The organism is Bacillus sp. SIMBA_074 (genome assembly GCF_046534555.1).
In the GTDB taxonomy this organism is placed as follows: domain Bacteria; phylum Bacillota; class Bacilli; order Bacillales; family Bacillaceae_G; genus Bacillus_A; species Bacillus_A mycoides.
On record NZ_JAWRYM010000023.1, the window covers coordinates 1 to 57,671 of the forward strand.

The following is a 57,671-nucleotide window of genomic DNA, read 5'->3' on the forward strand; positions in this document are numbered from 1 at the left end:
CAATTTTCTCTCATTATACAAGAAATACCCTATAGAATAGACTTTTTTTCAGTGTCTATTCTATAGGGTACATTTTACTTTGTAGGTTCTTTTTATTAAGCTATATGGTTATATTTCGCTAAAAAAGGAACTCGTTTTGCTACTAGTGCATACATTTTGAAAATAAAACGAACTAACGGTTCAAATATACGTGCACTTTGCATTACTAATCCACTTGTAATAAATGTTAAGAACGCAGCACCAAGTATATCTAGAGGATAATGAACGCCTACGTACATACGTGATATACCGACTAATACTGCCCATATTAACGCGATATATTTAAGTTTTTCTCCTCTAAGAATAAATACGAAAGCAATCGAAAATACGAGTACAGAATGATCACTTACAAATGATGAATCTGCTGCATGCGGTACTAATTGATTGACATGATGTGTTATAAAAGGACGCGGATGGTAATATACCGCATGTATAAGAACATTTACTAATAATGCAATACTAACTGAAAGTGTCGTATATAACACTGTATATTGTTTTCTAATTGCATTCTCTTTCTTTCCATTATTGAACCATAGGATAAGCATAAATAGAATAGCTACATATGCAGCACTATTTGTAATAGCGATCATTAGCGTATCTAATAGCTTGGATGATCCAGCAAAGTTATTAATCCATTGAAATACTGTGTAATTCATATTACTCTCTCCTTATTTTTTCTCATTGTACTTTAAATAAAGATACAAGCGTTCTTGATTTACACAGTATACAACATCAATATGAAAATGGGTTTAAACTTTTCTCATCAAATTCTCATTTTGCTACTATTCATTTGACAATGGTGTAACTATTTACACGAGCTAAATATGTATAAAGGTTGTAAACCATTTTAAATAGTATGGTGAACACTCTATGCATGGATATAATACATAACATATTCATTTAAATATATTAGTTATGAAATCATATTCTTATTCCATACGAAGGGCAATATTACCGAATTGTTCTCCTTGCTGCATTCGATTTAAAGCTTGAATTGCTTCTTCTAATGGATATACTTTATCAATGATTGGTTTAATATTATGTTCTTCTATAAAATGAATCATCTCATTAAATTCCTCACTGCTTCCCATTGATGTTCCCATAATATTGATTTGATTATAAAATAATGCTCTTAACGGTAATTCAATTTTATCTCCTGAACTTGCACCAAAATTAACGATTCTTCCATTTGGTTTTAATATATCAAAATATTTTAAGAAAGTCGCTGGACCTATACTATCTATAATTAAATCTACTTTTTCTCCATGTAAGCACTCTTCCCAATTATCAGAACTATTAAAAGAAAAGTCTGCTCCATATTTTTCTGCAGCCTTTCTTTTACTCTCTATCCTTGAAGTAACGCTCACCTTTGCTCCAATTGCTTTAGCAAATAACATAGCATAAGAAGCTACACCACCGCCAATTCCGGGAATTAGAACATGTTCTTCAGATTTCAATCTGCCTTTTGTAAAAAGCGCTCTATATGCAGTTAATGCCGATAAAGATAACACAGCAGATTCTTCCCACGTAAGATATGTTGGTTTTTTTACTACATTTTCAGCTGGCACAATAACATATTCGGCAAACGTTCCATCGGCTGGTCCACCTAGTACTTCAGGTAACTCTGGTATTTCGTGAGTATTATTCCATCCAACACTAGGGTTTATAATAACCTCTGTATGTAGTGTGATATTTGAAACATCTTCTCCTAATTCCGTAACAATACCTGCACCATCTGATCCTAAAATTAAAGGTAATTCCATTTCTTTTCTATTATTCATTATAAATAAATCACGATGATTTAAACCTGCTGCTTTTAATTTCACTTTCACTTCCCCAGCCTTAGGAGTTATCTCAGGTAATAATTTATATTCTAAACCTTTTAATCCTTTTTTATGTTGATGTACAATAGCTTTCATTAATTATTCCCCCTTAATACTTTCAATGTACTAGAAATATCGAAATAAATAAAATAATTTGATTACTAAGCATCAAAAAAGGAGGAAATACAAAATGTATTCCTCCTTTAAAGAGCTTTTTCAAAAAGAATTTTCTACCTTTAACTATTAATGTGTAGCATAAGGGAATGTAATCGTAACAATTGTTCCTTCATTTTCTTTACTCTCTAATTGAATAGTTCCGTTATATTTTTCTACAAGCCTTTTGGCAATAGATAGACCCAGACCATTTCCACCCTGTTTTCGACTTCTCGCTTTATCAACTCGATAAAAGCGATTAAGAACAAAAGGTAAATCTGCTTCAGGTATTCCCGCTCCATGATCTATTATGCAAATTTTAATTTTTCCCGATTGTAAACTTGATTCAATACAAATATACTGATTTACTTCTTTTGTATATTTCACTGCATTATCCATTACAATAATAATAATTTGTTCTAAGTAAGATGAGGGCATTGAAACATATGCTTCATCTGCATCTAATTTCATATCAAATTGAAAGTCAGTTTGAAGTACTGCAAAGTTTTGTGCAACTTGATTTAATACGCTATTAACATGGACTCGTTCGGCTGCTATTAGATGCATCTGTTCTGATTCAGCTCTTGATAGCTCTAGCAATTCTGAAACTAATTTATTTAATCGATCTACTTCTTTCAGACTGGATTGAAGAGATTTATCCAATACTGCTGAATCATTTTTCCCCCATCGATTCAGCATTGATAAGTGTCCTTGAATAATTGTTAATGGTGTTCTTAATTCATGTGATGCGTCTTCTACAAACTGTTTTTGCTGTGTAAAAGAAGTTTCTACTTCATCCATCATTTCGTTAAAAAGAATCGATAATTTTGCGAGTTCATCATTATTTTCTCGTACTAGAACCCTTTCATTTAGTCCGTTTTTCTTAATCCGCTTCATCGTATCCGTTATGTTTTGAACACTTGATAAAAGCTTTTTCGTTATAAGTATCCCGCCTAAAAAACTAAACACTAATCCACATATCCCTGCGATAACCATTACCACTAAGATAATTTTTAATAAATGATCAAATGTCTCTAAGTTTTTCGTAAGTTCAATAGTTCCCGTGAATTTTTTTGTTTGAATTGGTATGCGCTCAACTAATATTCGATCTTCTATATGTCTTTTTATAAATGATTCATCTTGTGTAACATTTTTTGGTTCTATCCACGATTCATTAAAATCTCGCGAAACAGTAACAATGGGTTTCCCATCATTTCCGATAATACGAATCATTTGATGTTTATCAATCATGTTGTTAAGAAATTCATTACTGTTTTCAAATGTTTTGCTCGATAGCGTATCATTTTTATCTTGAAAATATGCCGCTATTTCTGTCACTTGTCTATTTATTTGTTTCTGTTCATAATCTATAGTCCACTTATTAATTACAACAAATTGTAACGCGCTATATAAAATAAACAAAATGAATACTAGTGTAGTGGACCAAAGTGTTAATTTCCACTTTATAGGTAGATTTCTAATTCGGTACATAATGTTTTTTATCATTTCATTATATATCCAGCACCGCGGACCGTTTGGATATACTCCTCTTTATCTAAACTATGTAACTTATTACGTAAATAACGAACATATACATCGACTATATTTGTCTCAACCATTGCATCATATCCCCATACTTGGTCCAGTAAAATATCACGGGTAAGAACTCGATTAATATTTTTCATAAACATAAGCAGTAGCTCGAATTCTTTATTTGTAAGTTCAATTTCTTCATTTCTTTTAGTTATAGTTCGAGATTCAATCTGAAGCTGTAGATCTTTAAACGAAAGAAATGATGCGTGCTTTTGCTCTGTATTTTCTTCTCTCCTAAAAATCACTCTCATACGTGCTAACAGTTCTTCAATCGCAAACGGTTTTGGAAGATAGTCATCAGCTCCACTATCTAACCCTGTCACACGGTCCATAATACTATCACGAGCAGTCAACATTATAATAGGTGTATTTTTAGTTGCTCTTAGTCGACGACATACTTCCAGTCCATTTAATCCTGGTAACATTAAATCAAGTAAAATGAGGTCATAACTATTTTCAAGTGCTGCTTCTAATCCCTTTCTTCCATCAAGTTGTATATCTACTTTATATCCTTCATACTTTAATTCTAATTCTAAAAAATCTGCTAAGCTTTCCTCATCTTCAATAATTAGTATATGTTGCAACGATACTTCCTCCTATACGATTAAATGAATAAGTAATTCTATTCCGAATATGACTGCAATGATTTGATGTGTTTTTCGATACATTATCAATTTCGTTTTCTTATTAGTTTGTTGTAAAACAAATCCCGCAATCCCTAATGCTATTAAGGTTAAAAGAGAAAATATACCACTGTATACTAGCATAATATGCCGACTTCCTTTTATTAAAAAGTAAACACCGTGAGTAGTCGCAACAGCTATTACAGCGTATCCAATTAATACGTGAAAATGTTTTATAAAAAGATATAGCTCTTTAATTATTTTAAATCTGTGAATATGTTTCTTCTTTAAAAATAACCATATATGACGTAAGAACCATAATGATGCAGCTATAATTACCCCGTATTCACCTAAAGAACCTAATTTCTTATTTAGCCATTGTACATTTAATACATTCCCGTACAAAACATTAATAAATAGCAATTCTACACTACAAACAATAATAGTAATACCGATTATTTTAACATATATATGGAAATATTTATTTCTAAGTATTTTCTCCATTTTATATAATCTCCTTTTGACTCAAAAGCTCTATAATCAGCAGTGTATCAAGTAAAAGAGAGAATAACATGAGAGAAAGATTAAAATAAAATGAGAATCTGCAAACTACTTATATTTTATTTATCTCCTTTTTGGTCAATTCTAATATGTTGCAAATAAACGGTGCTTTTGCATTTGTATATGAAACACGATCAAAAGGATATGCAGCAGCAAGCATCTCTTTTAATACTCTATATTCTTCACGTGCCCACTCATGATTTATTAGAAAGTCTCGAAATAAAATGTTGTTCCTCCATTCCTCGTTATTATAAATATAAACATGTAAATGGTGGGTACCAGCTCTCCATTTACCTTTTCTAAAAAAACGCCAATTAGGTGTTTTTTTAGGAACACATTCATAGCCAATTTCTTCTAGGGCTTCCCTCCAATTTTTGGTAATTTGTAAATTTGTTACGCCGATCATCATATCAATAAGAGGTTTAGCCCCTAACCCTTCTACGGCTGTGCTTCCTATATGTTCAATAGCAATAATATCTTCATGGAGTAACGGCACAAGTTTATTTTTTTCATTTAAAAACTCTGTATGCCAATATTGTTGGTACGGTTTAATTATGATTTTTCCATCCATTTGCTTTCCTCCTTATAACTATATATTATTATATTTATAAAATTTAAATTTATAAATATAGGGATTTCACAAAATATGTCGAATACTGTAATGGACAACTTAATTATATTAAATTTGAGGTGAATTATGAAAGATATTCCAGTTAAAATTCAGTTAGATACTATAACATTCCAACTAAAAAAACATCATAATTTTGATTGGCTTACAAAACTAGGTACAGTATTTGCGGTTTTTGACCAACAAGATTCCGGTAATATAAGTTTTGGTGTTGAAAAGAATGGGAAAAAGAACTTTATAAAATATGCAGGGGCACAAACACTCGCATATAATGCTTCTACAAATGAAGCTATACAAAGATTAAAAAGCTCAGTTACTATATACAATGAATTAAAACACGTTTCTCTTATAAATTTAATTGATCACTACCCTGTACAGCATGGATATGTTTTAATTTTCGATTGGTTTGACGGTGAATGTCTTCACTCGCACTGGAGTTTCCCACCCCCAGCAAAATACAATGATCCTAACTCACCATTTTATAAATATAAGAAATTATCCGTTAAAGACAGACTGATTTCATTAAATTCTATTTTTAATTTCCATACTTACGTTGAACACAAACACTATGTAGCTATTGATTTTTATGACGGTAGTATTTTGTACAATTTTAAAACTAATGAAACAAAAATTTGTGATATTGATTTATACAGTAAAAAGCCGTATGTAAATAAGATGGGACGAATGTGGGGGTCATCTCGTTTTATGTCACCTGAAGAGTTTCAACTTAACTCTATAATAGACGGACAAACAAACGTATTTAATATGGGGGCTATAGCTTTTACACTACTAGGTGGCGGGCAAGATCGTTCCTTTATGAAATGGGAAGCTAGTGGAGGCTTATATGAAGTAGCATACCGTGCTGTAAATGAAAATCGTAGTGGGCGCTATGCGTCAATGGAAGAGTTTAATAATGCATGGTTAAAAGCCTATAACACTGAAAATCTATAAAAACTACATACATTGTAAAAGTACATGTAAAACTTGTACTTTTATAATGTATAATACATATGGGATTGAAATTCAGGATAACGGGGCATGTATTATGAACTTTGTTTACATTAATCAAAATGTTTTAAATAATCTTCTTTATATTTTAAGCAGTATATTTGTTTTTTATTTTATTTATGATAGTGGGTACTTCGGGAAGAAATATAAGAAACTACTTATCATTCTTTGTACGAGTATCCCACTAATTTTATGTATGCGGTATCCCATCTATATGGATGAAAATTATATTCACGATTTAAGACAAATCCCCTTTTTAATTGGTACACTTTATGGTGGATTTCCAGTCGGTATTGCATTACTCATGATTTTATTAATAATACGTTTTATGTTTTATGGTTTTAGCCTGTTAACAATCATTGTTTATGGAACGATGTTAATAATTACAGCATTCGCATCATCAAAATTTAATACATACAATAGGAAAATAAAAGTAACTTCATCTATGTTTTTAACTTTTTTCCTTGCAATATTTACAACAGTAATTGTTTTAACTCTATCAGATTTTGAAGTGAATAATTTGTACATTATTTATTTCATTCTATTACCAACTATTTTAATATTATTTATGGTCTATTTTAATGAGGTTTTAAAAGATGCAATATTTATGCGATCAAAATTAATAAAAGTTGAAAAAATGGAGATTGTCAGCCAACTCGCTGCAAGTATTTCACATGAAGTAAGGAATCCATTGACTGTTGTAAAAGGATTTACACAACTTTTAAAAACACCCAATATAACTCAACAATCCAAAGATAAGTATATTGAACATATTCTTGAAGAGTTAAATCGTGCACAAGCAATTATTGATGATTACTTAACTTTTGCCAAACCAGCTTCAGAAAAACTAGATCATATTTCAATGGAGCACGAGTTAAATCGAGTTATTAATATGATGTTGCCTTTTTGTAACATGAATAATATTAATATTACAAAAGAGTTCTCAGAGGGAACAATTATTGGTAATACACAGCACTTCCATCAATGTTTTTTAAATTTAATAAAAAACAGTATAGAAGCAATGCCATGTGGCGGTAATCTAATTATTTCTGCAACTGTTAGCAATAATAAGGTCATAATAAGGATTCAAGATAGTGGAGTTGGAATGTCGCAAGAGCAAATTAATCGATTTGGCGAACCATATTTTAGTACAAAAACGAAAGGTACGGGTTTAGGAACGATGGTTGCTGTTAAAATTATTGAAACGATGCGAGGCAGTTTAAAAATCCGAAGTATCGTTAATAAAGGAACTACTTTAACTATTACATTCCCAAAATATAATAATGAGAGCACGTTGCATAATAAATAAAAAAGGAGCATAATGGCTCCTTTTTTATTTCGATACAAAAAGTATCTGCTATGTTTTTTTAATTTACATTTAGAAGAGACTAATTAGAAATTAGTACCCTTAGCTCCAACAGCTACATCCAACAATAATTAATAAAATAAATAACACAACTAATAAAGCGAAACCTCCACCAAAACCACAAGAACCGCCGAAACTCATATTTTTTCCTCCTTTTGGTTTGAAAACTAATAGGTAGTTGATCATTTTAACTGGTTCGTATTATACAGTATGTATATCTCCCTTTTTTGAGCATGTCTTCATAAAAATTAGTAAAAGCACTCTATTGAGAGTGCTTTAAAATGGGTACCAGAAGCTTTGGAATACATTCAGCTTTAAGTAAACTGCAATAATCAAAATGATAATACCAACAAAAAGTGTGATGTAATCCTCCTTTTGTGCGTCTTTTGCATAGTACCACGTTCGTTTATCCTTTTTTCCAAAACCTCTTAAATCCATTGCATTTGAAACAGTATCAATCCTTTCTAATGAATGAATAATAAGTGGCCAAAAAATTAAAACACGGTTTTTCATACGAATCCACAAGCTCGCTTCTCCTTTTTCAAAAGGTACGCCTCTTGCTTCCTGCGCGTGTCTAATGATTATATATTCAGATTGAATACTTGGTATATAACGCAGTGCAATATTTATTGCATATGTAATTTTATAAGGAATAGCAAATTTATTTAAGCTACTTACAAATTCACTTGGATGGGTTGTATAAATAAAAAGAAGTGTAAATGGTAATAACGTAAAATATTTCAATGCAAGTGTAGCTGCATAAAATAAAGTTTCATATGTAATTGTTGCATAACCTATATAAAAAAAAGAGGTATACGATCCCGTTAATTCCGATCCATGAGTGGGCGTAATGAAAAGAATCATAACGGAATTTAATAAACTAAATGTAAATATAACGCTGAAAATAACTATAATTTTACGCAATTGAATTTTTGCAATTAAGAGGCCGATACATCCAACAATAAATAACATTAGCAATATACGAAAATCAAAAAATAAAAAAGTAAGTGTCGTACAAAATATAAATAAAGATAATTTAATTGCACCATCCATACAATAAAAATACGTATTATGCATATTCCTCCCTCCTATTAGCCTCAATATAAAGTTTCACAAACGTTTCTGGAGTTGAAATTCCGCTTAATTTCGCTAGTTTTATTAATGAAATCGCCCGTAGATTAGCTCTTTGTAACGTTCCTTGATCCCCTAATACAGCGGATACAGTATTGTCTGCAATAATTTTCCCTTCATGCAGAACTACCGCTCGATCTGCATATTCTAAAGCAAGATTCATATCGTGTGTGATAATAATAAAGGATATGCCCCTTTCAGCCAGTTTTCTAATAAATGACATAAACTGTTTGTAATGGTAATAATCTTGTCCAGCTGTCGGCTCATCTAATATAATAAGTTTTGGGTTTGTTATAAGTACAGATGCAATAGTAAGCCTCTTTTTTTGTCCATAGCTTAATGCCTGAATTGGCCAGTTACGAAATGGATATAATCCACAAATTTTTAAAACTTTTTCGACTCTTGTCTCAATCTCATCTTTAGAAACCTTTTTTAATTTTAATGAATATGAAACCTCTTCTAAAACAGTAGGCTGTGTAATCATTTGATTTGGGTTTTGCATAACGTAAGAAATAACTTCCCCGCGTTTACGAATAGACCAAGAATTTATATTTTCTCCATCGAATGTTATTCTCCCATTCTTTGTTCTATTTATTCCTATAAGAGTATGAGCTAATGTCGATTTCCCTGCTCCATTATGACCTAATAACGCTACTATTTCTCCCTCTCCTATTGAAAGGTTGATATCTTCTAAGGCTGTATGTTTGTTATTGTACGTAAATGATAAATTTTCTATCTTGCATAAAGTTTTTTTAATATATTTATTTTTTGATGGAACTTGTTTCTGCAGCCAGTTCTTTAATAGGCTATGAACGCCTGCATTACGAAGATTTTCAATTGGAAATACCTTAACATTATTACTGTCAAAATTTAATTTCTTTAGCGCCTCTATATAAATAGGTTCTCTTAGTCCGATATTTGGTAATATATTAGAATTTAAAATACTATCCGGTGAACCAATGGCAATAACTTCTCCCTCATCTATTAAAATAATTTTATCTAAATCAAGGTTTAAAATTTCTTCTATTCGATGTTCAATAATTACAATTGTTTTATTATATTTCTCATGTATATTTTTAATGAGTTCTATAGTATTCAAACTACATGCAGGATCCAAATTAGCTAACGGTTCATCAAATAATAATATATCTGCATTTGTCGTTAGCAGACCTGCAAGAGAGACTGTCTGTTTTTGACCTCCTGATAATTCATGTGGACTTTGTGCATGAAACTCCTGCATGCTTACCTTTTTTAAAGAATCCGTAACAATCTTTCTCATTTCTATTTGATTTACACAATCGTTTTCTAATGCAAATGCTACATCCTCTTCGACAGTAAGGCCTATAAATTGTGCATCTTGATCTTGTAATATTGTCCCTACGTGTTTACTCTGTTCAAAAACACTACCTTTTCTCGGATCCTTTCCAGCTATTAAAATGTTACCGGTACTTATCCCTTCGTAAGAAAATGGGATTAGCCCATTTATACAATGAGCTAATGTTGACTTACCTGAACCACTTCGTCCAGCGATAAGTACCTTTTCCCCAGGATATATTTGAAATGTAATATTTTTCAAAGTAGGCTGCGTGGTATGCCTATATTGAAAGGTAAATTGTTCAAAAGAAATAATTGGTTGCATGTATTCATCCCTACTTTTCAATTTTTAAATGTGTATGTTTCTTATTTGATTTCGCTAGACCGATCGTGATTGGTAAGCCAAGAACTAAAAATACGATAACGTCTGCAATTGTTGCGCCTAGTACTTGTATAACTATTTTGTCAAACGGTTCTCCCATCACAATAATATCGAATGCTCCAGCAAATATAATTGCTATGACAATACCAATTAACCCTGCAATTGCAAAATAAGAAATATCACGGTTATTATACGTTCCATGTTTTACACTAAAACCAACTCTTTTTTGTATGAGTCCCATTGCAAAACCAATAATACCTGAACTAATAACCCATCCCCACCAAATACCCCAACCAGCGATCGTATCTGTAACGGTATGACCGATGAGTCCTATTAAAAGCCCTGCTACCGGGCCAAATAACGCTCCAAAAACTGTTAAAATAGCCAATGCGGGTTTAATAAATGTATTCGGCGCGATAGAAAATCCCCAAAGCCCTAATACCCCGTATAAAGCTGCTCCAATTCCAATAGCTACTACTAGCTTTGTCGTTAATTTGTTCATTACAATTCCCCTCTCGTATTATTCAACTTTTAATACTCTATATTTATTTTGAAAATGAATTATGCATCGACACTTCCTTTCTATACAACAAAAAATGACCTCTTAAATAAGAGGTCATTTTCTTTCACGTACAAGAATCCCCTTATCTTTCAAAAGACACATAGTGTCCTCTGCGGAATTAGCACCTTCCTATGTAATTACATAGGGGTTGCTGAGGCTTCAAAGGGCCGTTCCCTCTACCTCTCTGGATAAGTATGTATTTGTAATCTGTATTATGGCACTAACAATAAAAAATTTCAATACTTTTCTTACTATTTTTATTTTTCGATAAATAGTTCACTTAAATCATTGTATTCTTATCGGAATTATGAAATAATAAATTCAAAATTGTTACGGGAGGAATGCATGATGAAAGTAATTGGCTTAATTGGCGGACTAAGTTGGGAATCAACATCGTTGTACTATAAACACATTAATACACTGACTCTCTCTAAATATGATCAAAATGCGAAACTTGTTTTATATAGTATGGACTTTGGTGAAGTAACTACATTATTACAAAATCATCAATATGAAGAAGTGAAAAATGAATTAGTCGCAGTAGCAAAAAAAGTAGAACACTCTGGAGCTGAATGTTTACTAATGTGTTCTAATACTGTACATCTATTTGCTGAGGAAGTAGAACAAGCAATATCAATCCCACTTCTTCATATCGGTGATGTAAGTGCTAAAGAAATGGTAGAACAGAATATAAAACGGATCGGATTATTAGGAACGAAACAAACGATGGAACAAGATTTTTATACATCACGACTAGCAAAATATAACATTGAGACAATCATCCCAAATGACGAGGAAAGAACTTTTATCCATCACGTCATATTAAATGAATTAAGTAGAGGAATTATTTCAGAAACATCAAAAGAAAAACTAATACAAATTACCAATTCATTAATTAATAATGGGGCTGAAGGAATTCTACTTGGCTGTACGGAAATTCCTTTGCTCATTTCCCAAAATGATCTATCTGTTCCTGTTTTTGATACTGCTTATTTACATGCGAATACTGCTGTACAATTTGCTGGATAATAATATAAAAGAGCATCAATAACTGCAATGGCTCTTTTGGAACCACCACACTCTAAAAAACTTTCATTCAGTTTTTGAATGCCATGTTTATACTTTTTATTTGAAAGAACGTCTGTTACCGCCTTTTTTAAAGTTTGTACATTAACATGCTCTTTCAATAATCTATGTGCTGCCTCAAGCTCAGTTAATCTTTGCGCTATCATAGGCTGATCTTTATCATGCGGTATTATAACAAATGGGACATTGTAATGGATTGCATCGTGTACGCTATTCATTCCGCCATGTGTAATAAATACATCTGCTTCGCTTAATATTTCCGACTGAGGTACGTATGGAGCTATTAAAAAATGGTCCGGTGCTGGTTTTATTTTTGAAATAGCATTTCTATCACCTACTGCCATTACAACTATCCCTTCAAAGTCTGAAAAAGCATCAATACAAGTATTAAAAAATGGTTCGAGCCCTTCAAGAAGTGTTCCCATTGAAATATAAATAACTTTCTTTTTTGAAAGCAATTCAAGTGGAAACTTTACATTTGTTTTGCGCTTTATAATACTCGGCCCAATAAAAACATTGTTTTCTCCGAACGAATCGCTATTAGGTTGAAAATAACGACTTGTATACACGAGACTAATATCTCCCTTATTATGCATAAATTGAAGATTATTTTTGGGCTTTACTCCAAATTCATGTTCCATTTGATACAGTAACTTTTCAGAGAGTTCATCGGGTTGGAATTGTATTTCTGCATTTGGATGAAAAGGCAAGGTTTCCAATAATACTGGTGGAATTAAAAATATAGGAGAGGAAACTATGCCTGGAACTTGTAAATATTCCTTTACTAACTCTCCAGCACCAAATATATCATAAACTATGAAATCAAAATTAATGCTTTTACATAATCGTTTCGTAATTTCTAATATGTATAAAGAAGTTTGAACATGTACATGAAAGAAAGATTTTAATCCATATGAAGTTTCATTATCAATAGAAATCTCCTTTAATAAATCCGGATGAGTATGTACAATGGCTCCCAAAACTTCAAGCCTTTCCTTAAAGCTTTCCGTTGTAATATAGTGTACGTTATCACCTCTTTCAGTAAAGGCCTTTACTAAACTTAATGTAGGATTTACATGTCCCTCTGCAGGGAAATTAACTATTAAAATATTCATCACTTATTTCTCACTCCTTACAATTCAATCTTCTTATTAATCGTACTGTTATTATTACAAGCAATCTTCCCTTAATAGTCCCAATATACTTACTACTTTAGGTTGATAAATAATTATCAGACATTGAAAAAGGCATCTACATAAAATGTAGATGCCTAACTGTGATAAGGAGTGTTCTGTGAGGTTAGGATAAGCTTTTCTGCTTGTCCTATGCTATCAATATATGATTTATTTTATAAAACGTGCATATCTAATAGAATTATTTTAACCATTTTATTTGATCAAATGGATAATATACCATTTTCACTTTACCTATTATATTTGACTCATCAATTAGTCCAAGCGTATTCCTACTATCTTTACTATGATTTCGATTATCACCTAACACAAATAATTTATGCGTGGGAACTTTCATTTCTCTACAGTTTGAAAAACGATTTGATACTTGTGACATATCTAACTGTATATACGACTCATCACGCTTTTTACCGTTAATATATACCTCATCGTCTCTTAATTGTATGTTATTCCCTGGTAATCCAATAATTCGTTTCACGTAGTATGTAGGCGAGTCTTCTTTTTTTATTATTACAACATCACCATGATGAAAAGAAGAAAAATAGGTGCTAGCCTTATTAACTAGTATGCGATTATTCTCATTCAAAGTAGGTTGCATCGAAATTCCTTCTACCATACGAAATAAAAATAACTTATTAATAAAAATAATTCCTATTATAATTAAAATATAGCTACATATTTTTCTCCAATCTTTTAGAATCAATTGCTTCATAGATACCTCATTTCTAATCTATTCGTATGTAAAAAACGTCTCTAGTTCATATAATTGCTAGAGACGTTTCGTATATTTTAATTCTCTTTAGAGTCATCTATTTTTGGTGCTTCGCCAGTTAATCGCTTATTTTTCAAATCAAAATAAGCATCTAAAACATCTTTTCCAATATCAGAGTTAATACCTGATTTATCATTTATAACCCATGGCACAACAACAGAAAATGCTACTTCTGGATCGTCATATGGCGCATATCCTGCTAATGTTAAATTATAACATTTTATACGTTCACCTTTATCATTTCTACCTATGTCACTTTCTCCACCATATACTGTCTGTGCTGTCCCTGTTTTACCGGCTGGTTTATATGGTGCTTTTTGGAACGCCCTTACTCCCGTTCCATCTCCTTCCTGAAATACTCTCCTAAATCCTTCTTTTACTTGATTTATGTAATCTTCTTTCATATCTACTCTATTTAAAACAACTGGTTCTAATGAATGAACCACTTTACCGATTTCATCTTTTTGCGCAGTTTGTTCTCTAATCTCTTGAACAATTTGTGGCTTCATACGATAACCACCATTTGCAATAGTAGCAATGTACTGTGCAAGCTGAAGTGGTGTATACGTATCATACTGGCCAATAGAAAAGTCTAATAAGAAACCCGGTTGATTATCTTTTCTCCCAATTTGTCCAGCTGTTTCATTAGGTAAATCAATACCCGTTGGAACACCTAAACCAAATTGCCTGAAATAATATCTCATTTTATCAAAGTATTCTTGTTTAATATCTAGTGAACTATTTCTAACATAATCCACACCTGCAATTTTTAATGCTGTATTAAACATATAAACGTTAGAAGAAACTTGTAAAGCTCTTAGATCATCAATATTCCCGAAATCTTTCCAAGACTTTTTCTCCTTAGTTCCTTTAAACTTCATAGGCGCATCATAAAAGTAAGTACCTGGTGTTATAGCTTTCGTTTCGAAACCAGTCAATATTGTCGCACCTTTAACAGTTGATCCAAGCTCATATGAACTTGTCATCGTACCTAAAGCATAATCTTCAACTTCTGTTTTCCCATCTTTTTCTACTAATTTTTTCCCTGCCATTGATAATACTTGACCATTTTTCGGATTTATCATTACAACGAAAGCACGGTCCAACATCGATTCTGAACCTTTATAGGCCTTTAATATTTTTTCTATGCTCTCTTCTACTTTTTTCTGTAATTCCATATCTATTGTTAAAGTTAAATTCTTGCCGCTTTTTCCTTCAGAAACTGTTTCCGTTCTAATTGTATTACCTTGTTTATCAGCAATACTTCTTACTTCTTTTTTCGTACCATGAAGCACATCTTCGTATTGCTGTTCGATGTAACTTTTCCCAACACGATCATTCCGGCTATACTCACGCACTAAATAATAATCTAATCGTTCACGTGGTAATCCTTCATCAGCATTCGAAACATTTCCAAGAACTGAACGGAATAAGCCATCATTTACATAGAGCCTTTCCCAATCAACTGATGCGTCTACACCTGGGAGATTTGCTAAATTTTCACTAATCACAGTATATTCCTTTTCACTAACATCTTTTTTAATAATTTGAGGTGCCATTGAAGTCATTTTACTTTTAATAGCTAACACTTCTATATCTGTGGCTGTTAATTCTTGAAGATTTTTATCTGTGATGCGCTTTCTTTTTAAATCTTCTATTTTTTTGTCTAGATCTTTTCCATTAATATCCTTTTCTCTAAACTTCTCTATTTCTTTTTTAGATACTAAATTTTGAGTAAGTTTTGGATTTAATTGCATCCAAAAATCTTTCTTATCAGTCTCGGTTAACTTATCAATATCTTCTTGCGGCATTTCAATTATGGCTGCAAGTTGTCTTGCGGTTTTTAACATTTCTTCCGCTTTTACACCTTTCACCTTTGTATATGTAATCGTACGTAAAGACTTATTGTCAACAACTGGATTACCTTCACGGTCATAAATTTTGCCGCGTGGTACTGTAAGATTAACAGTTGCATTCTCTCTTTTTTCTACTTCATTTTTATATGTTTCTCCATCGAAAATTTGTACTTTACCTAACTGGATTATAATTCCAGAAAATAATAAAAACACACAAAAGAATAAAATATTTAATCGTATAGGTAGTGCTCTACCGCTTTTCTCTTTTTTCTTTTTCACCTCGTAATAATCTCCTTCCAACCAAATTTTCATTATATTATATAAATATTAATATAATGTTTAAAACTTAATAGAAATTCAAAAAATAGTTAAGAAAAGGTAAAGTTTACTAAATTAAATATAAAAATAGCGATAAGAAAGGGCTTAGTGTTAACTAAGCCCTTTCTTATCGCATATTAAATTTATTAAGAGTTAGCAATAGAACGTAGCGTTACACATTTATCCTTACTCTTGGATTTAGATTTTTCACTTTGAATTTTTGGTAAAAAAATAGTTACCTTTGTCCCAACACCAACATCACTCTTAATACTAATGGTCCCTTGATGACTTTCGATAATTTTGTAACTTAACATCAATCCTATTCCAGTACCTTTTTCTTTCGTACTATAAAAAGGTTCACCCAACCTTTTTATTCTTTCCTTTGGTATTCCTATTCCCTCGTCGACTACATCTATAATTACTCCATCTTCATTCATTTCTTTCATGTGAATAGAAATTTTCCCACCATCTGGCATTGCTTCGATTGAATTTTGCAAAATATTAATAAATACTTGTTTCAATTGATTTTTAGAGCATTCAATAATGGGTTCATTGGAATCTACAAATAACTCAACTTGAATATTCGTCATAATTTCTTTTTTGTTAATTAAAGACACAACGTTTTTAAATACTTGATAAATGTTATTCTTTTCAGTTGGGGTTTCATCTGTTTTAGCAATCGATAAAAACACTTGAAGTATCGCTTCAATTCTCTCAATTTCAGAAATCATAAGGTCAAAGTATTTTTCTTGATCTTCTTTGTTGATTTGGAATAGTTGAATAAATCCTTTTATTACCGTTAGTGGGTTCCTCACTTCGTGAGCCACACCTGCTGCTAATTGTCCAATTGCAGCAAGGGTATCAGATTTACTTAGCAATTCTTCTGTCTTTTTCCGCTCTGTAATATCGCGTACAATAACCATAATTTTGTTATGCAGTAATGGTACACATCTAGCTTCAAAGAAATCAAGGCTTCCTTTAAGTGTAAGTGGATATTCAACAATTACAGTAGAATCTTTCTCCTTTACTTGACGAATTGCTTCTCGAAATTTCTGTGCTACTGGAGATGGTAATACCTCGTAAAACCTTTTTCCCATAAAAATTTCTGCGGATACGTAAAATTTAGAAGGTGTTCCTGCTTTATAATCTATAATTGTTCCATCAGCTTCTGTTAAGAAACATAAATCTGGTAAAGCTTTAAAAATCAGTTCCAATTCAGATGTTTGTTGTTTTAACTGTTCTTCTATTGCTTTTAAATGGGTAATATCTACACCAACTGCCCAGTAACTAAATCCACTTACTGGAAACTGATCTGATATATTAGACCACATTATCGTTTTGATTTCACCATTTTTACACGTTAAGCGCATTTCCCAATCTCTGAAATTTTTTCCCCTAATCAAGAATTTATTTTGTATTTGTTGACGATAATTATGGTCGGGATATAATAATTGAAGTGCGTTTGGGTTACCAATGATTTCTTCGGCTTTATAACCTGTTACAATTTCACATTCACGATTCCATAATACAAAATCTCCATTATAATCTAGCGCATCAACCATAACAGGCATATTTTGTAAAATTGTAAATAACGCCTCTTCTTTGCGAGAAAGCAAAGACGTATTTTTACTTTGAATCGTATTTACGGATCCATCTATAATAAGATTAGAAAGCATTTCAAAGTATTTTTGACAATTGAAAATTTCACTTTTTTTAGACCACACAACAAAAGAACCTAAATGAAAATCATATAAGAAAATGGGGATTTCTATCTTTGGAAGTTTACTCTTTTTCACTTCATTCATTCCGAATGAAAAAACACATTCTTTTTCAGCATCAAGAAGTTGATGTGATATGTTAGTTAATTTATAAAATTGTTCTGCCATGGTTGCTATTGTACTCACATCAATAAGTTCCATTAGCCGAGCATTCATTCCTTTTTCACCTCAATATGTAAAATTAATACAAATTTTAAAATTCATACTTCTCCATTATACGGATAATGTCCGTACAGGTATATAGTGATAGCATAATTATTCAAATAAATTTTATTTTTCAATTAAAACAGAAAAACATTGGATGTATTAAAATACAAAGTTCATAAAATATTCACAAATATTTGAAAAAAATAAACATTTATCCCAATATATTCTATATAATAACTGTAATAAGGCTTCTATGAGACTCATAGAATACCTTACCCCTAATAAAAAGAAAAAAAGAATCTAATTTAGATTCTTTTTTTCTTTTTATTACATTACATACTTATATAAAGCATATGCAACGCCATGTTCTTCATTTGATAGCGTTTCATACTGACAAATTGCCTTTATTTCATCTACTGCATTCCCCATTGCAATTGATATATTTGCTTTTTCCATCATGGAAACATCATTTAGACCATCACCTATTGCTACAGTATTTTCAACTGGAATATTCAAGTGTTCTGCTAAAGTGTATAATCCATTTCCTTTTTGAGCGTTGTATTGGTTAATCTCTAAATTATGCCAATATGAAGATGTAATTGCTAAATCTGTATTATATAAAAACTTTTCTTTTAATTTTTTTAATTTCTCTATGTCATAAGAAAATGGTAAAAGTTTATGCACATATAAATCACTTTCTACAATCTCCTTACAACTTTCAACATGATGAAATGCTGTATGCTCAATATATAATGCGGCAATCGTTTCTAGCTCTTGTAAATCGACATCTAAATTGGATTTCTTCACATTCTCAATTTCATTAAGTACACTTTCAGTTCCGTAATGAGGTACATATACTCCTTTATCAGTATAGAGCTGATAATACATACCACTTTCTTCAAGATATTCCACAATTTCAAGTGCATGGATGTTTTGAATTGGATATCTCTTCATCATTTTCTTATCTTTATAAATAAGGGCACCATTTTCCGCAATAATTGGACACTCTAAATTAACTTCTAACAATAATCGTTCAATATCAACGATAGAACGCCCTGTACAAATAGCTACAACATGGCCTGCTTCCTGACATTTTCGAATTGCTTCTGCATTTTCTTTACTTATCATTTTATTACCGGAAAGAAGGGTTCCATCTAAGTCAATTGCTATTAATTTCATTATTTCTTCACCACTTTCTATAAATACACGAGATCTATTTAACAAAAAGGTATCGTTTTCATATTGAGCTCGTTAAGTACTTCTTATTTATAATTTATGAAAAGCGTTTCAGGTCAAGAAATAATTAAAAATAAAATCAAAAGCTTTTCTCTTTAAAGAAAAGCTTTTGATTTTAAACTATGAACTATAACTAATATATTTTGTCTCACACATATACACATTCTTTTCTTCAGTTGGGACATATACTTTAAACTTTTCTAAACGTTTTCCGTAAATATGAATCGTGACAACGCTTTCACATTCAGCTATTTTAAGAATATGACAATCAGCTGGTGGAATGACTTTATCTGTTTCTCCTTCTCCCAAATAAAGATTTCCTGTATGGGTTAAATAAACAAGTGAATTTTCAAGCTGCTTAGTTTGTATAAAGTTCTGCACCATTATCCTTCCTGAAAAAACGCCTTCTACTCCCCATGTACCATCATGATCATGTAAAGGTGTAGATTGTCCATCTTTCCATACAAGAGCTAATACTTCAAATCGCTTTAAAGGATCTTCATATAACAAGTGTCGTGCATATTGAGCCGAATTCGCCTTCTGTTTTTCTAGCGGAAGCCATGTTTTTTTTTCTAAAAGTTCTTCTAGTAATTTTTCAATCGCACAAACAATTTGATCTTCTAATAAATTACTATCAATTAAATCCGTTACAGCTTTAATAAATGTTTGAAACGTTTTACTTCCATTATACGTTAACATAAGCATCCTCCTCCACTCTTCTTTCACACACTTCCATACTAAATAGACCACTAAAAATTTACAATTGAGAAATAAAAAAACAAGGTACAGTAATTTCGTACCTTGTTGAACGTTTTACCTAGTTTTCAAAAGAATAGGTAAGTATTTTAATGTTTGTTCATTTTCTAATATACATTTTTCTAAATTGAACGATGGAGATAACTCTATTTTTTCAAAGGCATTTATAAAGGTAGTTAATGCAATCTCAGCTTCTAAACGTGCAAGTGGCGCCCCTAAGCAAAAATGAGGACCTTTACCAAAGGTTAAATGCTTTTCATTTCCTATTCTGTGTAAATTAAATTTAGAAGCTTGTAAGAACTTTTTCTCATCTAAATTTGCTGCACTAACCCACGCAACAATCATTTGATCCTTTTTCATAAAAGGTCCAAATATATTTGTGTCCGCTGTAATCCTCCTAGCTAATGTAATGGGAAAGCGATAGCGTAAAACTTCCTCAATCGCTTTTGAAATTAACGTAGGTTCTTTTCTTAACTCTTCATATATTCCAGGTGAATCTACTAAAAAGCAATAAAAGCTGTTAATAATTAAATTTGTAGTTGTTTCATTACCTGCCGCTAATAAACCTAAAGAAAAAGTAACTATTTCTTCATCGGTTAATCTTTCGCCTTCATATTCAGCTCGTATTAAATCTGAAACAATATCGTCGGTTAAATGATATCTTTTCTCTTGGACAATTGGAAGAAGGTATGTTTTAAATTCATTTAACGCAATTCCTTTTTCTACATCCAAATCGTTAAATTTTTCTTTACTATACGGCATAAATAAAATATCAGACCATTCTTTAATTTTTTTACGATCCGTTGTTGGTACTCCTAATAAATCGGATATGACGGTAACAGGTAAAGCTACAGCAAACTCTTCAACGATATTAACCTCACTATATTTTCTGATATGTTGTACAAGTTCATTTGCGATAGCCTGTATTCGAGGTTTCCATTGTTCTAAACTTCTTGGAGTAAATGCTTTAGAAACAATAGAACGTACATTGCGATGTTCTGGTGGATCAGTAGAATTTATATTTATTCTAGTTTCTAAAGGTGGGATTGCGAATTGTCTTCGTTCCCTTCTACTGGAAAATAAGCGATAATCCGATAAAACTCGATTTACATCATCGTATAAAAAAACATTCCATACATCCTGCTCCTCATCATAATGAACCGGATGGTTATCCCTCATAAATTCATACCACTCATACGGATTCCACAATTCTTCTTTTGTTTTCAGCTTTGAAATTTCATGAACTAAAATCACATTTTCAGGCGAAGCCATAGTTCTTTCCTCCCTTTTCTTTTACAATAAAAGTGATAGGTCGGTAGTTCAAAGTTGTATAATCTAACATATGTTATTTTAACATATGTTAAAAGAGATTTTTCATTGGAGAACTTGAGAAATATATAAGGGGGATTTTTATGTACGTTGACATTTTATTACTAGCAGAATTAACGACTGGACCAAAACATGGATATGAAATAAAGAAAAATGTTCAAAATCGGTTAGGTGAGAATTTCGAATTAAATCATAATACACTGTATCCCGCTCTTCGGCGCTTCGAAAATATGGGCGCTATAACGAAAAAAATACATAAACAAGTCGGAAAGCCAAACCGAAATATGTACGACATAACTGAAACAGGAGAAGAAATTTTTTCTGAAATGTTAAGAGAGTTTCCCGAAAAGATTGCGACAAATAACGCTGAGTTCCTTGTGCGTATCGCGCTATTTGAAAAACTTGATTACGAAGCTAGAAAAGAAATTTTAACAATACGCCAAGACGTACTACATAAACAACTTACTGCTATTCAATCTTTACATGTTAGCTCATCTTTTATTACAGAAGTCATTGAATTTAGTAAATCACGTATTGAACATGAATTGCTCTGGATTGCATCACTTATGAAGAAAATATGAAAAAATAAAAAGAAAAGTTAAAAACAATGAATGAAAATGAGATTTATTATCAATACTATAATTAATAAAAGGGCAACCACGATTTGGCTACCCTTCAAAAATTTATACTTCTGGATCAAAAGTTTTGCAATCTGTTTCTTCAGTTGTAGATGCATGTTTACCTTTATGACTTACTACATAAATTGCATCTGCACTACATTTATTGCCGTTAGCCCAAAATTTACAGTTGTTTACTTCACATAAAACGTCTTGTGCCATAGTATCACACCTCCTTGTTCTATTATCATTAACAAAATTCGGAGGTATGATACTATTTGTCATGCATTTTTTATTACCTTTTTAACTTTCTTAATGATTCAATATCTCCTTGTACAATAGCATCTATATTTTCGGTTATTTTTTCAATGTCAAAATGCCACCATTGAATTTGCAATAATTCTTCTATTATTGTATTTGTGAATCGTTCCTTTATTTTATTTGCAGGGTTTCCGCCAACAATTGTATATGGTACGACATCTCTAGTCACAACGGATTTAGCTGCAATGATTGCACCATCCCCTATTTTTATTCCGGGCATAATAGTTGTATCCATACCAATCCAAACGTCATTTCCTATAACTGTATCACCTTTGTAAGGTAAATCAGATAAACTAGGTGTATACTTCTCCCACCCATTTCCAAATATATTAAATGGATATGCCGAAAATCCATCCATCCGGTGATTCGCTCCGTTCATAATAAAGGTAACTCCATTTGCAATACAACAAAACTTTTCAATGGTAAGCCTATCCCCAATAAATTCATAATGATATAATACTCGATCTTCAAATGTTTCTCCATCTTTCGCATCATAATAAGAATAGTCACCAACAAATATATTAGATTTCGTTATTGTATTTTTTATAAAATGAACGTTTTGATTTCCTTCAATAGGGTATTTAACATTTGGATTAGGATTCATGTTGCACAGCACTTCCTTTACCATTCATTTCACTTTCTACTGCTATTACTGGCTTTAAATTGTATATAGGTAAAATAAACAATAATCCAATTATAAATAGTAGAGCCGTCCCCTCGTACATCGTACCTAATGAAAACATCTCCTTTAAGGAACCAGCTATACTCATCGTTACTACCATTGAACCGGTGAATAGTGGACTTAAAATGCCGTTCACGCGACCAATAAAATCGGTATCGCTATTTTGAATAATGAGCGTATTAATACCAATTTGGATACATGGAAGAGCTAAACCACTAAAAAGTTGTGCCGTAAGTGTCACCCATAAATTTGTGGAGTAGCCTATAATACCAATTCCAATTGCCTGACCGAGCATCCCTACAATTAACATCTTTTGGGGAGCAACGTTTTTCGCAAATACCATCGCTAAAGCCCCGCCAACAATCATTCCCGCACCATTTACTGTTAGTAACCATTGTAAACTCTCTTTTGATAACCCTAACTGCTCAGTCACAATAAAGATGCCTAGTGGCTGAATTAAACCTATACCTAGTCCAGCTGCCATAAAACAAAACCCTAGCAAAGTTAATGCTTTTTTCTTTTTTACATATTTAATACCATCCAGCATTTCCTGTAACAGCGTAATTTCTTTCTTCTCATTATCATTCTCAAGATCTTTCGGAAGAAATAACAACACAGCTGCTGCAAGTAAAAAAGCGATACCTGTTATGATGATTGAAATATAAATTCCAAAACTATGAAAAATAAATGTTCCAAGAATCGGTCCTAACACCATAAAAATCGCAAATATTGTTTGATATATAGACATCGCTAATTGAATTTGTTCCGTTGATAAATGCTGTTTAAACAACTTCATACCAGATGGTTGAGAAAACTGCGAAAGGATTGCAGAAATAAGCGTCACAAAAAACACGATTTTCCACGTTCCAAACATAAGAGTAATTAATACAGCGAATACGGAAATAGAACTTAACGTCTCACACCATATCATTGTCTTCTTTGGCTTCCACCTATCAGCAAAAGTTCCACCAATGAATGAGAAAATAAAAATGGGAGCAAATTCAGCAACTGAAATCATCGAAATTGCGAATGCATCTCCTTTTGTCATTTCCATAACATAAAGTAATATCGCAAAGTTACGAACCCAAATTCCAACTTGTAAAAATAATGCTGATGCTAGAATCCCTTGCACAAATCGATTTTTTAATACTTGTGATACCCCATGATTTTGTTTCGTTTCTGCAGTCGTCGACATAAAAAAGCCTCCTATTTCGTGTTCTGAACAGGAGGCAGCACAAATCATATGAAAAGACTATATATTCGCAGTGCGAAACACATCCCTTTTCTATACATGCACATACTAATCCTATTCAGAAGAATATTTCGTTTTTTAACGAAGATCTCTTACAAATAGAATTAGTCGATCATTGGGATGTTTTCACCCTTCCGTTTCGAATTTAAATAACACATACATACTCTATGTTAATCATTTGTCGTGTATGCATGTCTCAATATAACTATTCTAAAAAGACAATGGTAATTCCTCTAAAGAACGCATTAAATAATTACCTTGCCAATTAATTTTTTCACGCTCACCTTTTATTTGTAACGATGGCATCCGTTTAAACAAAGTAGTAATAGCAATCTTTGCTTCCAACCTAGCAAGTGGTGCTCCTACGCAGAAATGACTACCATGCCCAAAGGCAATGTGACGGTTATTTTCTCGTGTAATATCAAATACTTCTGGGTTTTCAAATACTGTTTCATCACGGTTTGCTGAAGCTAATGCGATAATAACCATATCTCCTTTTTGGATTGTTTGTTCGTGAATTTGAAACGGCTCAGCCGCCCATCTTGCAGTCGTCACCTCAACTGGAGAATAATAACGCAATCCTTCCTCAATAGCTGAATCAATTAATTTCGGATTATCTTTTAATAATTGTAATTGCTTCGGATTTTCAAGAAGTGCTAATACCGTATTCGTAATTAAATTCACTGTTGTCTCATGTCCTGCTACGATTAACAGCATTATCATTGAATATAGCTCTGGAGCACTAAGTTTATGCCCTTCATTTTCTGCAAGTATTAGCGCACTAACCAAATCTTCTTTTGGATTTTTTCGTTTTATATCAACTATATATTGCAGATATGTAATAAACTCAGATAGTTGTTTTTCGGTTTCTTTTATTTCTTCAGGTGTTTCTGGCGATGCAATGACAGCATGAGACCAAATTCTAAATTTCGCTTGATCCTCTTTTGGAATTCCAAGCATCTCACTTATTACAATAATCGGTAATGGGAATGAATAATCATCCACAAGATTTAATGTACCTTTTCGCTCTATCTCATTTATTAAATCATCCGCTACTCTCTGAATTCTTCCGTCTAATTGTGAAATCATCTTTGGTGTAAAAGCTTTTTGAACTAAAGATCGTAAACGACTGTGGTTAGGTGGGTCCGAGTTTAACATATGCGTTGTTAAATGATCACTATTGTCAACAGAAAGAAACATGTTCATTGTATCTTTAGAAAAAACATTATTTGGATCTTTTTTTAAGCGATTATCTTTTAAAAGTGGCAGAGCATCTTCATATCTTGTAATGAGCCATTCTGTACCAATCTCGACTTTATTAACAAATAAAATAGGTTGCACTTTTCGCGATTCTTTATAAATCTCATAAGCATCTTCTTTAAACTGAGCAGAAGCTAAATTAATGCCATCCTCTATTTTTCGGCCAACCTTATTTTTTATTGACATTACATTCCCTCACTCTCAATTATTTGTGTAAATCAACCTAACATTTGAATTATACTTCAATAAAAACTAGAAAATTGTAAATCTTTAATTAAAATCTTACTTCGTATATTGAAAAATAAAAAAGTGAGAGAGTAAAATTATTCTACTCTCTCACTTCCTATTATGCGAAGCACATAAAATTACTAATTTGTTGATATCGATAACTTACTTTACGACGACGACCACCTTGCCAAGTGTAACCTGAAACCCCGCTTCTTCTTACCTCGGTTGGAAAGAACCATAAATCTCTTCCGAAAGGACCAGGTCGATGTAAACGTAAATAGCCCCATCTTCCTAGACAGTTACACATCCAAGATTTCATATTGCCTGCTTGTGCTGGAGAAGCAAATGTGGACGGTAACGACGGAGCTTGTGACGGTGGTGGTGACGTTGGAGCATCTTCCGCATCATCTGGTCTATAGTCTTCTTGTTCAATATCTCTCACTTCATTTGTAGATTCATAACCGTAGTTTTGTGGATTATAATACATCTCTTGATCATATGGATAGTTTTGTTGGTTATACATAATAACCCATCACCTTCTTTTCATTTGTTTCTTTTAACATTCATATGTGATACGCCATTCATAGGAAGCTTATGTATAGCCTAAATTCATCTGAAAAAAGCTCGTATTTTAAAAATACGAGCTTTTTTATAAACAAAATATATTTTTTATTTTATTAACTTCACACTATAAAAACGCATTTGATCTAACGAACCTTCATATTCAAATACTTCTTGCTTAATTAATTCTTTCAAGCGATATTCCAAAAACGTATCCCCAACCAATTGATCCGCAAGTCCAAGTGCTTCACCTATTACTCTCGGAGCTTTATGAAATTCTTTATCTGCTCCTACATTTTTCGCACACTCAATAATGAATTGATCAAAATAATCTTCTTGTACAGAATGCACTTCATCGTCTTTCCAAACTCTTAAAAACTCCGTGCTTTGCGATAATCTATCCCACTCATGTGCAAACTTCATTCGCTTCTCTTCAGTTAAATACGGAAATTCCACAAAACTTTTTTGGAAAAGAGCTAAACTTTCAGGAGATAATTCTCCAGTTCCACGGATATCATAATCTTGTTTTAATATTTCTCTACTCGCTTCAGAAGTATTCATAACACGAATATTTTTCTTATCTTTTAATTGCGCAATTGCAAAACAAAGCCCTACGTGCTCATGGGCATTATCCGCCTTCCAAACGGTAATCGGTGTTTCATTCGGAATTGAATGTAGCTCTTCTAAAGTCTCCTTAAATCTTGGTAAATACTCTTCTTCAAAATAACAATCATAAGAAGTTAAGTTATTTAATAACCACTGTGCCCTTGCTAATTGACCTTCATTCGTATGTAATTGATGTATGGGACCAATTGAAAAGAATTCAGAGTATGAAACAACACTCTCCTCGTGTAATCCTTCTTGTTTCAACATATATTTTAAACATCCGGCAGTTGAATCATCAAAGGCAATATGAATGTGTGTGCTTTCTTCTAAATTCTTTTCCTGAGTTATATGACTCGTCAATTGCTTAGGGATACTCGTTAAATTTTTTATCATATCTTCGCTATAATTCCCGTCTAATACATCTAACTGTATTAGAATACTTTGAAGTAAATGTTTTGCTTCATCTTCATACATATCCTCTACAACATTTTTAATTTTATCTATCATATAAATCCCTCTATTCATTTCTAAAATAACGTAGATTATAGTGTATCATTTTAGCCCAGATGTTTAAAAGTCTTTTTAAAATCAAATCGTTTATTACACAGTTTGCTGCAGCCATCTAAGTTTTTAACAAAAGCTTTCTCTATATTCCTCTCACTCTATAGATCTATAATATTTTTTTCTTCCTCCTTATTTATCTCCCAAAATCACATTAGTTGCTAAATAAATTTTAAATACTTTGTAAATCTTTTTATTTAAATGTATAATTATATAGAAAATAAAAACTACAGGAGCAATATTAATGGAGAAAGTACTTACTAATTATAAACATTATCTAAAAAATTGGAGATTTATATTTATTTGTATATTACCTGCTGTCGCTTTATTGTATACATTCGATGTCATCTTTGAACTACTGTGTCACCAAAATTTCTATTTGTCTAATTTAATTATTGCTATCATATTAATCTTAATATTTATTAACGTTAAAGAAAACTATAATTGAAACGAAACCGTTGTGAAGCTACATTTTTCAAAAAAATTAGAGCACCCTGCTATTGGATGCCCTATGTGATTAGAGGTTTTTTCTGAGTATTTAGTAGGACACGAAGATCTTGTCCTATTACATACTATATGCTTGTACTTATTACATTGTGCACTAGAAAGCACAATGTCTAGATGCCAAATAGATACATACACATTGGAGTAACTAACACGCTAGAAAAGACCTTTCTATATCCATTCATTCTTAATAGCCTACATTATTACTAATAAAATTTTCTCATACTTTCATTGTACAATTGCTTTATTTATAAACAAAAAACATCCCCATGGATGTTTTTTATCTAATTACCTTTAAACTTCCATAAATTTAGCAGGTACACCAATTTTTTCAACTACAGAAGATATATTAGTAGGGTTAATCATTACATTTTCAATACAAACTAATTTATTTTCTAATAATCCATTCTCTGTAGTAATAAACTCTTCAAATCGTTCTAAAGTCATTGAGAATTTGTGCTCACTTCCACCATTCATACTGACTTTTACATACTTCATAGTGTCACCGCCTCTCTTAATTATCTATAATTCGCTAAAAATACGCTTACATCCTTTTATTAAAACGTGGATTTATCCCTTTTATCACTTCCCACTACACGTTTGAAATAATTTTGAGAAAAAAGCTACTAAACACCACCTTTTCTTTTCATTAAAATTTCAATAGAATGTTTCTAGAATTATATATCTTTGGAAAAGATTATATAATAGTACTGATTAAATATTAGGAGTGTTATTAATGGTTGATATAATCCGACTCTTAATCATCATACTTATCGCAATTTTTTTATTCTCATCAATTATTATGGAGTTAAAAAAACCTCACAAAAGTATGTTTTGGTTCTCAATTGAGTCTTGTTTCTGCTAGGAATCGTACTTTTAATGAAAGAATTTTTCATCAAACTTTCCGCATAAGCCCTTAAGTAAAACATAATATCCCATCAATAACGCAGGATAAATTATGATTGTTATTTTTTTCACTGAAGTTAATAATTTAACTTCCGATAGTTATCTTTTATTTATAACTACTTTATAAGCTTCTGTTAATTACTCTTTTTCGTATATTATCATGAAGACTAGAGCAAGCATGCCTTGTCATATATTAGATAAGGGATGTGATAACATTGGGTAACGATAACAATCAATTTATTTTTCATGTAGTACAAAGTTCGGCAATTAAAAGATTTATAATTATCGATATAATTGCTGGAACAGGAATTTATTGGACCGTAAATTTCATTTCTTCAAATGCATTACTCGCAATTATTAGTTGTTTTTTGGGGACAAAAAAAATGAAAAAAATGCATCATTCATAGAAGCAATAACTAAATCCCAATTCATTTCTTTCAAATTTGTTGCCTTTACTCTTCTTGAAGTGGGAAAGCAATTTTTCACAGTTGGCTAATTCATCCGACTTTCTGGCAGACAATACTTTTGATTGTCTGCTTTTTGTATGAGATTTTTCGTTTGACATATACTACTTTTGAACCTGTATACCAATACAAGCCATTTTGGTGTTTGGGATTTCCCTTCCTGGGATAAGTATTTTTGAACTTATCCCTTTTTTGTATAGGCATGTATATTTGGGATAAAACTAATTACAAGCAGATTTTCTGTTTATTCGTAGTTCTTAACCAAAAGACTTTTCTCCTTTAAAGGACAGTAGGTACGACTGCTTGTCCTTTTTTATTAATATTTCACACACCATTTTTTGCCCCCTTCTAAGCATTCTATTACAGCTCCCAAATAGCCAATGTTTATAGTCATACAAAATAAGCAGTTGCTGATACTTTCCTTTTTGAGTTACACAACACAATAAAAATGTGTAACTATAGATTTGAATCCATGTCCCTCCTATCTCAAAAGCTCTCCTAAGTAACTAAAAAAAACACCTTAAGTGGGTGTCCTTTTTTCTTTATGTAAGAGAACATACAGATAACATTAATTCTCCAAATGTCACTGTTCCTAGTAACCCTAATACAACTCCTATTAAACAAACACAATCAGCAAGACAAATTGAAGATTGCGATAATGGAACAAATGACCTACTTGTGCTCGATCCATAATGTTTTATTTTCTCATAATTTATATCTAACATAAAATGTAGACATGATATACAACCATCAATAGTTTGAAGAGATTCATTTTCTAACCGCACCAATAACTTGTTATTTAAAGCAAATAGAAGAGGGTACTGCTTATCTAATTTCATATTTTGATAAATTAATTGTAAACGAGATAGCATATTATTTTTCTTTTTTTTCAGATGCAGCCGTACATTTTATATTATTAAATTCATTTAATAACAGCGTCAATTCATCTCTGTTGCCGTATAAATCCCTAGCTATTCTTCTCTTTAGTTTGTAATAAAGTATTAAAATAATGCTGGGTATATGTTCACGTTATTATTGCTAATAAGAAGGATAAAGATAAAAATGTACAAAGTGGTACATATAAAACAGTATCCATTCTAGCAAACTGCGTATCTTTTTTTCGTTTAAAGATACCAAAATAATGAAACTCACCAATTACTCTTATGAAAAAAACAACAATACAAACCTAGGATCCCATTTGAACAAAAATATTGGGAGCTGCGAAATGAACGATATTTGCATGTTGTAATAAAATCATTGCTGCCATACTTAATAATAACGCAATGAACAATGTCATTCCTGTACCTGGTGTAAACGCCTTTTCTTTAGCTTGAGTTGGAATGACACTATTTGTCGCCCACTTACCTCCGAAAGCCCAATAAACATGTAAAAAACTAACTAAGAATAATATGCAAACAGAAATATATGTAATAATAAGCATTTTGTCCTCCCATTATTTTATTTAAATCCTTACCTTTAAAATATGCTATGAATCCTTCATACGCAACCTATATTTAATTACATAAAAAACCCCTTAATGATTTATCAATTTTACGATAAATCATTAAGAGGTTAGTGAAATTTATTATGCATTATACCTATTTTTCCGACGTTCCATCCTAGTTTGTCCTTGAACAGTACTTTCTTTATATTGATCTATTTGCTCTGCCATTTCATATGTTACAACTGGTTCTTCGTTATTACGCTCATGCATTATTTCTGGCGTTTTACGTTTAGAACCTTTTCCACCAAACTTAAATAATTTCATCTTAAATTTCGGTAATCTTGGAAAGCGGATCTTAAATGATAGCCTTTTACGTTTCTTTTTTTGTTTAAATAGATTGGTATTTTCTTTATTAGTGTCTTTCTCTTTACGGTGTAATAACATCGCAAGTAATCCACCTAATATAAGTCCTCCAACTAAAAGGAGAATATATAAGTAATGGCTTGTCATTAAATTCATCATACGCTCAAGTATGACTAACGACTGCACTTCTTTTATATCCCATAGTAACGCGGCCCATAATGAGAATAAGCCCAAAGTAAGCCCGTATGTACGAAACCGGAATAAACACGGAATTAACGCAATGCAAGCGGCGATTTTCGCGTTCGCTATTATTGAACTTATTGAAATATCCTGATTCCAAATAACTAACAGTAATGTTATAAATGGTGCATACGCTATCCAGCTACATATACGTGAATATATCTTTTTCGCAAAGTAACTACCGAAACTAGTAAAAAATAAAAGTCCTCCAATATATAAAGATTGTTCAAGAGGGATTTGCTTTAACATTCCTGCAATTGGAAAGAGGCCGCTCAGTAGCATTAATAATACATCTAATTTCTTCACAATTCCCCATTCCTTTCAAATTTTCTTTTCAATTAATAAAAATCGCTTTTCCATATGATGTAGTTTTTGTATTTCTAAAAAACATCTTAATCCTGTATGTAAATAAAGTAAATACGTAAAAGAAAAGATACATGACAAAGGATAGCCTTATTTACATGAAAAAATGACAAATCCTGCTCATTATTACTAGCAGGATTTGTACACTATTATTTATATTAATATCAATGTATCTTCTTTTTCTAAAATTATTACATCTTCATCTAATTCGTCATTGAATTCTTTAAACTCCCTTGAATCAATATCGGTAGTATAATTTTTAATTAATTTAGCCATATGCATTACATACGTATTATGAATATTTTGTTCTGAGAGCAAGGTTGATTTACAGCACATGTAATGTATCATTTTGGCGATTTCTTCTCTCTCTTCAGATTTTACACCAAGCGGGATAACTTCGAGTATGTACTGCTGTACTATCTCATTACAATCTAATTCGTATGCAGCCGTGCTATAGTAAATTCCCATTTGATCTACAAATAATCTCGTTTCATTCATAACATGTTCTTGGTCTCTAACAATATAGTTCGGTACATCTGAGTTAGTATTAATTCTAATTATGTTTATATCCTCTTTGAAATTTGAGATTATTTCAGGTGAAACCCCAATATTAACGCTTTTATTTTGCAATTCCTCTATCCAATATTTCCTCATATTGGCATCTACAATAAAATAAACTTCTTTATTTTGTTTATGTGCATCTTGTGAAATTTCAACTAATGTTTCTGACATAAATTGTTTAAAACTGACTCCTATATCATTCCTTTTTGATGGTTGTGGTAAAAACACTTTATTATTACCTATATTCAATAAAGTATGATCAATTGTGCCCCATTCTTCTTGACCATATAATTTATATAATATTTCTCTCCCATTTATTTTTGAAAAAATAGGTAAGAAATCATATTTAGACATTTTCTCAATTGATAAATTTACAATTATCCCCGGTAATTTTATCTTATTCCAACTACACTTTAAGAACCCCTTTTGTTCTAACAAACTAAGAATGGCATTAATAATTTCTTTTTTAGATACACTTTGTCCGATAAATAAATTAATAAATGCTGAAATACGTTCCGTTTGAGCGAATCCTTCCCGAATAATTTGCTTTGGACTAATTTTTTCGCGACCATCACAATTTTTTATTGCAATTAATGCTAATTTCATTTCATTTTGCTCACCTGCCGTAGCATGTACAGCTTTTACGACATCGTCTACTAGTTTCTTTTTGTTTTTATGGCTATATTGCATTCTATATGGATTTTGTAACAATTTCCTAATGTTATATCTTACTATTTTTAACAACACCGGATTGTCTGCATTTAATACATAGGAGGAATCTCCGTTTTGAGCTAAAACTATTTTGCTATCTAATAACGCTTGTTCTATCTCTATTACTATATCATCTGACCATACTTCTAACGTAATTGAGTCTAATCCCTTTGGGGCAAATAAAGGTAATAACTCATTCTCATTATTAGTTAATATATTTTCACATTCTGGAAGTAATGTGAAATATGGGCATATTCGTTGGAATTCATTAAAAAGTTCCTCTTTTTCTCTTACTTTTATACCAAATTTTATTTTTGTTCCTTGAACTTTATATATATTTTCGTTATATGGAAGAAGCACTCTTACCTTTGTTCCTCTAATATACTCTTTCGGACATTGGAGAATGTTCTCTAATTTAACTTCTCCCCCTATCCTATAATCATCTTTTAAATTTCTAAAACGTTTAATCCACTTTATTCCTTTTACAGCTTGTTGTACTTTTAACTTTACAAATCTTTGCTTTTTATTATTTGATTCAAATTCAGGAGTTGAAATCAGTATTTGGCTCCGCTTTCGCCCTAAAAGTATAGGGATATCTTTATGATTATATTGTTGATAAAACCTCCTAATCCCTACAGATACTTTTAATAGCGGAATATTCTCACCTCCACGAGTTACGTATTCAAACCGATATACATAAGAGAAATAATCATGTGTTTCTTCATCTTTAATTGGCTCAGACATCGCTTCAGAAACATGTTGTGATCGCAGTGGTGAAAAATATATTTCTTCCTCATTTTTATTTTCCATACGTAAAGGCTGTTCGCAAAAAATATGAGTAATTAGAGCTGGTACCCATTTAGAAAAGGTTTTTTTATCATGTAATGCTGGTAAATTACTAATTAAATCATACTGCCATTCTAAATGTGGTGGATCTATTAATTTATTAGGTTTCCAATCATGAATAACCTCATACCAGCTTTGGAAAATATAGTCTAACTGTTCTTGTTTCATTGGTTCTTTTGCTACAATCCAGGGCGTATCTTCCTTTAATATATATGGATTATGCTGAATGAATAATATATCAGAAAACATTTCATACAATCTTTCATTTACAAGTTTTAATTTGCTCGTTAATAAAAATGTTCTATAATGTATCTCTACAATCTCAAGCCATTCAATAGGAAAATAAATATACGATACTTTCTCATTATAGAGGGGTTCTACTATATTTTTAAATGCTAATAACTGTAATTTTTCCATATTATTAATACTTCCTCTCTTAATTTATATTGATCATGAGTAATACTAGAAAAGATACCAATTTTTTAAGCATTAACGAATCAAATTTTAACCAAGCACATTAAAGGAAATAAATAAATTACATTTGGTTATTTAAATAAAACATTATTAAAATCAAATTAATATAAAGTAACTATTAACATATAACTACCTCCTTATGGGACTTTATATTATAAAATCATTATAATGAATTATTATATTTTTTATCTATGATTTACAAAAAAATTACAGAAACTAAATATAATAAAAGGTATCGCCTCTTTATATAGCGATACCTTTTATATACTCTTAATTAAATAACACCTTTAACTTCTTCATTCACCGGCCATTTTTCTAATGTATATGCCATTTCCCAAAATGAATATTCATATTGACTACTAAAAATAAAATGTTGTCTCATACGATTACGGTCTGCCTCTGTTACTTTTTCAGCGATCGTATCTAATCGTGTGATTTGCTCTTCTACTAGAGTACGGAACCAATCAGATCCATATGCAGAAATCCATTCTTGATAAATTGGCTCTTCTGGTTGACATTCTTTTAATCGTTCACCGATTTCATAATATAACCAATAACAAGGTAAAATAGCCGCAATAATATCTCCTAAATGCCCTTCATAAGCTGCGCGATACATATGAGATGTATAAGCGTATGCAGTTGGCGCAGGAATAAAATTATCTTTTTCTTCTTTTGTAATCCCTAATTTCTTTGCGAAATTCTCATGTAATGATAACTCAGCTTCATACGTATTTTGTGCATGGTGTGCCATACGAGCTGTCGTTTCTAATTCAAGAGCCTTTGCAGCACCTAACGTTTGTACTCTAGAAAAATGACTCAAATAATAAGAATCTTGAAGCACATAATATCGAAAACTAGCTAAATCTAATGTTCCTTCGCCTAGTTTTTTTACAAAAGGATGGTTAAAACTTGCTTCCCAAATTGAATCTACTTCTTTACGTAATGATTGTGAAAAAGTCATTTAAACCCCTCCAAATAATGTAAAAAATATACGTATTTATCCACAATTATTAAAGCTGTAAAATAAAAAAACTTTCTTTACAGGCGTAAAGAAAGTGAAATTGACAGTATTTATTCGTTAAATAGCAACGTCTTTCCCACTTCCCTACGCTGGCATTAACCAGATCAGGTACTAAGAGTCTCAAAATTTCATCTGATCTCAGCCTATAAAAGGCCCCCCTAGTGGATAAATATTTAGTTGTCGTATTGTAATTATCATAGCATAATTCGTGGAACTGTCAAAAGAATTAATTATATAACTACCTTAAAAACCTTCTTCTTTCCTTACTTTTAATGAAGTTTCAATTATCATATCTAATAGTTTGCTATAATTAATTCCCGCTGCTTCCGCACTTTTTGGCAGTAAACTTGATTGTGTCATCCCTGGTAATGTATTAACTTCCATTACATATGGAATTCCTTCCTTCACCATCATATCAACCCTTGCATAAACACTACATTTTAATGCTTTATAACAAGCCAGTGACGCTTTATTTACACGTTCCTTTATTTCAGCTGGAAGTTCGATAACTTCTTCAACTGTACTAGTATCATCATATTTTGCATTGTAGTCAAAGAACACAGCAGCATGTCGAATCGAAATGATAGGTAACTGTTGCCCATCAAAAATTGAACATGTAATCTCGTCACCTTTTATATACTTCTCAATTACTACTTCAGAATCCCATTCGAATACAGTTTCTAGCATAGAGATTAATTCATTTTTATCATAGACAATCTTAACTCCAACACTTGAGCCGCCAGAGTTTGGTTTTACCACTAACGGAAATCCTAATTTATCTAACTCCTCAAGCTTTAGATTCTCCATTTTTGTAAGTTCAATCCAATCTGGTGTCTCTACTCCTTCATAACGCAAAATCTTTTTCGAAATATTTTTGTCCATACATATACCGCTAGATAACATATTGCTGCCGCTATATGGAATACCTAAACTCTCAAGCGTCCCTTGAACCGTACCATCTTCTCCGTATTTTCCGTGTAATGCTAGCAATGCAAAATCAATGTCTTTCGCTTTTTCAATTAAATCCATTTTTTCATTTAACGTAATTGGAACGATTTCATATTTACTCTTATCTAAATGTGCAATCATTTCATTCCCAGTCATAATTGATACTTGTTTTTCAGAGGATACTCCTCCCATAATAACGCCAATTCTCATTTTCTCAACTCCAAGTTTCATTTTTTAAAGTTTCACCAATTATTTGAATCCCGCTAACAATTTCCTGTTCTTTCAAACGTGAAAAGCCTAATCGGAATGTGTTCGCTCCTCCTCCATCAGAGTAAAAAACATCTCCAGGAGAAAACGTAACTCCTTTTTCATAACACTTTTGTAAAAGTGTGCGGGCTTGAATTTTTTCTTCCAACTCTATAAACAAATGAAGTCCACCGTCTCCAGTCATTCTTTTAAACGGAATGTACTGATTACACGCCCCAACAGCTAACTCATATTTTTTCTTATAAACAGATCTTGCTTTTTTTAAATATTTTTCAAAATATCCTTCATGTAAATATTGAAACAGAACAGCTTGATCTAACGTAGATGTGTGAATGGTTCTGGCTCTTTTAACACTTTCTAAATAATGTATCAGTTCTTTATCTGCAATGATCCAACCTACACGTAAACCAGGGAAAAGTACTTTTGAAAAGCTACTAATATAAATCACATTATTACCAGCCCCTGCAAAAGTTAATAATGGCGATAAATGTGAACCCGAATAACGTAATTCTTCATTAAACCCATCCTCTATAATAGGGATCTTGTATTTTGAAAATAACCTCATCAATTCCGTTCTTTTCTCCGAACTCGTAACAATACCAGTTGGATTATGATAAGAAGGGATTAAATACGCGAAATCAAAATCCTTTTCACGCAAACTTTTTTCTACTTCATTCGTATCAATACCATCATCATTCATATTAATTCCATGAACTTCAAGTCCATGTAAACGAAAAAGCTTCAATGCAGCATGGTGAGTTGGGTTCTCACAAATAACACGCCCTGATTTCTTCGATAAAGAAGATAACACAATATCTAATCCTTCTGTAAATCCATTTGTAATTAGAATATCTTTGTTCGAAATATCTACACCTTTCATTTCCATGTAATGAAGTAAATAATTCATTAACGGTCTATAACCTTTTGCATATCCGTAGTTCAATACGATATCCCCTTCAATGGACATACGAGTAAGAAAAGCTCTTTTGAAATTTTCAACATCAAATAGCTTTTCGTCCGGGGCTATACTATTAAAAACAATCATTCCTTTTTCCCAGCGAACTCCATGCTTCATTAAGTCTAATTCATCCGCTAATGTGGTAACTGTATTAAGTTTATTTTTCCAATCTATTTCAACAGACGAGGTGTTACTTATATCCACCTTCGCAACGAAATTTCCTTTTCCTTTAACTGCATAAATGAGTCCTTCTTGTTCTAAATCCGCATATGCAGAGAGTACTGTATTTCTGCTCACTGATAATAATTCACTTAGTTCCCTTGTTGATGGGATTTTTTGGTCCCCCAACAAATGCCCTTTCATAATCATCTTTTTTAAATAATCCTTTAATTGAATATAAACGGGACGATCTTTTACAACTTTAAAATCTTTAAACAATTTCTTACCCCCTGCAATTATTTTCGCATATTTATTTCATTCTCAAAAGGTCCACTACATATGTATTTTTTATTAATAGCGGTACGGTTATAAAGCCTATAAATCATTTCGATATAAATTGATTACATCTTTTAAAGCAGCAGCTGCAGCTCCGCGTGGATTAGAAGCTCCACCAATTGTAGTGACTTGTCCCATTGTATCTGTAAAGAACGTAATTCCTTTTTCCGTGCCATTTATATTTGCTAACGGATGTTCTTTCTCTAAATTACAAGGTTGTACACTAAGGTTTACTTTTCCATTATCATCTTTATATGCTGATGCAATTAATTTAATTGATTTATTTTGTTCCTTTGCATTTTGAATTTGTTGCGTTGTAACGTGCTCTATTCCGTTTATTTTTATATCTTTGAGTGAATAATTGTTTCCCATTAAACTATTCGTCAAAAGTAATAATTTACAAGCGCTATCCATCCCGCTTATATCTAATAACGGGTTAGTCTCCGCAATTCCTTTATTTTGTGCTTCTTGCAATGCTTCTTCAAACGTCTTATATTCTTCATGCATCTTTGTAAGAATATAATTTGTTGTCCCGTTCAATATTCCTTCTATTTTTTCAATATGACAACCTGCTAAACTTAGTTGTCCAATGTCTAATGTCGGTAACGCAGCGGCAGTTGCACCGCTATATCGAATGCGTGAGCCTGAAATACGTGCTGCTGTATTCAGTTCACTCCAAGCTGTAACAAGTGCACCTTTTGAAATAGCTACTATATCCATTTGATTTTCAATAGCTTGTTTCATATACTGTTTCCCTGGATTTCCATTTTTAAGATTTGTAGCAGTTGATTCAACCAATACAGTACCATTTATATTAATCGTTCCGCGTTCCTCTGGATAATGTTCGATATATTTTTCAATTGCAGCAGAACCATCACCATACGTCAATAAATCATTAATCTGCAAACCTTTCCCGTTATGTATTGCAATATTTCTTCCTATCACTCCACTAACAACTAACTCAATTCCATATGTTTCATTTGTATATAAATATTTTTCGTTTAATAATTTAATAAATTCTTTACCAACTGTCCCATACCCTGATAATACCACTTGAATTTTCATAATATCCCCCCATATTTTTCTACCAAATCCCTCTTTCAATATAATATAAAGCGCCCTCGAATTCCATCGAGAGCGCTTTATTATTATCTATTTCGGTAACCGTGATAATTTTTCTGCAATTGTTCTATAAAACTCTTGAATATTAGAAAAACCTAACGTGTCTGAAACGCTTAATCCTACCATATCAAGATGGTCCCAATTTGCTTTCGTTTCGATATGATTCCATTTTCCAACCTGTAAAGACTCATTATCATTTGCAGCAATATTAGATGAAGGTGCAATCATAGAATTTGTATTTACTACACCGTCATTTTGCCACCAAGAAGTATCTATTAATGTTCGATTCTCTTCATATCTTGCATAGGAACCTAAGAAAAATGCATTACCCATTAACACTTTATTCATCGTTATATGAGGTAAATGTAAGCCTGTTATTGGTGCTGCTTGCGATGCATGTCCACTATAGGATAAATAATATACATCCGATTGCGTCTTTACCCAATTATTTAACTCTTTTGCACCATCAGTACTTAAATCCCATTGACTTATATCTTTTGTATTTTTCCAAATTGAACTATTTAGAATACGATCACTATATTGGAAAAAAGACTCTCCGGCATTCTTTTTTATACCCCATTGTTCCAATTTAAAATCATATAATGATAAATTATTGTTTCCTCCTAAACTTGCAGCTGTAATGAGTAAATCTTTAACAAACGGCAACAGAAGACTTCCGTCCGCAAGTGTTGTACCATTGTGAGGAGTTGCTAATGTTGTAACACTATGAACATACGATTTACCACCTTCAAATAGTGGTGATATCTTTGTGTTCGGATGATTTTTCACATGATTTTTTTCTTCATAACTTCCTTCTTTTAATAGCTGTACTAATGTTCTCGTCGTTTGTCCTCCCATACTATGCCCAACTAAATGAACTTTATTTGTTTCACTCCAATTCGGTGCAAAACCACTATATGTTCTACCAAAACGATTATGTCCATGTTTCTCAGCATGTGCCGCACCATAATCTACTGTTCCACCGTTAATTTGCGCGTATAATTCACATGCACGGTCCCAATTACTAGAAACAGGGCCAACAGCAGCAGTATGTACTGTATAACCATTTCTTTTTAAATCTTCCTGTATATCATGAACACCACCCCAATATTTTACCCCTAACATTTCTTCCCTACCCCATCCAGCAAATCCATTCACTAATATGATAGGATAATTATTTTGTTGTCTCTCTTCAGCGTAAGTTGTTTTCGCTGCGAATGAACAAACAGTCACTAATGTAAAAAAACATACTTTTAAAAATAACTTCCCCATACTTTCTCCCCCTAATTAAACGCTTTCATTTTTCCGTGAAAAAGATTGACACAATCAGTTTTTAACTTAAACATAATGTAAAGTATTTTATATACGTTGTATATATAGACAACATACACAAATGTTGATAAATATTAATTCAAGTAAACATTTACTTTTTACAATACAACTTGTAAATCTGATTATTCGAATTTATAATTAAATATAGTTTCCTCATGTTAAATGGCTTTAATAATCATAAGAAAACTTATTTCATTACTTGAAAAGGAGGAAAAAGCATGCAAATCGGATCAAACATTCATACATTATCTCAACCTCCTAAAATAACTCCATCTAATCTTGAGCATAATACTATCTCTTCTACTAGACTTGAAGGTAAGAAAGCGAATGATCCTATCAAGTTCGATATTCGTTTATCTGAAAAAGAAATGAAACAGCCTGAGCATAAATTTAACGAATTAGATTTATGGAAGATGTTAAAGGATAAAGGTGTTCCTTTATGGATCATCCTTGAAATGCTACAAAAGTCTCGTAAAGAAAAAGAAGCTCAAAATTCAAATGCGATTGAAGAAACGAGTGAGACTCGATTAGATGAAGTAATGTAAAGCATAATATTTGATTGGTCTATAAACTAAAAAGAGTTCGAAGTTGATAAAATTTTCATCAGCCTCGAACTCTTTTTTAAGGTTTTTCTCCAATCGTTACAAACTGAAAAGATACTTCTCCTTCCAAACCTTTAATTAGCTTTTTTACTTTGACATTTTCATTAACCAATGTATTATCTGTCGACATCTTAGGCTTTTCGTCCCCTAGAGATTTTTTCAAATGAAGAAGGTGCATTTTCGTTTCATTTGCCTTTATTTCTTTATACATACTATTTTTTGATACAATCACATACCATTGCGTTGGATATTTACGAGTGTTACCTATCCAAGCGTCACTATCGTATGAAACAGGAATTTCTTTTCCTTCTAATTCAATACTTTTCATATTCTTTTCGTCTTCATGTGTAAACAACAGCGAGCCTTCTTTAGGGAATTTCGGTAACGTATCTATTAGTTTTATATTGGATCCATTATCTCGTTTACGAAAAATATTTGCTTTAATCATCGCTTGTGCTGTAGATTCATTTAAAATTAACACCTGTCCTTTTCCATATTTACCTGTTTTCACAGAAAACACTTCATTTTCTTTCGTAATTTCCTGATAACGATTAATAATAGGTGAAGTTTTATTTTCATCTCCAATGATTAATACACCGGTTGCAGGAAATGGGTTGTCCTTTTTAGAGCATGCACTAAAGCTTATTAAAAGTATTATCGTTAACATACAAATAGTTAAAGTTCTTTTCATCACGGTTCCTTTCATAATTCAATTTATTTTTCATATGCTTTTCTGTAATCTTTTTAGGTAAAATAATTTTATTGCCCCATAGTCTTATAAAGCTTTTGTATGTAACGCCAACGAGTAATAAAGAAGTATAGAACTTGTATACATACAAATGAAATTAAAATAATGATAGAGCTATTTATTATAGAAAAATCAACTAATTGTTGTAATGCCATATAAGCGACTACAGTATGAATCACTGCAACGACAATCGGTAAGAAGAACATTAATACTAACTGTCTCGTTACAACCTTTTTTAGCTCTCGTTTACTTAATCCCATTTTTGAAATCAGTTTATATTGCTGTTGATCGCGATCCAAATCTGTATATAATCGGAAATAAATAAAAATAGCGGCGAATGTAAAGAATACGATTCCGACTAAAACACTTGCCATAAGTAATAGTCCATTCGTTTGCTTTGCACTTAACAAATCTATAGTTAAAGCTCGAAATTCAAAATTACCTACTCTAGTATCTTTCTCAAATGTACTAATTAATTCGTTTGAAATTCTCTTCGTTTTTATCCAATCATCTACAACAAATCCGTAAGTACGATATGGAATGTCATTATTAACTAGATTACTAGTAAGAGGTATTCCATCATATACATGATCTTGAACAGCGATATAAATAGTTCTAGAATCATGTGGTAAAACTAAATTTTCTACAGCTTTTTTCACATGAAATGTCTTTGTCCAGTCACCTTGAATGACTTCTATATTCTTTTTATAGTCGCCATTTTTAAATTCTTGTTTTTGTGATACGACTCCAGGAATTAATAAAATTTCATCTTCTTTTTCAATCGTTTCTTGTTGATACCCGAGTGCTTTAGCAAGATCGTTATATTCACTTAACTTCATTACATTTACGTTATTTTCTGTGTATATAAATGAAGATGAAGCCACTCGATACGGAATATTAGCATCAGAAAGGTGTTTTTTTATAATAGAAAGATTTTCATTTAATACTTTATCGTTTTCAAAACTTCCATACAAAAATGTATAGGGATTTGTCATCCTTACCAAATCCCTATTTCCAAGAGCAGCTGTCGTACCAATCGCTGTAAATGCAACCGCTGAAACAATAGATACTATAAAAAACATCGTTGCATTATCTTTCATACGGTAAATTAATTCAGAAAATGTTAATATATTTGTTCTCTTTAAAAAGAAAGATTCTCTCCTTTTAGCAAGGTGCAATATGTAAACGCTACACTGTGTATATAAAAAGTACGTTCCTATAATTACTAGGAGCACACCTATCCCAAGCGTAATAAAACTGGTACTTGGTATGAAGCGAAATACTAAAAAATATCCATACCCTATACTAATTAAAGAAAGTAGCGATAATAAAACTGAAGATTTCGGTTCAGGTTTTGGCTTTTCCTCTGCTCGAATAAGTTCCACAAGTTCCGTTACTTTTATCATTTTAAATGTAAATAGTGAAACAATTAAAAACAAGAAAAAAAATGTGATAACTGTTAATAATACAGCCCGCACTGGTATATAAAAAGGTAAACCATTATTAATCATTAATACACTAGCGCTTATCAATAAGACTAGTTTAGAAAATATGAGTCCTATGAAAATCCCTATACAAATTGACCCAAGTCCAATCAACATATTTTCAATTAACAATAACTTCTTAAGCTGTCTCATTGACATACCTTGCATCATTAAAATGCCAAATTCTTTCTTACGCGTTTTTAAAAATGAACTAACTGAATATAGAATGAAGAAAAATGAAAATACAAAAATCAAGCCTTGCGAAACTGAAAATCCCAATGTACCAAATGCACTTATTGTTGTACTCGTCGATTTTAATTCCCCTTGTAAATCAGGATGAAATAATAACAGGGCATACGTAAAGAAAATCATAATAGAAAATGCACAACTTAAAAAATGGGCAGCGTATGTACGCTTATTACGAAAAATATTATTAAATGCGAACTGACGAAAAGTCATGCCTTTTCCCTCCTAACAAAGAAAGGACATCCATAATCTTTTGATAAAAGGCTTGCCTGCTTTCACCACAATAAATTTCGTTATATAGTTGACCATCTTTAATAAATATAACTCTGCTGCAAAAACTCGCTGCATACGGATCATGTGTAACTAACATCATCGTTGCTTTTTCTTCTTTATTAAGAGTATCTAGCATCTCCATTACATCATTTGAAGATTTAGAGTCTAAATTCCCTGTTGGTTCATCTGCAAGTAATAATTGCGGCTTATGAACGATAGCACGAGCGATTGCTGTTCTTTGAGCCTGACCCCCTGATATTTCAAATGTTCTTTTACTCAATATATCTGCAATATTTAATTTCTCTGCAATTTCTTCCACTCGTTTGTTCATTTCTTGTACAGATACACCATCTAATGTCATCGGCAATACAATGTTTTCTTTCACTGTAAGTGTGCTAAGTAAATTAAATGATTGAAAAACAAATCCTAATTGTTTCCTACGAAATAAAGCTAAACTGTCTGATGATAACTGGAAAGGATTTGTACCATTTATTAATATTTCTCCCGATGAAGGAGAATCGATAGTAGATACCATATTTAATAATGTTGTTTTCCCACTACCTGATGGTCCCATAATTCCTACAAATTCACCTTCTTGAATTGATAAATCAATATCTACCAATGCTTTAAAAGGTATTTTCCCTTTATATACTTTACTAATACTTTTTGCATGTAAAATTTCCATTTATATTCTCCCTTCATTTCCACTGCTCACTATAAAGTGTAAATGAATTGTCTTATAGCACATATTGATTCATCTTTCATTTATCTTACACGCCTGTAAGATTTCTAAAAAAACTGATAACAAACCTGTTTTCAAACTATAATTAACGATTATTCATCTTATATTATCTATATAGTAGTATAAAATACAATACTACTTATTTCTGGTTGCCAGGACACCTTGTAAGCCTATTAAATATATAAATAAAAGTGGGTTTAAGAAACGATTATCATCATTAAAAGTTGCTGTATTCCTTGTATTCTTTATTAGCAACATAAAATATATTATAAAGAATAACTATAGAACTTCAAAACGATGAATAATAACTTATAATTCATAAGTATAATCCAAAAGTAAATAGTACATAAAAAAGCTCAGAGTTTTAACTCTAAGCTTTTTTAAAATCATTTCATTCCATTATAACTCCTTTTAAAGAGCAATATTTTTTATCCACTCTGATTTGCTCAATAAATAATGATTATATAGTTGGTTTTCTATCGTCTGTTGGCTCAAATAAGTAAATCCACATTTTTCAATAACTTTATTTGATGGTACGTTGTTAATTAAAGCAATTGCGTTGAGGACATCTACATTTGTATTTTTAAACAAATAATCAATTAACCCTTTAGTCGCTTTCGTAGCGTAACCATTGCTTTGATACTCGCTTGAAATAGCATACATTATTTCTCTATTTGGTGAAGGGAGTTCTTCTTTAATGCTTGTGCAGCACCATCCAATAAATTCATTTGTATCTTTATTAAATATTCCTAGCTTTAATATATGACCATCTATGTTAGACGTTTTTGTCACTGCATCAAGAAATGCTTTGTTTGCTGGTATTTCATCATTAATAACCCAGTCAATCCTTTGTTCTTTCGTTGATTTCCAGTCTGGTAAAAACTGTTCTATTTCCGGTTGATTCGATATTTTATAAATACTCTCCGCATCTTTGATAGTAAACTCTTGCAAGTATATATCTCCACAGTCTATTCTAAATAAATTAGTCGAACTCTCTTCTCCCATGTTAATCCCCCTTAATTATATTAAAGCGCCTTAATCTGCTTCGTAAGTTCTATAAATCGTTCATCAAGTTCTTTATATTCTTTATCGTTAGAAGTTAAGAAACTTAATTTACCTAATACTTCTTGTCGCTCTGTTTCTAACGTTAAACGTAGCTCTTCAATATCATCTCTTGTTTTAATAGGTTCCTCTAGCTGCTTTTGTATCGTATTATTTGAAAACACGAGTTTCGTGTTAGTTGTTTTCTCTAGAAAATATCGATCGTGAGAAACTATAACGAGTGTTCCATTATACTCAGCTAATGTATTTTCAAGCTGTTCACGTGAAGGGAGGTCAAGGTGATTCGTCGGTTCATCTAAAATAAGTACATCTTTTTCATCTAAAATATAAGCCATTAACTTGCATTTTACTCGTTCCCCCATACTCATATGCTCAATCGGCTCTTTCCATTGAGAAGCTTGGAATCCTAAATGTTTCATTAAATTTTGGACTTTTCCTCTTTCTTCAAATGTCTCTTTAAAAAATAAATCTTCTGGTGTTTTATCCAGTGGTAAATCAAATACTTCTTGTGTTAAATAACCGATGTTTGCAGATGGTGAAATCCATACTTCTCCTTGTACAGTTTCCGTTCCCATAATCATCTTCAGTAATGTTGTTTTCCCGCTACCGTTTGGTCCAACAATCGCAACCTTCTCACCGTGCTGGATTGTAAAATTAACGTTTTCAAATAATGTCTTTCCATGAAAGTCTTTTTTTAATTTCTTTACTTCTAAAAAGCGTTTTCCTACTTTTTTATTCGCTTGAATAGAGAACTCCACTGAATACTCTTCTTTCACACGTTCTACTTTCGTTTTCTCCAGCTCTTTTTCGAGACGCTTTCGTTTTGACTTCACTTGCGCATCCATTCGCTTCGCTTTTACACGATAAAACTCTTTAACTCCTTCTTGTTTTGTAGACTGTGCGTGTGCCTTTTGTGACCATGAACTTAATTCTTTTATATGTGTTTCTACTTGTTCTATCTTTTTTTGTTGTTTTTCATATTCACGTTGCTGCGTCATTCTTTTATGCTCACGTGCTTTCATATAACTCGTATAATTACCGATATGGTCAATTAATTTCTTATCCTCAATTGACCATATTCTAGTTGCGACAACATCTAAAAAGTATCGATCATGCGATACAACGATAACTGTACCCTTCATATTTTTTATTTGCTTAATGAGAAATTCCGTACTCATCTCATCTAAATGATTTGTCGGTTCGTCTAATATTAATAAATTAGGATTTTCGGCAAATCCTTTTGCTAGTCGAACTTTCAGCTTTTCACCACCACTTAAAGTAAGAAAATCGTTCGTTGGCACGCCCCATTTCGCAAGAAGTTCTGCTTCTTTTGCAATCATATCATTACTAATAAAATATTCTATTTCTTGTTCAACATATGCCGTTGTCATATTCATTTGCTGCCATTCAACAATCCCTTTTGATGGCTCAATCTTCCCATTTATTAATTGAAGTAACGTTGATTTACCGGCACCGTTTTTACCAATTAATCCGATAACATCCCCTTGTTTTACTGTCACATTCATTTTCTCTAATAAAGTATTTTCCATTATTTCAACATAAACATCATTTAATTTTAAAAGTTCTTTCATAATACCGATCCCTTTCATTAAGGGAGAATAAAAAAATCCTCCCAAATAAATTTGGCAGGATTAGTCGTTAACATATTTATACCCAAATAAGCTATTACGCATAATAAATAGCAATACCGTTGTAAGGAAATTGGGCAGACTAATCCTATTTTTTATAAATTGAAATTTATTGAATTTCAACATTTAAAAATAAGATTAGTTAATCATCGTCCACCCATCATTCCTTTCCGTCGTTAGTAACCATATTGTACCATAGTAGTACTGTATGAGTAAATGCGATTATACGTGCTGTGAAAATGATTGCTTTCTTTTAGGTCTATTTATCTTCACTTCATATCGATCAAACACAAACAACATCTGTAATACTACTGGCTTTAGATTTCTTTAGTAGTAAACTTCTAAGCACTCTCTCTTATATAATTTTTATATAAATGTATCATTAATTATATATTATACATATTACATTTCAGTTCTTATAATAAAGATATCATTTTAAAAGGAGGGATTCTACAATGGAATTTAGCAAACTAGGAAACAGTGGATTAACAGTAAGTAAGATTGCATATGGGAACTGGATAAACCATGGCGGGAAAGTAAATGAAGATATTGCAAATGATTGTGTGAAAGCCGCACTGGATGTTGGAATTACAACGTTCGATACTGCTGATGTTTATTCGGACACGATAGCCGAGGAAGTACTTGGCCGGTCTTTGAAAGGTATACGACGAGAAAGCATAGAACTATGTACAAAAGTATGCCATCCGACCGGACCTGGAAAAAATGATCGTGGATTATCGAGAAAACATATTATAGAAAATTGCAATGCATCGTTACAGCGGTTGCAGACAGACTACATTGATGTCTATTATGCACATAGATTTGACTCAACAACTCCCCTTGAGGAAACGATGTTAGCTTTTGCTGATCTTGTAAGACAAGGTAAAGTCCTTTACTTAGGCGTAAGTGAATGGACATCAGAACAAATTACCCGCGGTGCAGCACTTGCACGAGAATTGAACATTCCACTTATCGCTAGCCAACCTCAATATTCGATGTTGTGGCGTGTTATTGAAACTGATGTAATACCAACATGTCAACGTGAGGGGCTTGGTCAAGTTGTTTGGTCTCCCCTTGCACAAGGTATTCTCTCAGGAAAATATCAACCTGGTAAACCCTTGCCGACTCAATCGCGTGCTAATTCAGATGCTGGTAAACCATTTTTCCACAAACTCGTGCAACGTTGGATGAGTGATGATGTACTCACTGCAATTCAGAAACTCAATCCCATCGCGCAAGAAACTAATCTTACCCTACCACAACTCGCAGTTGCTTGGGTACTACAAAATCCAGCTGTTTCCTCTGCAATTATTGGCGCTTCAAATCCGGAGCAAATAAGAGAAAATGTAATTGCTTCTAGTGTTAAATTGCAACCTGAAATTATGGATCAGATTGATAATATACTAAAAGGTTTCGCTGAGTACGATCCGAGTAAAACAGGTTGAATCTTCAGTGACTTTAAAATAAAAATGGGAGTTTTCCTATCCAACTTTCCCACTGCCCATCCCATCAAGATGGGCCTTTACTTTTCAAATTCAAATTGTGAAGTCGTATAAACCTCTCTAACAACTGTTAAGAAGTTCTCTAATACGACAGACTTTTCATCTTGTCTCCATCCAACATATAAATTTATTTTCGGTGTATTTTCTTGAATGTCTTTATACATGACACCCGATTTTTTATAGCTTTCCACCGATGATGGAACGACAGAAATCCCCATTCCTGCTGCAACTAAATTCACAATAGTTTGCATTTGGATCGCCTCTTGAACAATATTTAAACTTACTCCATGTTCCCAAAAGTAACTAATAATTAAATCATAAAAGTTAGTACCGAAATGACGAGGAAATAAAATAAATGGTTCATCTACTAGTTCTTTAATAGAAATATTAGGTAACGAAACTAATGCGTGATTTTCATGTAAAACCAATTTTAAACGTTCTTTAGAACAAACTTCGGAAGACAATATTTCATTATTCTGCTTAGAACGAATAAATCCAATGTGAATTTGTTTTTCATAGAGCGCTTTTATTTGCTGGTCTGTTGTCATCTCGCGTAATATAAGCTGTATTTTAGGAAATCGTTCTCGAAATGTTTTTAATATGTCTATAACTGTTTCTGTAGAATCGACAAAACCGATTATTAAATGTCCTATCTTCCCTTCATCCGCGAGCTGTGTTTCTTTAATAGTTCTATCTACTTGAAGCAATGTTTGCCGCGCACCTTCTAAAAATATTTTTCCAGCATCCGTAAGTTCAACCATTCTTTTTGTTCGATGAAAAAGTTGAACACCTAATTCTTCTTCCAACTTTCGAATTTCTTGACTTAAAGGCGGTTGTGCCATCATAAGACGTTCTGCCGCACGGCTAAAGTTTAATTCTTCTGCCACTGTTATGAAATATTTCATTTTACGAATATCCATTTCAATCCCCCAGTCATTATCAATTACCCAAAAAGCACTTTTATTACTAAAAAGCATGTGTATGACTAGTTGTTCTTTTTCCTTTTCAGTTGAGTTTATCTTCTCTTATGTAAATAATTTTACATTCTCAAATTGTATCAGTATTACAAAACAAGGCTAAAAAACTTATCTTAAAAGTTCTTTAGCCTGAATCACTTTTTACACATTAAAAAATATTATTCGTACAATGGTACCTTTACCAACCTCTGAATGGATTTCTACACTATGTCCTAATTGTTTCGTAATTTCATATACAAGATATAGCCCCATTCCAGTTGATTCTTTAAAATCTCTACCGTTTTCTCCTGTAAAGAAAGGTTTAAATACTCTTGGTAAATCTTGCTTCGGTATCCCTACGCCACTATCCATAATTTCAAGTACAACTGTATTACCTATCTTACGTGCTATCACTTTAATCTTTTCTCTACTACCTGATGAATATTTAATCGCATTCGATATAATTTGACCAATTAAAAATTGTAACCACTTCGCATCACTTTCTACAATAATATCCTTATCTATTCTAAGCTCAGGATATACAAAATTCCGGATAAAGAAGCGTTTATGTTCATGCACGGAATCATTCACTATTTTATGTAGTTGTACTCTTTCTACATAAAAATCTTGTGTAAATGCTTCTAAACGCGCGACATACAAAGCCATCTCTAATCCCTTTTTCAACCTATCAGTTTCCTCATTAATACTTTCAAAACGTGAATCCACTTCATCTTGTGTAATTAATTCTATTACAGATAAAGGTGTTTTCATTTGATGAATCCACTGATTCATAAAGGTTAAATGATCATTATTTTTCCTCTCTTGTAACTGGAGCTGATTTTGATAATGTCGATATTGTACTTCGAGCAAATCTTGGAGAGCAGTAGATAAAACTGCAAAATCAGATTTTTGAACAGATTCATCCAAAGATTGCAACGGATTTGCTAAACGTTCATAAAAAGAACGATGTGTAAAATAACGAAATACTAAATAACTTACCATAAAAAAAGCACCTAAAAACATTGCATATAATGCCGTTGAAATATGATTATGCCCATCAAACCAATAAACTAAGAATATGGCTAGTAGTTGGATCGCAGTAAAACAAATAAGTGGTATATGATCACGTATAAATAACCTTATCATTTTTCCATACCATTATCCCAAGTAATATGTAATCTATATCCAACACTACGAATTGTTTCAATTGCTCCTTCAATTTGTAACGTTTTTAACTTTTTACGCACACGTGTTGTATTTACACTTAATGTATTATCATCAACATAAGATTCACTATCCCATAATTTATTTAATAATACTTCCCTACTCACAACACGCGGATAGTTTTTCATTAACATCTCTAATAAAATGGCTTCGTTTCTCGTTATATCAATCTCTTGGTTCCTAAGTTTTAATACAAGTCTTTCGGGATATAAACTAAGACCTTGTTGCTCAATCATTCGTTCTTCTAGTTTCGGTGCATAGTCTCCATAAGCACGTCTTAAATGACTACGAATTTTCGCCATTACAACTTCATAATGAAACGGCTTCGGAATAAAATCATCGCCACCATTTTCTAACGCCATAACTTGATCCATCGTACCTTCACGGGCCGAAATAAATAAAATCGGACATGTGGAAACCCCGCGAATTTGACGACACCAATAGTAACCATCAAAACTTGGTAAATTAATATCTAATAAAACTAACTCCGGTTGTTCTTCTAAAAATATGTCTAACACATTTTGAAAATCTGTTACAATAATTCCTTGGTAACCGTATTTCGCAACATATGTTGATAATAGCTCCGCAATTTTCATATCATCTTCAACAATCATAATTTTAACCATCTCTGAACTCCTTTTTGACCCACAATCTCAAATATACTTATATAAATAAATACTACCTCTTTTCACAAAATCCGTAAAATAGAAAAAGGATACTTTTATGCAAAAGTATCCTTTTTCTATTTTTCTTATTTAATATGAAATTCATTTAGAGAAAATCCTAACTTCTCCACATATTCCCTTCCTAGTTCCATCCGCGCCGTTTTTAATGGATCCACAACTTGGCAAATTTTTAAATTACCTGCTGCTGATAATAAAAGAGTTGCATCAGCTTTAGACATTTCTAATTCTTCATGTAAAAATGTCACCATATTACGTACAGCACGATTCGCTGCATCATCTAGCAATTTCTCTGAAGCAATCGTCATTATTTTTTCTTTTTGAATAGCCAATGGTAATGGCCATTTCTTTCCTTTTATAGTCTGAACAGTTACAGTTACCTCACCAGCAACCTCTACTCCACTAACACCAATTTCACCATCACCCATCGCAGCGTGTAAATCGCCTAATGCTAAAAGAGCACCAGGAACATTTACAGGTAATAATAACGTTGTACCTTCTTTGATTTCTTTACAATCCATATTCCCGCCGTGATCATGCGGTGTACCACATGAAATACTCTCTTCTTTCGGTGCAGTACCAATCACACCAATCATTGGATTAATTGGAATTTGCAGTTCATTTGAAAATGAAACATGTCCATTATGTATTGGGACAATTTTTACTGTATTTTCATTTAGCTCATCACCCATTACACCTAGGTTCGCACCTGTAGTTAAAACACCCTGCTCTGCAATTTTAATCTTTTCAATCGTTACGACTAATACATCACCAGGTTCTGCACCTTTAATATGTACAGGTCCGGTCGCTGGATTTATTCGATTCCAATCTAATTCTTGAAACACAACATCTTCAGAATCAATTTGATTTTCAAAGCAATCATATGTTTCAAATACAAGACGGCTCCCAATTTCTACTTCAATACATGGATTATTTTCTGGTGACATTGCGTAAATGATAGGTTCTTTATGAATACGATGCATAGTACCTCTCCTTTTTCGTTTTTATCTTCTATATAATAATTAGCTTTTATCTGCATAAGCTCCTTTTTAAAATTAGTAGTTATTTTCAAGAAAAATGCACTTAGCTCATTTTGAAACATACACTCTTTACTATAACAGGTAAAGAAAGGTGGTATTACAATGCCCCTTATTCCATACAACGAAAGTGACGTTGATTTACTAGCACGTTTAATCCGTGCTGAAGCTGAGGGCGAAGGACGACAAGGTGAACAACTTGTTGGATGTGTTGTAGTAAACCGTGTATTTTGTGATTGCTTAGATTTCAAACAACTTCGATCTGTGCGTGATGCAGTATATCAAAGCCCTGGCGGATTCGAAGCAGTTCAATACGGTTACTTTTATCAACGTGCCCGTGAATCAGAAAAAGAAATCGCAAGAAAAGTTTTACAAGGTGAATGGCGCTGGCCAGCACGATGGGCTCTTTGGTATTTTCGTCCAGTTGGAGCTTGTCCACCTGAATGGTATAATCAGCCGTTTGCAGGGCAATTTAAAAGCCATTGCTTTTACGAACCAAGTGGTGATGAATGTCCAAAAATGTATTCAAGATAGTAAAAATTAAGCAACGCAAGTACTTATTCTATTGAGTACTTGCGTTGCTTTTAACTATATTTTAGAAATCTAATAATGTGACGAATTTTCTAGCGCCTACCACATGTATTAATAATGGTATACGTGGACCACTTGATTGATTCATAATGAGCCTATATAAAATGGTAAATAATTGTTTTTGATTTTCTTTCATTATTTTTTTATTTTCATGATGACAAATCGTATACAATTGCTCCATTAGTTTAGAATGATCGTTATTAGAACGAAGTATTTTACAAACTTCTACTAGCCATTTTTTCTGCCTTTCATCTAATGTGTTATAAAACTCCGTATTTTTCTCTTTATTTACCGCAATTAATTTTTTAGATTGAAAGTTTCTTATCCAATACTCAGCACGATTACTTATCGCTATCATTTCAGGTAATGCATAACTCCTATCTATTTCCTCTAATATATCTTGTAAAATAGATGAATCAAAATTTAATAAAGGTAAAGTTCCTGCTACTTGATTAAACTTTGGATACTCTTTAAATCGGCTATCAAGTCTAGAAAGTTTAATTGCATCAAATAAATCTTCATTTTTTAGTGTTTTATTTTCATAACTATCTTTCAATCGTTCATACTCTGTATAATTTCGGATAACATCTTCATCAAGTCCGATATTAAAAGCTGCGCCCGGCTTATATTTTGCAAACATAAAAAGAATTACTTCTGGTAAATACACTTTTAATAAGTCACTAGGTGTAATACTATTCCCTGAAGAACTGGACATTTTTTCATGATGCCCTTTAATTCCAATGAAATCATAAGCAACGTAATGGGGAGCTTCATAATTGAATATTTTCCTTGCAATTTCTTTTGATACATTATAACTACCCGTTTCAGATGAGTGGTCTCTCCCTCCAGGTTCAAAAATAACATCTTCTACTTCCCATCTCATCGGCCAGTCTATTTTCCAATTCAGTTTCATTTTATTTGTCTCTAATATTGATAATTCATTTTTATTTCCACATTCACATTCATACCGAACTGTTTTTAATAGTTCGGCAAAATGGGTAATAGTTGTTGCATCTTTCCCACATCTATCACAATACAATGTAGCTGGATAAAAGCTCTCTCGTTCTTCATCGCTACACTCTCCAGTTTTAAAACCCATTAAAATATCATATATTTCTTTTCTTTTATACAAAGACTCTAATATTTTTTCGTTGTACCTTCCACTTCTATACTCAGCATGCTGATAAATGAATTCCACTTCAATCCCAAATGCTTGTAGCGATTTCTCAAACTCTTTTTCAAAATGCTCTGCATATGAGTTATGACACCCATGGGGATCAGGAATATCACAGTACGGCATACCAATGTATTGTTCAAAAGATAGATCAATATTTTTGGGAACTTTTCTAAACCTGTCGTAATCATCCCATGAAAAGATAAAACGAGTCTTTTTCCCTAAATCTTGCAGAGCCCTTACAACGAAATAAGTCGTTACTATTTCACGGAAGTTCCCAATATGAACAGAACCAGATGGACTAATTCCAGATGCACAAACAAAAGTTTCTTTATTTGGATGTTTTCTAATTAATTCATGTGCTACTTCATACGCCCAATGCATATGCCACTCACCTCAATTGTATTTTTTGTTTCCCATTTTCAGTTTTTATAAAACAAAAAAACTCCCACCCCCAAGATTTTTCATCTTGAGGACGAGAGTTATTAGCTTCGCGGTACCACCTCAGTTTGTTAATACGTCACCATATTAACCTTTTCAGGTACGGCAAAATATGCTTATACCCTATCTCTATAACGGGAGAACCCGTCGCACCATCCCTAAATAAATTAGTTCCTTGCGCAGCTCCAAGTCTTTTTTCATTAAGATGTATACCGCTCTTTCTCAGCTACCAGAGCTCTCTGTACGTATTCTTTCTTAACTACTCTTCTCTTCAACGCCAAATTATATATTAGTTTTTTACATATAATAATTTATAACGTATATATTGTCAAATTTTTCTGAACCCATGTTAATCAAACATTTTTTTCACTATTTAAAAAAATGTTTGATTGCTTCTAATTGTATCTTGTGACTGCACTCATCACAACAATATGCCCCTTTTCGTTTCTCCTTAAATCGCTTATACTTTTCACTTCCTTCATATACGCGAAATACATTTTTACATGAGAAGCAAATAATTTCATAAAACATCATATGCATTTTCCTCCCCATAGTTATACGCTATTTTCGGATTATTTGAGAAGGTATTCTTTTTTATAAGTACATCTTTATTTCAATCCAACAAAAGGTTTACCTCCCTTTTTATCGAATTTTATATGTATCTTTATAGGATAGAGGTGAATCATATTGATTAGAAATATAGAATTAATTGTTGATGCAAAGTCTAGCTTAGCTGAAGGCCCTTGCTGGAATGAGAAAAAACAAATTCTATATTGGGTTGATATTATTGAAAAGAAATTATGCCTTTATAATCCCGTTAATAATACAAACCGAGTGATAACTTTTGACCAACAGATTGGTTGCATTGTTCCATATTTAGATAATATAGTACTTTTAGCTATGGAAAGAGGCTTTTACTCTCTTAATCTAAATACAGAAAAACTTACGCATATATATGATCCTGAACCACATTTATTAGAAAATCGTTTTAATGACGGGAAATGCGATCCAGCTGGCCGTTTTTGGGCAGGCACTACAGACTTATGCGGCATTAATGCTGCCGGTTCCTTGTATTGTTTAAACAATAATTTCAACGTTGATAAAAAATTTGCACATGTAAATACGTCAAATGGTATAGCTTGGTCCCCTGATCATACATTTCTTTATTTCATTGATACACCTACTAAGAAAGTTGTTCGTTTTGATTATGATGTACATACTGGAGAAATTAGTAATCCAAGTGATGTTATCATTTTTCCTGAAAATGATTGTCTACCTGATGGTATGACAATTGATGAAGAAGGCTGTTTATGGATTGCTCATTGGGGAGGCTCGAAGGTTACTAGATGGAATCCCTTAACTGGAGAACAAATTTTAAGTATTCCGATTCCTGCGTTATATGTAACGTCGTGTACATTTGGAGGACCAAATTTAACCGATTTATATATAACAACAGCCAGAACAAGAATGACGGATGAGGAATTAAAACAGTACCCACATGCCGGTGGTATATTTCGGATTCAAACAAATGTGAAAGGTTGTCCAACATATTCATTTCGTTATGAAAACATTGGAGCTGAAACATTATGAACAGAATCGATTACATAAGACAAGAAGAGAAAAAGTATCATGATTTATGCTATGAACAATACAAATTATTCGAAGCAGGATCATGGCTTTATAAGCCTGTCAAAACAGTTATGGACATGATGGATTTTTTTGAAGAACAGAACAATTTACAAGTACTAGATCTCGGTTGTGGTGTAGGCAGAAACAGTATTCCAATTGCACAAAAAATCATGAATTCTGGTGGCACTGTTACTTGTGTAGATCTACTTGATTCAGCTTTAACGAAGTTACAAATTTACAGCAAAGAACATGGTGTATATGAAGTGATAAAAACAGAACATTCAGCAATTGAAGACTACTATATTGCACCTAATACTTATGACTACATCGTTGCAGTATCAAGTTTAGAACATGTGAAATCAGAAGAAGACTTTAAGAAAGTGCTTCACTCTATGAAAAATGGAACAAAGAGTAGCGGTATCAACTGTTTAATTGTCAACTCTAACATTCAAGAGATTGGCTTGGAAACGAATCAAAAATTAGATGTGTTAGTTGAAATTAATCTTCCTACTGAAGAAATGATACTTGTACTAAAAAACGTTTATACTGAATGGCAAGAAGTAAAAATTGAAATTAAGAGTTTATCGTATGATATTGTACGTAACGGAAAACACATTAAATTAAAAACGAATGCGATTACTTATGTCGTTCAAAAAATGTAGTATATGCGAGTGGAGGCAATCTTTATTTTATCCAGTCACCACTCGCATATTTATGTGAATTTTATTCCATTTTAATTACAATTTTCCCTCTCGTATGCTGACTTTCACTTAAAATATGAGCTTCTCTAACTCCTTCTTCATTAAATGGTAGAACTTTACTAATGATTGGTTTGATTTTTTCTGCCTGAATCAAATCAGACAATTC

At 32.1% G+C, this 57,671-nt stretch carries 54 protein-coding genes, 2 pseudogenes, 2 riboswitches and 1 other annotated feature (1 of these 59 running past the window's edge); of the genes and pseudogenes, 11 read left to right on the top strand and 45 right to left on the bottom strand.

Annotated features, from left to right (window positions below):
* Positions 1-95 precede the first annotated feature (95 nt).
* From SB773_RS21015 to SB773_RS21040, 6 genes are all read right to left on the bottom strand, one after another.
* Positions 96-695, bottom strand: coding sequence for an undecaprenyl-diphosphatase (locus SB773_RS21015; protein ID WP_107886846.1), 600 nt, complete (start codon positions 693-695; stop codon positions 96-98).
* A gap of 273 nt (positions 696-968) precedes the next feature.
* A complete protein-coding gene (locus SB773_RS21020; RefSeq protein ID WP_410591872.1) occupies positions 969-1,958 on the bottom strand; it encodes a zinc-binding dehydrogenase in 990 nt (329 codons plus the stop codon).
* Between the two features lie 147 nt (positions 1,959-2,105).
* Positions 2,106-3,521, bottom strand: coding sequence for a HAMP domain-containing sensor histidine kinase (locus SB773_RS21025; RefSeq protein ID WP_410591874.1), 1,416 nt, complete (start codon positions 3,519-3,521; stop codon positions 2,106-2,108).
* On the bottom strand, positions 3,518-4,192 hold the full coding sequence (locus tag SB773_RS21030; RefSeq protein WP_410591876.1) for a response regulator transcription factor: 675 nt from the start codon (positions 4,190-4,192) through the stop codon (positions 3,518-3,520). Before SB773_RS21030 ends, SB773_RS21025 begins: the two co-directional genes overlap by 4 nt.
* Before the next feature lie 12 nt (positions 4,193-4,204).
* Entirely contained in the window at positions 4,205-4,735 is a 531-nt protein-coding gene (locus tag SB773_RS21035; RefSeq protein ID WP_410591878.1) for a hypothetical protein, read from the bottom strand.
* A 109-nt stretch (positions 4,736-4,844) separates the two neighbouring features.
* Entirely contained in the window at positions 4,845-5,363 is a 519-nt protein-coding gene (locus SB773_RS21040; protein WP_410591880.1) for a GrpB family protein, read from the bottom strand.
* Positions 5,364-5,489: 126 nt separating this feature from the next.
* Between SB773_RS21040 and SB773_RS21045 the strand changes: the two genes are divergently transcribed.
* Together SB773_RS21045 and SB773_RS21050 are read left to right on the top strand one after the other, a co-directional pair.
* Positions 5,490-6,371, top strand: coding sequence for a protein kinase family protein (locus tag SB773_RS21045; protein ID WP_410591882.1), 882 nt, complete (start codon positions 5,490-5,492; stop codon positions 6,369-6,371).
* A 46-nt stretch (positions 6,372-6,417) separates the two neighbouring features.
* The gene (locus tag SB773_RS21050; RefSeq protein ID WP_410591884.1) at positions 6,418-7,737 is read left to right on the top strand and encodes a LytS/YhcK type 5TM receptor domain-containing protein; all 1,320 of its coding nucleotides are present in this window, start codon (positions 6,418-6,420) and stop codon (positions 7,735-7,737) included.
* A 99-nt stretch (positions 7,738-7,836) separates the two neighbouring features.
* Here SB773_RS21050 and SB773_RS21055 read toward each other — a convergent pair whose 3' ends face one another.
* From SB773_RS21055 to SB773_RS21070, 4 genes are all read right to left on the bottom strand, one after another.
* Positions 7,837-7,935, bottom strand: a complete 99-nt coding sequence (locus SB773_RS21055) for a YjcZ family sporulation protein (RefSeq protein WP_000007808.1) — start codon at positions 7,933-7,935, stop codon at positions 7,837-7,839.
* A 135-nt stretch (positions 7,936-8,070) separates the two neighbouring features.
* Positions 8,071-8,871, bottom strand: coding sequence for an energy-coupling factor transporter transmembrane component T family protein (locus tag SB773_RS21060; protein WP_410591887.1), 801 nt, complete (start codon positions 8,869-8,871; stop codon positions 8,071-8,073).
* A complete protein-coding gene (locus SB773_RS21065) occupies positions 8,864-10,564 on the bottom strand; it encodes an ABC transporter ATP-binding protein (protein WP_410591889.1) in 1,701 nt (566 codons plus the stop codon). Before SB773_RS21065 ends, SB773_RS21060 begins: the two co-directional genes overlap by 8 nt.
* 10 nt (positions 10,565-10,574) lie before the next feature.
* A complete protein-coding gene (locus SB773_RS21070; RefSeq protein ID WP_002013166.1) occupies positions 10,575-11,123 on the bottom strand; it encodes an ECF-type riboflavin transporter substrate-binding protein in 549 nt (182 codons plus the stop codon).
* Between the two features lie 139 nt (positions 11,124-11,262).
* A riboswitch (SAM riboswitch) is annotated at positions 11,263-11,378 on the bottom strand.
* A 150-nt stretch (positions 11,379-11,528) separates the two neighbouring features.
* On the opposite strand from SB773_RS21070, the gene SB773_RS21075 reads away from it, so the two are divergent.
* Positions 11,529-12,212: an aspartate/glutamate racemase family protein gene (locus SB773_RS21075; RefSeq protein ID WP_002085241.1), complete on the top strand. Its 684-nt coding sequence runs from the start codon at positions 11,529-11,531 to the stop codon at positions 12,210-12,212.
* Here SB773_RS21075 and SB773_RS21080 read toward each other — a convergent pair.
* From SB773_RS21080 to SB773_RS21110, 7 genes are all read right to left on the bottom strand, one after another.
* A complete protein-coding gene (locus SB773_RS21080; protein WP_410591892.1) occupies positions 12,173-13,387 on the bottom strand; it encodes a macrolide family glycosyltransferase in 1,215 nt (404 codons plus the stop codon). The genes SB773_RS21075 and SB773_RS21080 overlap by 40 nt on opposite strands.
* Positions 13,388-13,643: 256 nt before the next feature.
* Positions 13,644-14,174, bottom strand: coding sequence for a signal peptidase I (lepB, locus tag SB773_RS21085; protein WP_410591894.1), 531 nt, complete (start codon positions 14,172-14,174; stop codon positions 13,644-13,646).
* A gap of 77 nt (positions 14,175-14,251) precedes the next feature.
* Entirely contained in the window at positions 14,252-16,369 is a 2,118-nt protein-coding gene (locus SB773_RS21090; protein ID WP_410591896.1) for a peptidoglycan D,D-transpeptidase FtsI family protein, read from the bottom strand.
* Between the two features lie 185 nt (positions 16,370-16,554).
* Positions 16,555-18,342 (bottom strand): PAS domain-containing sensor histidine kinase, encoded by a 1,788-nt coding sequence (locus tag SB773_RS21095; RefSeq protein WP_131246282.1) that lies wholly within the window; start codon positions 18,340-18,342, stop codon positions 16,555-16,557.
* A gap of 318 nt (positions 18,343-18,660) precedes the next feature.
* Complete coding sequence (locus SB773_RS21100; RefSeq protein ID WP_131246283.1) at positions 18,661-19,512, bottom strand: Cof-type HAD-IIB family hydrolase; 852 nt, start codon at positions 19,510-19,512, stop codon at positions 18,661-18,663.
* 177 nt (positions 19,513-19,689) lie between these two features.
* On the bottom strand, positions 19,690-20,268 hold the full coding sequence (locus SB773_RS21105) for a cysteine dioxygenase family protein (RefSeq protein WP_410591899.1): 579 nt from the start codon (positions 20,266-20,268) through the stop codon (positions 19,690-19,692).
* A 114-nt stretch (positions 20,269-20,382) separates the two neighbouring features.
* Positions 20,383-21,597 carry a cytochrome P450 gene (locus SB773_RS21110; protein WP_410591901.1) on the bottom strand — a complete coding sequence of 405 codons (1,215 nt, stop codon included), beginning with the start codon at positions 21,595-21,597 and terminating at the stop codon, positions 20,383-20,385.
* Between the two features lie 140 nt (positions 21,598-21,737).
* On the opposite strand from SB773_RS21110, the gene SB773_RS21115 reads away from it, so the two are divergent.
* Positions 21,738-22,235: a PadR family transcriptional regulator gene (locus SB773_RS21115; protein WP_088033681.1), complete on the top strand. Its 498-nt coding sequence runs from the start codon at positions 21,738-21,740 to the stop codon at positions 22,233-22,235.
* 102 nt (positions 22,236-22,337) lie between these two features.
* On the opposite strand, the gene SB773_RS21120 is transcribed toward SB773_RS21115, so the two are convergent.
* The 6 genes from SB773_RS21120 to SB773_RS21145 form a co-directional block, all read right to left on the bottom strand.
* On the bottom strand, positions 22,338-22,493 hold the full coding sequence (locus tag SB773_RS21120; protein WP_000046089.1) for a DUF1540 domain-containing protein: 156 nt from the start codon (positions 22,491-22,493) through the stop codon (positions 22,338-22,340).
* A gap of 73 nt (positions 22,494-22,566) precedes the next feature.
* Positions 22,567-23,196: a Vat family streptogramin A O-acetyltransferase gene (locus SB773_RS21125; protein ID WP_410591904.1), complete on the bottom strand. Its 630-nt coding sequence runs from the start codon at positions 23,194-23,196 to the stop codon at positions 22,567-22,569.
* Positions 23,186-24,469, bottom strand: coding sequence for an MFS transporter (locus tag SB773_RS21130; RefSeq protein WP_002127654.1), 1,284 nt, complete (start codon positions 24,467-24,469; stop codon positions 23,186-23,188). Before SB773_RS21130 ends, SB773_RS21125 begins: the two co-directional genes overlap by 11 nt.
* Before the next feature lie 267 nt (positions 24,470-24,736).
* Positions 24,737-25,972: a cytochrome P450 family protein gene (locus SB773_RS21135; protein WP_410591907.1), complete on the bottom strand. Its 1,236-nt coding sequence runs from the start codon at positions 25,970-25,972 to the stop codon at positions 24,737-24,739.
* A gap of 160 nt (positions 25,973-26,132) precedes the next feature.
* Positions 26,133-26,537, bottom strand: a complete 405-nt coding sequence (locus tag SB773_RS21140; RefSeq protein ID WP_002032464.1) for a hypothetical protein — start codon at positions 26,535-26,537, stop codon at positions 26,133-26,135.
* Between the two features lie 146 nt (positions 26,538-26,683).
* On the bottom strand, positions 26,684-27,688 hold the full coding sequence (locus tag SB773_RS21145; RefSeq protein WP_410591909.1) for a DUF1835 domain-containing protein: 1,005 nt from the start codon (positions 27,686-27,688) through the stop codon (positions 26,684-26,686).
* A 298-nt stretch (positions 27,689-27,986) separates the two neighbouring features.
* On the opposite strand from SB773_RS21145, the gene SB773_RS21150 reads away from it, so the two are divergent.
* Entirely contained in the window at positions 27,987-28,190 is a 204-nt protein-coding gene (locus SB773_RS21150; protein ID WP_410591911.1) for a hypothetical protein, read from the top strand.
* A gap of 350 nt (positions 28,191-28,540) precedes the next feature.
* On the opposite strand, the gene SB773_RS21155 is transcribed toward SB773_RS21150, so the two are convergent.
* Positions 28,541-28,744 carry a hypothetical protein gene (locus SB773_RS21155; RefSeq protein WP_002085220.1) on the bottom strand — a complete coding sequence of 68 codons (204 nt, stop codon included), beginning with the start codon at positions 28,742-28,744 and terminating at the stop codon, positions 28,541-28,543.
* Positions 28,745-29,367: 623 nt separating this feature from the next.
* On the opposite strand from SB773_RS21155, the gene SB773_RS21160 reads away from it, so the two are divergent.
* Positions 29,368-29,559: a hypothetical protein gene (locus tag SB773_RS21160; RefSeq protein WP_002070042.1), complete on the top strand. Its 192-nt coding sequence runs from the start codon at positions 29,368-29,370 to the stop codon at positions 29,557-29,559.
* Between the two features lie 599 nt (positions 29,560-30,158).
* Here the strand turns inward: SB773_RS21160 and SB773_RS21165 are convergent.
* The 9 genes and pseudogenes from SB773_RS21165 to SB773_RS21205 all read right to left on the bottom strand — a co-directional run bounded on the left by SB773_RS21165 (position 30,159) and on the right by SB773_RS21205 (position 40,701).
* Positions 30,159-30,636, bottom strand: a pseudogene (locus SB773_RS21165) (homoserine dehydrogenase).
* Positions 30,637-30,640: 4 nt separating this feature from the next.
* A pseudogene (locus SB773_RS21170) lies at positions 30,641-31,057 on the bottom strand (DUF3995 domain-containing protein).
* Between the two features lie 144 nt (positions 31,058-31,201).
* Positions 31,202-31,969: a DUF3959 family protein gene (locus SB773_RS21175; protein ID WP_002070031.1), complete on the bottom strand. Its 768-nt coding sequence runs from the start codon at positions 31,967-31,969 to the stop codon at positions 31,202-31,204.
* Positions 31,970-32,179: 210 nt separating this feature from the next.
* Positions 32,180-34,561 carry a pPIWI_RE module domain-containing protein gene (locus SB773_RS21180; protein ID WP_410591914.1) on the bottom strand — a complete coding sequence of 794 codons (2,382 nt, stop codon included), beginning with the start codon at positions 34,559-34,561 and terminating at the stop codon, positions 32,180-32,182.
* Between the two features lie 331 nt (positions 34,562-34,892).
* Positions 34,893-35,579, bottom strand: coding sequence for a thiaminase II (gene tenA, locus SB773_RS21185; RefSeq protein ID WP_410591916.1), 687 nt, complete (start codon positions 35,577-35,579; stop codon positions 34,893-34,895).
* A 124-nt stretch (positions 35,580-35,703) separates the two neighbouring features.
* A riboswitch (TPP riboswitch) is annotated at positions 35,704-35,809 on the bottom strand.
* 73 nt (positions 35,810-35,882) lie between these two features.
* Positions 35,883-36,797, bottom strand: a complete 915-nt coding sequence (locus SB773_RS21190; RefSeq protein ID WP_410591918.1) for a D-alanine--D-alanine ligase — start codon at positions 36,795-36,797, stop codon at positions 35,883-35,885.
* Positions 36,798-36,801: 4 nt separating this feature from the next.
* The gene (gene pdxR / locus SB773_RS21195; RefSeq protein WP_002185703.1) at positions 36,802-38,250 is read right to left on the bottom strand and encodes a MocR-like pyridoxine biosynthesis transcription factor PdxR; all 1,449 of its coding nucleotides are present in this window, start codon (positions 38,248-38,250) and stop codon (positions 36,802-36,804) included.
* A 96-nt stretch (positions 38,251-38,346) separates the two neighbouring features.
* On the bottom strand, positions 38,347-39,372 hold the full coding sequence (locus SB773_RS21200) for a homoserine dehydrogenase (protein ID WP_410591920.1): 1,026 nt from the start codon (positions 39,370-39,372) through the stop codon (positions 38,347-38,349).
* An 87-nt stretch (positions 39,373-39,459) separates the two neighbouring features.
* Positions 39,460-40,701 (bottom strand): esterase/lipase family protein, encoded by a 1,242-nt coding sequence (locus SB773_RS21205; RefSeq protein WP_060752205.1) that lies wholly within the window; start codon positions 40,699-40,701, stop codon positions 39,460-39,462.
* A gap of 278 nt (positions 40,702-40,979) precedes the next feature.
* On the opposite strand from SB773_RS21205, the gene SB773_RS21210 reads away from it, so the two are divergent.
* Positions 40,980-41,306, top strand: a complete 327-nt coding sequence (locus SB773_RS21210) for a DUF3914 domain-containing protein (RefSeq protein ID WP_410591922.1) — start codon at positions 40,980-40,982, stop codon at positions 41,304-41,306.
* A gap of 76 nt (positions 41,307-41,382) precedes the next feature.
* On the opposite strand, the gene SB773_RS21215 is transcribed toward SB773_RS21210, so the two are convergent.
* The 5 genes from SB773_RS21215 to abc-f all read right to left on the bottom strand — a co-directional run bounded on the left by SB773_RS21215 (position 41,383) and on the right by abc-f (position 47,510).
* The gene (locus SB773_RS21215) at positions 41,383-42,069 is read right to left on the bottom strand and encodes a lipoprotein BA_5634 family protein (RefSeq protein WP_410591924.1); all 687 of its coding nucleotides are present in this window, start codon (positions 42,067-42,069) and stop codon (positions 41,383-41,385) included.
* A gap of 53 nt (positions 42,070-42,122) precedes the next feature.
* Positions 42,123-44,054, bottom strand: coding sequence for an ABC transporter permease (locus tag SB773_RS21220; RefSeq protein WP_410591926.1), 1,932 nt, complete (start codon positions 44,052-44,054; stop codon positions 42,123-42,125).
* Positions 44,029-44,799 carry an ABC transporter ATP-binding protein gene (locus SB773_RS21225; protein ID WP_000404262.1) on the bottom strand — a complete coding sequence of 257 codons (771 nt, stop codon included), beginning with the start codon at positions 44,797-44,799 and terminating at the stop codon, positions 44,029-44,031. Before SB773_RS21225 ends, SB773_RS21220 begins: the two co-directional genes overlap by 26 nt.
* A gap of 468 nt (positions 44,800-45,267) precedes the next feature.
* Positions 45,268-45,861 (bottom strand): GNAT family N-acetyltransferase, encoded by a 594-nt coding sequence (locus SB773_RS21230; protein WP_410591928.1) that lies wholly within the window; start codon positions 45,859-45,861, stop codon positions 45,268-45,270.
* A 20-nt stretch (positions 45,862-45,881) separates the two neighbouring features.
* Positions 45,882-47,510, bottom strand: coding sequence for a ribosomal protection-like ABC-F family protein (gene abc-f, locus SB773_RS21235; RefSeq protein ID WP_410591930.1), 1,629 nt, complete (start codon positions 47,508-47,510; stop codon positions 45,882-45,884).
* A gap of 512 nt (positions 47,511-48,022) precedes the next feature.
* Here abc-f and SB773_RS21240 point away from each other — a divergent pair.
* Positions 48,023-49,012, top strand: a complete 990-nt coding sequence (locus tag SB773_RS21240; protein WP_410591932.1) for an aldo/keto reductase family protein — start codon at positions 48,023-48,025, stop codon at positions 49,010-49,012.
* A gap of 77 nt (positions 49,013-49,089) precedes the next feature.
* Here SB773_RS21240 and SB773_RS21245 read toward each other — a convergent pair whose 3' ends face one another.
* The 4 genes from SB773_RS21245 to SB773_RS21260 form a co-directional block, all read right to left on the bottom strand.
* Complete coding sequence (locus tag SB773_RS21245) at positions 49,090-49,989, bottom strand: LysR family transcriptional regulator (RefSeq protein WP_410591975.1); 900 nt, start codon at positions 49,987-49,989, stop codon at positions 49,090-49,092.
* A 198-nt stretch (positions 49,990-50,187) separates the two neighbouring features.
* Complete coding sequence (locus tag SB773_RS21250) at positions 50,188-51,171, bottom strand: sensor histidine kinase (RefSeq protein WP_410591934.1); 984 nt, start codon at positions 51,169-51,171, stop codon at positions 50,188-50,190.
* Entirely contained in the window at positions 51,168-51,875 is a 708-nt protein-coding gene (locus SB773_RS21255) for a response regulator transcription factor (RefSeq protein ID WP_002127681.1), read from the bottom strand. The genes SB773_RS21250 and SB773_RS21255 overlap by 4 nt, the downstream gene beginning before the upstream one ends.
* Positions 51,876-52,000: 125 nt before the next feature.
* Positions 52,001-52,915 carry an acetamidase/formamidase family protein gene (locus SB773_RS21260; RefSeq protein ID WP_410591937.1) on the bottom strand — a complete coding sequence of 305 codons (915 nt, stop codon included), beginning with the start codon at positions 52,913-52,915 and terminating at the stop codon, positions 52,001-52,003.
* 159 nt (positions 52,916-53,074) lie between these two features.
* On the opposite strand from SB773_RS21260, the gene SB773_RS21265 reads away from it, so the two are divergent.
* On the top strand, positions 53,075-53,503 hold the full coding sequence (locus SB773_RS21265; RefSeq protein ID WP_002013108.1) for a cell wall hydrolase: 429 nt from the start codon (positions 53,075-53,077) through the stop codon (positions 53,501-53,503).
* Positions 53,504-53,564: 61 nt separating this feature from the next.
* Here the strand turns inward: SB773_RS21265 and lysS are convergent, their stop codons facing one another.
* Together lysS and SB773_RS21275 are read right to left on the bottom strand one after the other, a co-directional pair.
* Complete coding sequence (lysS, locus tag SB773_RS21270; RefSeq protein ID WP_410591940.1) at positions 53,565-55,118, bottom strand: lysine--tRNA ligase; 1,554 nt, start codon at positions 55,116-55,118, stop codon at positions 53,565-53,567.
* Between the two features lie 84 nt (positions 55,119-55,202).
* Positions 55,203-55,459: a binding site (T-box leader), on the bottom strand.
* Between the two features lie 85 nt (positions 55,460-55,544).
* A complete protein-coding gene (locus SB773_RS21275) occupies positions 55,545-55,715 on the bottom strand; it encodes a DUF2197 domain-containing protein (RefSeq protein WP_131247443.1) in 171 nt (56 codons plus the stop codon).
* A 147-nt stretch (positions 55,716-55,862) separates the two neighbouring features.
* Between SB773_RS21275 and SB773_RS21280 the strand changes: the two genes are divergently transcribed.
* Positions 55,863-56,765, top strand: a complete 903-nt coding sequence (locus SB773_RS21280; protein WP_410591942.1) for an SMP-30/gluconolactonase/LRE family protein — start codon at positions 55,863-55,865, stop codon at positions 56,763-56,765.
* Entirely contained in the window at positions 56,762-57,466 is a 705-nt protein-coding gene (locus SB773_RS21285) for a class I SAM-dependent methyltransferase (protein ID WP_131247445.1), read from the top strand. Before SB773_RS21280 ends, SB773_RS21285 begins: the two co-directional genes overlap by 4 nt.
* Positions 57,467-57,527: 61 nt before the next feature.
* Here SB773_RS21285 and SB773_RS21290 read toward each other — a convergent pair whose 3' ends face one another.
* On the bottom strand, positions 57,528-57,671 hold the 3' portion of the coding sequence (locus SB773_RS21290; protein ID WP_410591944.1) for an NADP-dependent oxidoreductase. The gene runs 783 nt beyond the window's last position; 144 of the gene's 927 nt are visible here — the last part of the coding sequence; the start codon falls outside the window, past its right edge; it ends in the stop codon at positions 57,528-57,530.

Bases quoted from the DNA above. Each gene is read 5' to 3' on its own strand.
- SB773_RS21015 (WP_107886846.1), bottom strand. From the start codon at position 695: ATGAATTACACAGTATTTCAATGGATTAATAACTTTGCTGGATCATCC.
- SB773_RS21020 (WP_410591872.1), bottom strand. From the start codon at position 1,958: ATGAAAGCTATTGTACATCAACATAAAAAAGGATTAAAAGGTTTAGAA.
- SB773_RS21025 (WP_410591874.1), bottom strand. From the start codon at position 3,521: ATGATAAAAAACATTATGTACCGAATTAGAAATCTACCTATAAAGTGG.
- SB773_RS21035 (WP_410591878.1), bottom strand. From the start codon at position 4,735: ATGGAGAAAATACTTAGAAATAAATATTTCCATATATATGTTAAAATA.
- SB773_RS21040 (WP_410591880.1), bottom strand. From the start codon at position 5,363: ATGGATGGAAAAATCATAATTAAACCGTACCAACAATATTGGCATACA.
- SB773_RS21045 (WP_410591882.1), top strand. From the start codon at position 5,490: ATGAAAGATATTCCAGTTAAAATTCAGTTAGATACTATAACATTCCAA.
- SB773_RS21050 (WP_410591884.1), top strand. From the start codon at position 6,418: ATGTATAATACATATGGGATTGAAATTCAGGATAACGGGGCATGTATT.
- SB773_RS21055 (WP_000007808.1), bottom strand. From the start codon at position 7,935: ATGAGTTTCGGCGGTTCTTGTGGTTTTGGTGGAGGTTTCGCTTTATTA.
- SB773_RS21060 (WP_410591887.1), bottom strand. From the start codon at position 8,871: ATGCATAATACGTATTTTTATTGTATGGATGGTGCAATTAAATTATCT.
- SB773_RS21065 (WP_410591889.1), bottom strand. From the start codon at position 10,564: ATGCAACCAATTATTTCTTTTGAACAATTTACCTTTCAATATAGGCAT.
- SB773_RS21070 (WP_002013166.1), bottom strand. From the start codon at position 11,123: ATGAACAAATTAACGACAAAGCTAGTAGTAGCTATTGGAATTGGAGCA.
- SB773_RS21075 (WP_002085241.1), top strand. From the start codon at position 11,529: ATGATGAAAGTAATTGGCTTAATTGGCGGACTAAGTTGGGAATCAACA.
- lepB (WP_410591894.1), bottom strand. From the start codon at position 14,174: ATGAAGCAATTGATTCTAAAAGATTGGAGAAAAATATGTAGCTATATT.
- SB773_RS21095 (WP_131246282.1), bottom strand. From the start codon at position 18,342: ATGAATGCTCGGCTAATGGAACTTATTGATGTGAGTACAATAGCAACC.
- SB773_RS21100 (WP_131246283.1), bottom strand. From the start codon at position 19,512: ATGAAATTAATAGCAATTGACTTAGATGGAACCCTTCTTTCCGGTAAT.
- SB773_RS21105 (WP_410591899.1), bottom strand. From the start codon at position 20,268: ATGTTAACGTATAATGGAAGTAAAACGTTTCAAACATTTATTAAAGCT.
- SB773_RS21110 (WP_410591901.1), bottom strand. From the start codon at position 21,597: ATGGCTTCGCCTGAAAATGTGATTTTAGTTCATGAAATTTCAAAGCTG.
- SB773_RS21115 (WP_088033681.1), top strand. From the start codon at position 21,738: ATGTACGTTGACATTTTATTACTAGCAGAATTAACGACTGGACCAAAA.
- SB773_RS21120 (WP_000046089.1), bottom strand. From the start codon at position 22,493: ATGGCACAAGACGTTTTATGTGAAGTAAACAACTGTAAATTTTGGGCT.
- SB773_RS21125 (WP_410591904.1), bottom strand. From the start codon at position 23,196: ATGAATCCTAATCCAAATGTTAAATACCCTATTGAAGGAAATCAAAAC.
- SB773_RS21130 (WP_002127654.1), bottom strand. From the start codon at position 24,469: ATGTCGACGACTGCAGAAACGAAACAAAATCATGGGGTATCACAAGTA.
- SB773_RS21135 (WP_410591907.1), bottom strand. From the start codon at position 25,972: ATGTCAATAAAAAATAAGGTTGGCCGAAAAATAGAGGATGGCATTAAT.
- SB773_RS21140 (WP_002032464.1), bottom strand. From the start codon at position 26,537: ATGTATAACCAACAAAACTATCCATATGATCAAGAGATGTATTATAAT.
- SB773_RS21145 (WP_410591909.1), bottom strand. From the start codon at position 27,688: ATGATAGATAAAATTAAAAATGTTGTAGAGGATATGTATGAAGATGAA.
- SB773_RS21150 (WP_410591911.1), top strand. From the start codon at position 27,987: ATGGAGAAAGTACTTACTAATTATAAACATTATCTAAAAAATTGGAGA.
- SB773_RS21155 (WP_002085220.1), bottom strand. From the start codon at position 28,744: ATGAAGTATGTAAAAGTCAGTATGAATGGTGGAAGTGAGCACAAATTC.
- SB773_RS21180 (WP_410591914.1), bottom strand. From the start codon at position 34,561: ATGGAAAAATTACAGTTATTAGCATTTAAAAATATAGTAGAACCCCTC.
- tenA (WP_410591916.1), bottom strand. From the start codon at position 35,579: ATGACTTTTTCACAATCATTACGTAAAGAAGTAGATTCAATTTGGGAA.
- SB773_RS21190 (WP_410591918.1), bottom strand. From the start codon at position 36,797: ATGAGAATTGGCGTTATTATGGGAGGAGTATCCTCTGAAAAACAAGTA.
- SB773_RS21200 (WP_410591920.1), bottom strand. From the start codon at position 39,372: ATGAAAATTCAAGTGGTATTATCAGGGTATGGGACAGTTGGTAAAGAA.
- SB773_RS21205 (WP_060752205.1), bottom strand. From the start codon at position 40,701: ATGGGGAAGTTATTTTTAAAAGTATGTTTTTTTACATTAGTGACTGTT.
- SB773_RS21210 (WP_410591922.1), top strand. From the start codon at position 40,980: ATGCAAATCGGATCAAACATTCATACATTATCTCAACCTCCTAAAATA.
- SB773_RS21215 (WP_410591924.1), bottom strand. From the start codon at position 42,069: ATGAAAGGAACCGTGATGAAAAGAACTTTAACTATTTGTATGTTAACG.
- SB773_RS21220 (WP_410591926.1), bottom strand. From the start codon at position 44,054: ATGACTTTTCGTCAGTTCGCATTTAATAATATTTTTCGTAATAAGCGT.
- SB773_RS21225 (WP_000404262.1), bottom strand. From the start codon at position 44,799: ATGGAAATTTTACATGCAAAAAGTATTAGTAAAGTATATAAAGGGAAA.
- SB773_RS21230 (WP_410591928.1), bottom strand. From the start codon at position 45,861: ATGGGAGAAGAGAGTTCGACTAATTTATTTAGAATAGACTGTGGAGAT.
- abc-f (WP_410591930.1), bottom strand. From the start codon at position 47,510: ATGAAAGAACTTTTAAAATTAAATGATGTTTATGTTGAAATAATGGAA.
- SB773_RS21240 (WP_410591932.1), top strand. From the start codon at position 48,023: ATGGAATTTAGCAAACTAGGAAACAGTGGATTAACAGTAAGTAAGATT.
- SB773_RS21245 (WP_410591975.1), bottom strand. From the start codon at position 49,989: ATGGATATTCGTAAAATGAAATATTTCATAACAGTGGCAGAAGAATTA.
- SB773_RS21250 (WP_410591934.1), bottom strand. From the start codon at position 51,171: ATGATAAGGTTATTTATACGTGATCATATACCACTTATTTGTTTTACT.
- SB773_RS21255 (WP_002127681.1), bottom strand. From the start codon at position 51,875: ATGGTTAAAATTATGATTGTTGAAGATGATATGAAAATTGCGGAGCTA.
- SB773_RS21260 (WP_410591937.1), bottom strand. From the start codon at position 52,915: ATGCATCGTATTCATAAAGAACCTATCATTTACGCAATGTCACCAGAA.
- SB773_RS21265 (WP_002013108.1), top strand. From the start codon at position 53,075: ATGCCCCTTATTCCATACAACGAAAGTGACGTTGATTTACTAGCACGT.
- lysS (WP_410591940.1), bottom strand. From the start codon at position 55,118: ATGCATTGGGCGTATGAAGTAGCACATGAATTAATTAGAAAACATCCA.
- SB773_RS21275 (WP_131247443.1), bottom strand. From the start codon at position 55,715: ATGCATATGATGTTTTATGAAATTATTTGCTTCTCATGTAAAAATGTA.
- SB773_RS21285 (WP_131247445.1), top strand. From the start codon at position 56,762: ATGAACAGAATCGATTACATAAGACAAGAAGAGAAAAAGTATCATGAT.